The sequence below is a fragment of the Mycobacterium sp. E787 genome (genome assembly GCF_001668725.1).
In the GTDB taxonomy this organism is placed as follows: Bacteria; Actinomycetota; Actinomycetes; order Mycobacteriales; family Mycobacteriaceae; genus Mycobacterium.
The window spans coordinates 1-57,671 of sequence record NZ_LZKL01000111.1 but is presented as its reverse complement, the minus strand read 5'-3'; the positions used below and the strand labels follow the sequence as shown (position 1 = coordinate 57,671).

43 protein-coding genes and 1 riboswitch are annotated in these 57,671 nt (G+C 68.4%); of the genes, 20 read left to right on the top strand and 23 right to left on the bottom strand.

The features are described from left to right. The first annotated feature begins 4 nt into the window (after positions 1–4). The 5 genes from A5705_RS21885 (at position 5) to A5705_RS21865 (ending at position 9,500) form a co-directional block, all read left to right on the top strand. Positions 5–2,149, top strand: coding sequence for an acyltransferase family protein (locus A5705_RS21885; RefSeq protein WP_068280004.1), 2,145 nt, complete (start codon positions 5–7; stop codon positions 2,147–2,149). Between the two features lie 37 nt (positions 2,150–2,186). Beyond that, the gene (glgX, locus tag A5705_RS21880) at positions 2,187–4,397 is read left to right on the top strand and encodes a glycogen debranching protein GlgX (RefSeq protein ID WP_068280001.1); all 2,211 of its coding nucleotides are present in this window, start codon (positions 2,187–2,189) and stop codon (positions 4,395–4,397) included. A 3-nt stretch (positions 4,398–4,400) separates the two neighbouring features. After that, a complete protein-coding gene (gene treY, locus A5705_RS21875) occupies positions 4,401–6,701 on the top strand; it encodes a malto-oligosyltrehalose synthase (protein WP_068280000.1) in 2,301 nt (766 codons plus the stop codon). Beyond that, positions 6,694–8,427 (top strand): malto-oligosyltrehalose trehalohydrolase, encoded by a 1,734-nt coding sequence (treZ, locus tag A5705_RS21870; RefSeq protein ID WP_068279999.1) that lies wholly within the window; start codon positions 6,694–6,696, stop codon positions 8,425–8,427. Before treY ends, treZ begins: the two co-directional genes overlap by 8 nt. A gap of 170 nt (positions 8,428–8,597) precedes the next feature. Then, positions 8,598–9,500: a class I SAM-dependent methyltransferase gene (locus A5705_RS21865; protein ID WP_068279996.1), complete on the top strand. Its 903-nt coding sequence runs from the start codon at positions 8,598–8,600 to the stop codon at positions 9,498–9,500. Positions 9,501–9,506: 6 nt separating this feature from the next. On the opposite strand, the gene A5705_RS21860 is transcribed toward A5705_RS21865, so the two are convergent. After that, on the bottom strand, positions 9,507–10,178 hold the full coding sequence (locus A5705_RS21860; RefSeq protein WP_067882701.1) for a response regulator transcription factor: 672 nt from the start codon (positions 10,176–10,178) through the stop codon (positions 9,507–9,509). Between the two features lie 92 nt (positions 10,179–10,270). On the opposite strand from A5705_RS21860, the gene A5705_RS28255 reads away from it, so the two are divergent. The 3 genes from A5705_RS28255 to A5705_RS21850 all read left to right on the top strand — a co-directional run bounded on the left by A5705_RS28255 (position 10,271) and on the right by A5705_RS21850 (position 12,824). After that, positions 10,271–10,426: a DUF6131 family protein gene (locus tag A5705_RS28255; RefSeq protein WP_169716619.1), complete on the top strand. Its 156-nt coding sequence runs from the start codon at positions 10,271–10,273 to the stop codon at positions 10,424–10,426. An 83-nt stretch (positions 10,427–10,509) separates the two neighbouring features. Further along, positions 10,510–11,115, top strand: a complete 606-nt coding sequence (locus A5705_RS21855) for a mismatch-specific DNA-glycosylase (RefSeq protein ID WP_082956622.1) — start codon at positions 10,510–10,512, stop codon at positions 11,113–11,115. A 239-nt stretch (positions 11,116–11,354) separates the two neighbouring features. Beyond that, on the top strand, positions 11,355–12,824 hold the full coding sequence (locus tag A5705_RS21850) for a PecA family PE domain-processing aspartic protease (protein WP_068279993.1): 1,470 nt from the start codon (positions 11,355–11,357) through the stop codon (positions 12,822–12,824). Between the two features lie 9 nt (positions 12,825–12,833). Here the strand turns inward: A5705_RS21850 and A5705_RS21845 are convergent, their stop codons facing one another. Continuing rightward, complete coding sequence (locus A5705_RS21845) at positions 12,834–13,589, bottom strand: DUF4239 domain-containing protein (RefSeq protein ID WP_068279990.1); 756 nt, start codon at positions 13,587–13,589, stop codon at positions 12,834–12,836. Between the two features lie 182 nt (positions 13,590–13,771). Between A5705_RS21845 and A5705_RS21840 the strand changes: the two genes are divergently transcribed. Further along, a complete protein-coding gene (locus A5705_RS21840; protein ID WP_068279988.1) occupies positions 13,772–14,422 on the top strand; it encodes a pyridoxamine 5'-phosphate oxidase family protein in 651 nt (216 codons plus the stop codon). A 78-nt stretch (positions 14,423–14,500) separates the two neighbouring features. On the opposite strand, the gene ilvA is transcribed toward A5705_RS21840, so the two are convergent. The 7 genes from ilvA to dnaE form a co-directional block, all read right to left on the bottom strand. Beyond that, a complete protein-coding gene (ilvA, locus tag A5705_RS21835; protein ID WP_068279986.1) occupies positions 14,501–15,781 on the bottom strand; it encodes a threonine ammonia-lyase in 1,281 nt (426 codons plus the stop codon). Between the two features lie 34 nt (positions 15,782–15,815). Beyond that, entirely contained in the window at positions 15,816–16,253 is a 438-nt protein-coding gene (locus A5705_RS21830; RefSeq protein ID WP_068280045.1) for a nitroreductase family deazaflavin-dependent oxidoreductase, read from the bottom strand. Positions 16,254–16,263: 10 nt separating this feature from the next. Then, positions 16,264–18,210, bottom strand: a complete 1,947-nt coding sequence (locus tag A5705_RS21825) for a lysophospholipid acyltransferase (RefSeq protein WP_068279984.1) — start codon at positions 18,208–18,210, stop codon at positions 16,264–16,266. Continuing rightward, positions 18,207–20,033 (bottom strand): fatty acid--CoA ligase FadD11, encoded by a 1,827-nt coding sequence (gene fadD11 / locus A5705_RS21820; RefSeq protein WP_068279982.1) that lies wholly within the window; start codon positions 20,031–20,033, stop codon positions 18,207–18,209. Before fadD11 ends, A5705_RS21825 begins: the two co-directional genes overlap by 4 nt. 87 nt (positions 20,034–20,120) lie before the next feature. Continuing rightward, a complete protein-coding gene (locus A5705_RS21815) occupies positions 20,121–20,597 on the bottom strand; it encodes a VOC family protein (RefSeq protein ID WP_068279979.1) in 477 nt (158 codons plus the stop codon). A 14-nt stretch (positions 20,598–20,611) separates the two neighbouring features. Further along, positions 20,612–21,001, bottom strand: coding sequence for a MerR family transcriptional regulator (locus A5705_RS21810; protein WP_067882693.1), 390 nt, complete (start codon positions 20,999–21,001; stop codon positions 20,612–20,614). A 246-nt stretch (positions 21,002–21,247) separates the two neighbouring features. Then, complete coding sequence (gene dnaE / locus A5705_RS21805) at positions 21,248–24,817, bottom strand: DNA polymerase III subunit alpha (RefSeq protein ID WP_068279976.1); 3,570 nt, start codon at positions 24,815–24,817, stop codon at positions 21,248–21,250. 99 nt (positions 24,818–24,916) lie between these two features. On the opposite strand from dnaE, the gene A5705_RS21800 reads away from it, so the two are divergent. The 4 genes from A5705_RS21800 to A5705_RS21785 all read left to right on the top strand — a co-directional run bounded on the left by A5705_RS21800 (position 24,917) and on the right by A5705_RS21785 (position 29,546). Further along, complete coding sequence (locus tag A5705_RS21800; protein WP_068279973.1) at positions 24,917–25,513, top strand: TetR/AcrR family transcriptional regulator; 597 nt, start codon at positions 24,917–24,919, stop codon at positions 25,511–25,513. A 179-nt stretch (positions 25,514–25,692) separates the two neighbouring features. Next, positions 25,693–26,097, top strand: a complete 405-nt coding sequence (locus A5705_RS21795; protein ID WP_067882688.1) for an MmpS family transport accessory protein — start codon at positions 25,693–25,695, stop codon at positions 26,095–26,097. Continuing rightward, positions 26,094–29,024, top strand: coding sequence for an RND family transporter (locus tag A5705_RS21790; RefSeq protein WP_067882687.1), 2,931 nt, complete (start codon positions 26,094–26,096; stop codon positions 29,022–29,024). The genes A5705_RS21795 and A5705_RS21790 overlap by 4 nt, the downstream gene beginning before the upstream one ends. Before the next feature lie 99 nt (positions 29,025–29,123). Further along, complete coding sequence (locus tag A5705_RS21785; protein WP_068279971.1) at positions 29,124–29,546, top strand: hypothetical protein; 423 nt, start codon at positions 29,124–29,126, stop codon at positions 29,544–29,546. Positions 29,547–29,560: 14 nt separating this feature from the next. On the opposite strand, the gene A5705_RS21780 is transcribed toward A5705_RS21785, so the two are convergent. The 3 genes from A5705_RS21780 to A5705_RS21770 form a co-directional block, all read right to left on the bottom strand. Next, positions 29,561–29,992, bottom strand: a complete 432-nt coding sequence (locus A5705_RS21780) for an SRPBCC family protein (protein WP_067882685.1) — start codon at positions 29,990–29,992, stop codon at positions 29,561–29,563. 246 nt (positions 29,993–30,238) lie between these two features. Beyond that, complete coding sequence (locus A5705_RS21775) at positions 30,239–31,042, bottom strand: SDR family oxidoreductase (RefSeq protein WP_067882684.1); 804 nt, start codon at positions 31,040–31,042, stop codon at positions 30,239–30,241. A 4-nt stretch (positions 31,043–31,046) separates the two neighbouring features. Further along, complete coding sequence (locus A5705_RS21770; RefSeq protein WP_067882745.1) at positions 31,047–32,066, bottom strand: SDR family NAD(P)-dependent oxidoreductase; 1,020 nt, start codon at positions 32,064–32,066, stop codon at positions 31,047–31,049. A gap of 223 nt (positions 32,067–32,289) precedes the next feature. On the opposite strand from A5705_RS21770, the gene A5705_RS21765 reads away from it, so the two are divergent. Both A5705_RS21765 and A5705_RS21760 read left to right on the top strand, forming a co-directional pair. After that, positions 32,290–32,694 (top strand): group 1 truncated hemoglobin, encoded by a 405-nt coding sequence (locus A5705_RS21765; protein WP_067882683.1) that lies wholly within the window; start codon positions 32,290–32,292, stop codon positions 32,692–32,694. Positions 32,695–32,750: 56 nt separating this feature from the next. Further along, complete coding sequence (locus tag A5705_RS21760) at positions 32,751–33,509, top strand: class I SAM-dependent methyltransferase (RefSeq protein WP_067882682.1); 759 nt, start codon at positions 32,751–32,753, stop codon at positions 33,507–33,509. A 1-nt stretch (position 33,510) separates the two neighbouring features. On the opposite strand, the gene A5705_RS21755 is transcribed toward A5705_RS21760, so the two are convergent. Beyond that, a complete protein-coding gene (locus tag A5705_RS21755; protein ID WP_082956621.1) occupies positions 33,511–34,437 on the bottom strand; it encodes an RluA family pseudouridine synthase in 927 nt (308 codons plus the stop codon). Beyond that, positions 34,434–35,018 carry a signal peptidase II gene (gene lspA / locus A5705_RS21750; protein ID WP_067882681.1) on the bottom strand — a complete coding sequence of 195 codons (585 nt, stop codon included), beginning with the start codon at positions 35,016–35,018 and terminating at the stop codon, positions 34,434–34,436. Before lspA ends, A5705_RS21755 begins: the two co-directional genes overlap by 4 nt. A 43-nt stretch (positions 35,019–35,061) precedes the next feature. On the opposite strand from lspA, the gene A5705_RS21745 reads away from it, so the two are divergent. Next, positions 35,062–36,027 (top strand): asparaginase, encoded by a 966-nt coding sequence (locus A5705_RS21745; RefSeq protein WP_068280042.1) that lies wholly within the window; start codon positions 35,062–35,064, stop codon positions 36,025–36,027. Here the strand turns inward: A5705_RS21745 and A5705_RS21740 are convergent. Beyond that, the gene (locus tag A5705_RS21740) at positions 35,992–37,404 is read right to left on the bottom strand and encodes a DNA polymerase IV (RefSeq protein WP_197517027.1); all 1,413 of its coding nucleotides are present in this window, start codon (positions 37,402–37,404) and stop codon (positions 35,992–35,994) included. The two genes, A5705_RS21745 and A5705_RS21740, sit on opposite strands and share 36 nt — an antisense overlap. A 49-nt stretch (positions 37,405–37,453) precedes the next feature. Here A5705_RS21740 and A5705_RS21735 point away from each other — a divergent pair, with 49 nt between their 5' ends. After that, complete coding sequence (locus A5705_RS21735) at positions 37,454–37,945, top strand: hypothetical protein (protein ID WP_068279969.1); 492 nt, start codon at positions 37,454–37,456, stop codon at positions 37,943–37,945. 133 nt (positions 37,946–38,078) lie between these two features. Here A5705_RS21735 and A5705_RS21730 read toward each other — a convergent pair whose 3' ends face one another. The 6 genes from A5705_RS21730 to A5705_RS21705 all read right to left on the bottom strand — a co-directional run bounded on the left by A5705_RS21730 (position 38,079) and on the right by A5705_RS21705 (position 46,202). After that, positions 38,079–39,053, bottom strand: coding sequence for a hypothetical protein (locus A5705_RS21730; RefSeq protein WP_068279967.1), 975 nt, complete (start codon positions 39,051–39,053; stop codon positions 38,079–38,081). Between the two features lie 162 nt (positions 39,054–39,215). Continuing rightward, positions 39,216–40,079, bottom strand: a complete 864-nt coding sequence (locus tag A5705_RS21725; protein WP_067874526.1) for a DUF559 domain-containing protein — start codon at positions 40,077–40,079, stop codon at positions 39,216–39,218. Positions 40,080–40,180: 101 nt separating this feature from the next. Next, positions 40,181–43,324, bottom strand: coding sequence for an isoleucine--tRNA ligase (gene ileS, locus A5705_RS21720; protein WP_068279964.1), 3,144 nt, complete (start codon positions 43,322–43,324; stop codon positions 40,181–40,183). Between the two features lie 297 nt (positions 43,325–43,621). After that, entirely contained in the window at positions 43,622–43,855 is a 234-nt protein-coding gene (locus tag A5705_RS21715; RefSeq protein ID WP_067874532.1) for an Rv1535 family protein, read from the bottom strand. A gap of 276 nt (positions 43,856–44,131) precedes the next feature. Continuing rightward, a riboswitch (M-box (ykoK) riboswitch) is annotated at positions 44,132–44,301 on the bottom strand. 174 nt (positions 44,302–44,475) lie between these two features. Beyond that, positions 44,476–45,600, bottom strand: a complete 1,125-nt coding sequence (locus A5705_RS21710) for a nitronate monooxygenase family protein (protein WP_067874535.1) — start codon at positions 45,598–45,600, stop codon at positions 44,476–44,478. Positions 45,601–45,632: 32 nt separating this feature from the next. Further along, positions 45,633–46,202 (bottom strand): carboxymuconolactone decarboxylase family protein, encoded by a 570-nt coding sequence (locus A5705_RS21705; protein ID WP_156763194.1) that lies wholly within the window; start codon positions 46,200–46,202, stop codon positions 45,633–45,635. Positions 46,203–47,145: 943 nt separating this feature from the next. Between A5705_RS21705 and pks2 the strand changes: the two genes are divergently transcribed. The 3 genes from pks2 to A5705_RS21690 are packed head-to-tail and all read left to right on the top strand — an operon-like array spanning position 47,146 to position 56,241. Then, positions 47,146–53,442, top strand: coding sequence for a type I polyketide synthase (pks2, locus tag A5705_RS21700; RefSeq protein WP_068279959.1), 6,297 nt, complete (start codon positions 47,146–47,148; stop codon positions 53,440–53,442). Positions 53,443–53,499: 57 nt separating this feature from the next. Then, positions 53,500–54,945, top strand: coding sequence for a condensation domain-containing protein (locus A5705_RS21695; RefSeq protein WP_067874544.1), 1,446 nt, complete (start codon positions 53,500–53,502; stop codon positions 54,943–54,945). A gap of 54 nt (positions 54,946–54,999) precedes the next feature. Then, positions 55,000–56,241, top strand: coding sequence for a glycosyltransferase (locus A5705_RS21690; protein ID WP_068279957.1), 1,242 nt, complete (start codon positions 55,000–55,002; stop codon positions 56,239–56,241). A gap of 14 nt (positions 56,242–56,255) precedes the next feature. Here the strand turns inward: A5705_RS21690 and A5705_RS21685 are convergent, their stop codons facing one another. Next, a complete protein-coding gene (locus A5705_RS21685) occupies positions 56,256–57,083 on the bottom strand; it encodes a glycosyltransferase family 2 protein (protein ID WP_068279955.1) in 828 nt (275 codons plus the stop codon). Beyond that, a partial coding sequence (locus A5705_RS21680) for a glycosyltransferase (protein WP_369829617.1) occupies positions 57,083–57,671 on the bottom strand: 589 nt, incomplete at its 5' end. The genes A5705_RS21680 and A5705_RS21685, both read right to left, overlap by 1 nt.

The window sequence follows — 57,671 nt, the reverse complement described above, 5'->3', positions numbered from 1 at the left end:
AACCATGCCGACCCTGTCACCGAGCCGCCCACCGGTTGCCGCCGCGGAACCGGTGCCGGCGCGCGCCGGGGACTTCTACCGCTACGACCTCGACGGGTTGCGCGGCGTCGCCATCGCGCTCGTCGCCATGTTCCACATCTGGTTCGGCCGCGTTTCCGGCGGGGTGGACGTGTTCCTGGCGCTGTCCGGGTTCTTCTTCGGCGGCAAGATCCTGCGCGCCGCGCTCAACCCGGACCTCTCGCTGTCACCGGTCGCCGAGGTGGTGCGGTTGGTGCGCCGCCTGCTTCCCGCCCTGGTCGTGGTCTTGGCCGGCTGCGGCCTCCTGACCGTCCTGGTGCAACCGGAGACCCGCTGGGAAACGTTCGCCGATCAGAGCCTGGCCAGCCTGGGCTATTACCAGAACTGGGAGCTGGCCAACACCGAGTCCGACTACCTGCGGGCCGGCGAAGCGGTCACTCCCCTGCAGCACATCTGGTCCATGTCGGTGCAGGGGCAGTTCTACATCGCCTTCCTGTTGCTGGTCGCAGGCTGCGCCTACCTGTTCGGGCGCAGGTTGGGCACCAGGCTGCGGACCCTCTTCCTCGTCCTGCTCAGCGCGCTCACGGTGGCTTCGTTCGTCTACGCGATCGTCGCGCACCGGGACAACCAGGCGATCGCCTATTACGACAGCTTCGCCCGGGCCTGGGAGCTTCTCATCGGCGCGCTCGTCGGCGCCCTCGTGCCTCACGTGCGGTGGCCGATGTGGCTGCGCACCGTCGCCGCGACGGTCGCGCTGGCCGCGATCGTGTCGTGCGGGGCCCTGATCGACGGCGTCAAGGAATTCCCCGGCCCCTGGGCGCTGGTCCCCGTCGGGGCCACCATGCTGATGATCCTTGCCGGGGCCAACCTGCGGGCCGGCGCCGACGATCGCATGCCGCTTCCCAACCGGATGCTGGCGGCCGGCCCCCTGGTGGCGCTGGGCGCGATGGCCTACTCGCTGTACCTGTGGCACTGGCCGCTGCTCATCTTCTGGCTGTCCTACAGCGGCCACCGGCACGCCGGCTTCGTCGACGGCACTGTGGTGCTGCTGGTATCCGGAGTGCTGGCCTACCTGACCACGCGGCTCGTCGAGGACCCGCTGCGGTACCGGGCACCGGCCGCCGCCTCGCCGGCGACCATCCCCCTGTGGGTGCGCCTGCGCCGCCCGACGATGGCGCTGGGATCGATGGTGGTGCTGCTCGGCGTCACGCTCACCGCGACGTCGTTCAGCTGGCGTCAGCACGTCACGGTCCTGCGGGCGGCGGGCAAGGAACTCAGCGTGCTCAACCCGCAGGACTACCCCGGCGCGCGCGCCCTGACCGAACACGCGCGGGTGCCGGCGCTGCCGATGCGGCCCACCGTCCTGGAGATCAAGGACGACCTCCCGGTCTCGACCCGGGACGGCTGCATCAGCGACTTCGTCAACCCGACCGTCGTCAACTGCGCCTACGGCGATGTGGCCGCGACGCGCACCATCGCCCTGGCCGGCGGGTCGCACGCGGAGCACTGGCTGCCCGCGCTCGACCTGCTCGGCCACATGCATCACTTCAAAGTGGTCACCTATCTCAAGATGGGCTGCCCGCTGTCCACCGAGGAAGTGCCGCTGATCATGGGCAACAACGCCCCGTACATGCAGTGCCGTGAATGGGTGCAGCGGACGATGAACAAGCTGGTCGACGACCGGCCCGACTACGTGTTCACCACCACGACCCGCCCCTGGAACATCAAGGCCGGCGACGTGATGCCGGCGACCTACATCGGGATCTGGCAAACGTTGTCCGACAACAACATTCCGATCCTCGGTATGCGCGACACGCCCTGGCTGGTCAAGGACGGCAAACCTTTCGACCCCGCTGACTGCCTGGCCAAGAAGGGCGGCACCCCGCAGACCTGCGCGGTCAAACGCTCCGACGTGCTGTCCGATCGCAACCAGACCCTCGACTTCGTCGCCCAGTTCCCGCTGCTCAAGGTGCTCGACATGTCGGACGCGATCTGCCGCGCCGACGTCTGCCGGCCGGTCGAGGGAAACGTCCTGATCTACCACGGCGCCCACCACCTGTCGCCCACCTACGTGCGGACCATGACGGCCGAACTGGGCCGCCAGATCGGGCTCAGCACCGGTTGGTGGTAACCGGTCGCCACGCCGGACCCGCGGATAAGGTCATGTGATGCCGACGAACAATCCAGGCTCGCGAACTGGCACGGCGGCGCACGACGCCAACAGGCCCCAGCCCAGGCTCGCCACCGTGTGGCCGGGCACCCCTTATCCGCTCGGCGCCTCCTACGACGGCGCGGGAACCAACTTTTCGGTGTTCTCCGAGATCGCCGAACGTGTCGAACTGTGCCTGATCGACGACAACGGCAGCGAATCGCGGATCCCGCTTGACGAGGTGGACAGCTACGTCTGGCACGCTTACCTGCCGAACATCACCCCGGGTCAGCGCTACGGCTTTCGGGTGCACGGCCCCTTCGACCCCGCGGCGGGTCACCGGTGCGATCCGAGCAAGCTGCTGCTGGACCCGTACGGCAAGGCGTTCCACGGCGACTTCACCTTCGGCCAGGCGCTGTATTCCTACGACCTGACTGCGGTCGATCCGGACGGCCCCAACGCCGACGGGGCCGACCCGGGCATTCCCCCGATGGTGGACTCGCTCGGGCACACCATGACCAGCGTGGTGAGCAACCCGTTCTTCGACTGGGGGTCCGACCGCGCACCGCTCACCCCGTACCACGAGACCGTCATCTACGAGGCGCACGTCAAGGGCATGACGCAGACCCACCCCGGCATCCCCCAGGAGCTGCGGGGCACGTACGCCGGGCTGGCCCACCCGCTGATCATCGACCACCTCAAGTCGCTCAACGTCACCGCCATCGAGCTCATGCCCGTCCACCAGTTCCTGCACGACTCGCGCCTGCTGGACCTGGGGCTGCGAAACTACTGGGGCTACAACACCTTTGGCTTCTTCGCGCCGCACAACCAGTACGCGGCCAACCGCAATTCCAGCGTCGCCGAGTTCAAATGGATGGTCCGCACCTTTCACGAGGCCGGCATCGAGGTCATCCTCGACGTGGTCTACAACCACACCGCCGAAGGCAACCACCTCGGCCCGACGATCAACTTCCGCGGCATCGACAACGCCGCCTACTACCGGCTCGTCGACGACGATCTGCGCCTGTACAAGGACTACACCGGCACCGGCAACAGCCTCAACGCCCGCCATCCCCACGTGCTGCAGCTGATCATGGACTCGCTGCGCTACTGGGTGATCGAGATGCATGTGGACGGGTTCCGCTTCGACCTGGCGGCAACGCTGGCCCGCGAGCTGCACGACGTCGACCGGCTGAGCGCGTTCTTCGATCTGGTGCAGCAGGATCCGGTGATCAGCCAGGTGAAATTGATCGCCGAGCCGTGGGACGTCGGCGAGGGCGGCTACCAGGTCGGAAATTTCCCGGGTTTGTGGACCGAGTGGAACGGGAAGTATCGCGATACTGTGCGTGACTACTGGCGGGGGGAGCCCGCAACCCTGGGCGAGTTCGCGTCCCGGCTGACCGGGTCGTCGGACCTTTATGAGGCGACGGGCCGGCGACCCAGCGCCAGCATCAACTTCGTCACCGCCCACGACGGGTTCACGCTGGGCGACCTGGTCTCGTACAACGAGAAACACAACCTGGCCAACGGCGAGGACAACCGGGACGGAGAAAGCCACAACCGGTCGTGGAACTGCGGCGTCGAGGGGCCGACCGACGACCCCGAGATCCTGGAACTGCGTCGGCGCCAGATGCGCAACTTCTGGGCCACCCTGATGCTCAGCCAGGGCACGCCGATGATCGCCCACGGCGACGAGTTCGGGCGCACCCAGAACGGCAACAACAACGTCTATTGCCAGGACTCCGAATTGTCCTGGATGGACTGGTCTTTGGTCGACAAGAACGCGGACCTGCTGGCGTTCGCGCGCAAGGTGACCGCCCTGCGCAAGAACCACCCGGTGTTTCGCCGACGCCGCTTCTTCGAGGGCGAACCGATCCGCAGCGGCGACGAGGTCCGCGACATCGCCTGGCTGAACCCCAGTAGCCGCGAGATGACGCATGAGGACTGGGGTGAAAGCATCCACAAGTGCGTGGCGGTGTTTCTCAACGGCGACGCCATCACCGCGCCGAACGCCCGCGGGGAGCGGGTCGTCGACGACTCATTCCTGTTGTGCTTCAACGCCGGCGAAGAGCCGATCCAGTTTGTGATGCCCAAAGCCGACTATGCCCAGGAGTGGACCGTGGAGCTCGACACCAACGACCCCGTCGGTGACGCCGAGGCGGTGGTGAAGGCCGAGGAGAAGGTCTCGCTGCCCTCGCGCGCGCTGCTGGTACTTCGTAAGACCTTGTGACGCATGGCCTTACCAGTCCTCTCCACCTACCGGCTCCAGCTGCGTGGTGAGTCCAGCGGATTCGCGTTCACCTTCGCCGACGCCGAAAACCTGCTCGACTACCTCGACGACCTCGGGGTGAGCCACCTGTACCTGTCCCCGGTCCTGACGGCGGCGCGCGGGTCCAATCACGGCTACGACGTCACCGACCCCACCACGGTCTCGGAAGAGCTGGGCGGCCCCGACGGTCTGGCGCGGTTGTCCGCAGCGGCCCGCGAGCGCGGCATGGGCCTGATCATCGACATCGTCCCCAACCACGTCGGCATCGACGACCCGCGGCAGAACGCGTGGTGGTGGGACGTGCTGCGGCACGGCCGGGGCTCGCGGTACGCGTCGTTCTTCGACATCGACTGGGACCTCGACGAGGACGGCCGAATCGTGTTGCCGATCTTGGGTTCTGACGACGACGCGGCCGACCTGAAGGTCGACGGGGACCTGCTGCGACTGGGTGACCTGGCGCTACCCGTCGCGCCCGGCACCGGCGAGGGCACCGGCCCGGAAGTGCACGACCGTCAGCACTACCGGATGGTGGGCTGGCGAAACGGGGTGTGCGGCTATCGGCGCTTCTTCTCGATCACCTCGCTGGCCGGCCTGCGGCAGGAAGATCCCGCGGTGTTCGTCGCCAGCCACGCCGAGGTCGCGCGCTGGTTCGCCGAGGGGCTCGTCGACGGCGTGCGGATCGACCACCCCGACGGATTGTCCGATCCCTGCGGCTATTTGACCCGCTTGCGGGAGTTGGTCGGGCCGGACGCCTGGATCGTCATCGAGAAGATCCTGGCCGTCGACGAGGCGCTCGAACCGACACTGCCGGTGGGCGGTACCACCGGCTACGACGTGCTCCGCCAGGTCGGCGGCGTTTTCGTCGACCCGGCCGGCGAGGAGGCCCTGACCGAGCTCGTCGACTCGGCGGGGCTCGACTACGGCGCCATGCCGCAGTTGCTCGCCGAGCTCAAGACCCGCACCGCGACGGTGACGCTGGCCAGCGAGCTGGCCAGGCTGCGCCGATCAATCGCGGCCGCCGCCGGCACCGATCACCCGCTGCTGCCCGAGGCGGTCACCGCCCTGCTCACCCACATCGGCGTGTACCGCAGCGACTACCCGGGCCTGGTCGCGCTGCTGCCCACCGCAATGGCCGAAACACAAGCGGAGTCACCGGAATTGGGGCCGGCGCTGCAGGTGCTCGCGGCCGCACTGGCCCGCGGCGGCGAACCGGCCACCCGGCTGCAACAGCTCTGCGGCGCGGTCACGGCCAAGGCCGTCGAGGACTGCCTGTTCTACCGTGACGCCCGCCTGGTGTCGCTCAACGAGGTGGGCGGCGAGCCGCATCGTTTCGGCGTCGGCCTGGCCGAATTTCACCACAGTGCCGCCACTCGTGCCGGGTTGTGGCCGCACACGATGACGGCGCTGACCACCCACGACACCAAACGCGGCGAGGACGTGCGGGCCCGGATCGGCGTGCTGTCGCAGGTGCCGTCGCTGTGGACCGAGTTCCTCGCCCGCTGGGAGGTCGCGGCCCCCTCGCCCGATCCCGCAACCGGACAGTTCCTGTGGCAGAACATCTTCGGCGTCTGGCCGGTGAGCGGCCAGATCACCGACGAGCTGCGGGGGCGGCTGCACGCGTACGCCGAGAAGGCCATCCGCGAGGCGGCCTGGCACACCTCGTGGAACGACCCCGACGCCGCCTTCGAGGACGCCGTGCACCGCTGGCTGGACAGCGTGCTGGACGGCCCGGTGGCTGGCCAGCTGACCGAGCTGGTGGGCCAACTCAATTCCCACGCGGCGAGCGACGCGCTGGGCCAGAAGCTGCTCGCGCTGACGGTGCCGGGCATCCCGGACATCTATCAGGGCACCGAGCTGTGGGACGACAGCCTCGTCGACCCCGACAACCGCCGCGCCGTCGACTACGCCGCCCGCCGGGCCGCGCTGAAGGATTTGCACCATCCCAAGATCCGCGTCGTCACCACGGCGCTGCGGGTGCGGCGGTCCCGGCCCGAGACGTTCCTGCGCGGCGACCACGTTCCGGTGCTCGCCGACGGCGAGGCCGGTGACCACGTCGTGGCGTTTCGCCGCGGCGACGACGTCCTGGTCGCGGTGACCCGCTGGACCGTGCGGCTGGCCGAACGGGGTTGGGGCAACACCGTGCTGCCGCTGCCCGAGGGCACCTGGACCGACGCGCTCAACGGCGCCGTGGCCAGCGGGGCGACGTCGGCCGCCCAGCTGTTCTCGGACCTGCCCGTAGTGCTGCTGGAACGCCGGCATGACTGAGTTCTGGGTGTGGGCGCCCAAGCCCGCGCGGGTGCGGCTCGACGTCAACGGCACCGTGCACCCGATGACCCGCTCCGACGACGGCTGGTGGCACACCGACGTCGAGACCGCCCCGGACGCCCGGTACGGCTACCTGCTCGACGACGATCCCACCGTGCTGCCCGACCCCCGCTCGCCCCGCCAGCCCGACGGCGTGCACGCCCGCTCGCAGCTGTGGGATCCTGCCGCCGCGAGCTGGACCGACGGCGGCTGGCCGGGCCGGTCGGTGGAGGGCGCGGTGATCTACGAGTTGCACGTCGGAACCTTCACGCCCGCAGGCACTTTCGATGCCGCCATCGAGAAGCTGGACTACCTGGTTGACCTCGGCGTCGACTTCGTCGAGCTGATGCCGGTCAATTCCTTCGCCGGCACGCACGGCTGGGGCTACGACGGAGTGCTGTGGTACAGCGTGCACGAACCCTACGGCGGCCCCGACGGCTTGGTCCGGCTCGTCGACGCCTGCCACGCGCGCGGCCTGGGCGTGTTGATCGACGCGGTGTTCAACCACCTCGGGCCGTCGGGCAACTACCTGCCGCGGTTCGGTCCCTACCTGTCGTCGGCGAGCAACCCCTGGGGCGAGGGCATCAACATCGCCGACGCCGACTCCGACGAGGTGCGGCGCTACATCATCGGCTGCGCGCTGCGCTGGATGCGCGACTTCCACGCCGACGGCCTGCGGCTGGACGCCGTGCACGCGCTGGTGGACACCACGGCCATCCACGTCCTCGAGGAACTCGCCGGTGAAACCGACTCGCTCGCAAGCCGCCTCGGCCGCCCGCTGTCGCTGGTCGCCGAGAGCGACCTCAACGACCCGCGGCTGATCACCCCGCGCGAGTGCAACGGTTACGGGCTGACCGCGCAGTGGTCGGACGACATCCACCACTCCATCCACACCGCGGTGTCCGGCGAACGCCAGGGCTACTACGCCGACTTCGGCTCGCTGTCGGCGCTGGCGCAGACGCTGCGGCGCGGCTACTTTCACGCCGCCACCTATTCGTCGTTCCGGCGCCGCCGCCACGGGCGACCGCTGGACGCGTCGACGATTCCGGCCACCCGGCTGGTCGCCTACACCTGCACCCACGACCAGGTGGGCAACCGGGCGCTCGGGGATCGGCCGTCGCAGAACCTGACCGGCGGCCAGCTCGCGGTCAAGGCCGCCCTCACCCTCGGGTCGCCCTACACCGCAATGCTTTTCATGGGCGAGGAGTGGGGCGCCTCGACCCCGTTCCAATTCTTCAGCTCGCATCCCGAACCGGAGCTGGCGCGGGCCACCGCGGAGGGGCGCAAGGCAGAATTCGCCGAACACGGCTGGGACGCCGACGAGATCCCCGATCCCCAGGATCCGCAGACGTTTCTGCGGTCCAAACTGAACTGGGACGAGGTCGACTCCGGCGAGCACGCCCGACTGCTGCGCGTGTATCGGGAGCTGATCGCCCTGCGGCACAACGACGCCGACCTGGCCGACCCGTGGCTGGAGCACCTCGCCGTCGACTACGACGAAGAGCAGCGCTGGATCGTCCTGCACCGCGGGGCGTTGCGGATCGCGTGCAACCTGGCGGCGGAGCCGGTGACGGTGCCCGTCGCGGGCGACGTCGTCGTCGCCTGGGGGGAGCCGAAGGTCGCGGCCGACAGCACCGTGCTCGAAGGGCATTCGTTCGCCGTCCTCTCGGTGCGCGAGCAGACATAAAAGCCCCCAAAAACCGCCTATTTCGGGGGCTTTTGCGTCTGCTCGCCGTTCGAGAGGGCGCCGTTCGAGAGGGGCCCGTTCGAGAGGGGCCCGGCCGAGGGCGCGCGTACAGTGGAGCCATCACTTAAATGCACTAACTAGTACACCGTTGCGCGGAAAGGAACTCGCGGATGACCCGCACCGAGAACGACACCTGGGACCTGGCGTCCAGCGTCGGCGCGACCGCCACGGCCGTCGCCTCGTCGCGCGCGATGGCCTCCCAGGGCCCCGATCCCCTGCTTGACGACCCCTGGGCGGATCCGCTCGTGCGGGCGGTGGGCATCGACACGTTCGTCAAGCTGATCGACGGCGAGATCGGGCCCGGCGACGACGATCCGGTGCTGAACCGCCGGACCATGAACGAGCAGATCACCGTGCGCACCCGCTTCTTCGACGATTTCTTCACGCAGGCGACCGGCTCGGGCATCAGGCAGGCCGTCATCGTGGCGTCCGGGCTGGACACGCGGGCCTACCGGCTGGCGTGGCCGGCCGGCACGGTGGTGTACGAGATCGATCAACCGGCGGTCATCGACTTCAAGACGCGGACGCTGGCGGGCCTGGGCGCGGAGCCGACCGCGCAGCGCCGAACGGTCGCGATCGACCTGCGCGACGACTGGCCATCGGCGTTGGTGGCGGCCGGGTTCGACACCGGACAACCGACGGCGTGGAGCGCCGAGGGCCTCCTCCCGTATCTGCCGCCCGAGGCGCAGGACCGCCTGTTCGACAACATCGCCGCACTCTCGGCGCCCGGCAGCAGGATCGCGACCGAACACCTGGACCTGCGCAACGTCCCGTCGGACTGGGCGCAACGGCTGACCGAGCGGTCCCGCCGCATCGGCTCCAACATCAACCTCGCCGAGTTGTTCTACACCGGCGAGCGCAACACCGCCGCCGAGTACCTCATCGGGCACGGCTGGCGGGTGGACATCCGCACCACCGAGCAGGCCTACGCCGCCAACGGATTCCAGTTGCCCGACGACGAGCTGGCCGCCTTCGGTGGCGACTCCGGCTACCTGACGGCGACCCTGGACTAAGGCCGGCTAGGGCCCGCCGCGCCAGTGTTCGATGCGGTGATGGTCCGGAGTGAACCCGTGGTTCACGCCCCACAACACCGCCTGGGTGCGGCTGGCGACGCCCAGCTTGCGATAGATCGTGCGGATGTAGGACTTCACCGTGTTGGGGCTCAGGTACGTCAGCCGCGCGACGTCGGCGTTGCTCTTGCCCTGGGTGATCAACGCCAGGATCTCGGCCTCGCGGTCGCTGAGCCCCTCGCCGCGTCCGGGCCAGTCCAGTCCGGGCGCGCTGCGGGCGCGGGCGGCGACGTCACTGATGACCTGCTGCCCCGAGTGCACGGCCTCCAGCGCGGCGACCAGCTCGCGCGCGGGCAAGGTCTTGGACAGGTACCCGTGAGCGCCCTGGCGCCGCGCGCTGTCGACGAGGTCGGGATGAAAGTTCCAGGTATAGACCACAACTCGGTGCGCTCGGGGATTGGCAACCAAGACCGCGATCTCCTCATGGTCGGATTCGGGCTGCGCGAACGAGTCGTACAGGACGATGTCGACGGTGTCCTCGACGGGCATTGTGGAGTCGAGTTCCGCGATCACGATGCGGTCGCGGTAGGGATCGAGCATGTTGGCCACACCCTTCACGACGACGTCGTAGTCGTCGACCAGCGCGACCGTGATCGGCGCGCGAGAAGTTGGCGGTGGCATGTCGGCCAGATTACCTACCTAGGGGTGTATTGCTACCCCCCTTAAGGGTGTTCGACTTGGTAGGTCAGTCAGCACTGAAAGGGAGGCTCATCATGATCATTCTCGGCATCATCCTGCTGGTCGCGGGATTCCTGCTCAAGATCTCCATCCTGTGGACCATCGGGATCATCCTGCTAGTCATCGGTGCCATCCTGTGGATCCTCGGCTCCACCGGGCGTGCCGTCGCGGGCCGCAGGCACTGGTACTGATCGCGTCGGCGATCACCGATTGAGCGGATCGATCTCGGGCCCGCTCAATCGGTAGCGGTGACGCGCATTTGCAATACTGCGTTGTGGACAACGCCGCACCGGACGAAGTTCGATTCACCCGCGACGGGCTGAAACGTTTCGCCGGCAACACGCTGCCGGATTTGATATCCGATGGGGTCAGGCTGCTGTTCGTCGGGATCAATCCCGGGCTGAGAACCGTTGCGGTGCAGGCGCATTTCGCTCCCCGCGGCAATCGGTTCTGGCCGGCGCTCCACCGCGCCGGCATCACCGATCATCTGATCGACGCCTCGTCCGGCTTTGTTCCGGCCGACCGGGATTACCTGCTGCGTCGCGGAATCGGCATCACAAACCTGGTCGAGCGGGCGAGCGCGGGTGCCGACGAACTCACGGTCGCCGAATTGGTCGAGGGCCGACGGAAGCTGGACCGGACGGTCCGGAAGTACTCGCCGAAGGTGGTGGCCGTCCTGGGGATCACCGCCTTTCGCGACGCCTTCGGCGAGCGCCGGGCAAACCCGGGCAAACAGGTATCGCCCTATCCCGCAACGGAGCTGTGGGTGGTCCCCAACCCGAGCGGCCGCAACGCCCACGCTTCGTTGTCCGGCCTCGCCGCCGTCTACGGCGAAGTCGCCCGCGCCGCCGGCATCCCTACCCGCTTGGACGGCCGGTAGCCAGCGCGGCGCCGATGCAGTACCGCGAGTTCGTCGAGCGGTTACTCGGCGTTTGACGAGCGGTCACCCGCCGGTCCCAGATCGGCGAGTCGCACGATGCTGTCGAAGCCCTTGTGGCAGAGGCGAAAACCTATTGGCCGTGTGGCCGTGACCCGGCTAGAGTTGGCCTTGCCGATTCGTCGATGTGACGAGGGGCTCCCGAATCGGCATGACGAAGGTCATGACGGTTGGGAGGTCTGATGTCGTTAGCGATCGTGGCGCCGGCGGAGTTGGCGCTGGCCGCAGCCGATGTGGACCAGGTGGGTTCGGCGGTGGGCGCGGCGAACGCGGCCGCGGCGGCACGCACGACGGGCGTGGTGGCCGCGGCCGAGGACGAGGTGTCGGCGGCGATCGCGGCGCGATTTTCCGCGCATGGACAGTGGTTTCAGGCCCTCAGCGCGCGGGCGGCGGATATTAACCAGAAGTTTGTCCAGGCGTTGACCGGGGCCGCGGAGTCGTATGGCGGCGCGGAGGCCGCGAACGCCTCGTCGTTGCAGACCATCGAGCAAGATCTTCTCAACGCGCTCAACGGAACCAGCCAGGCGCTCACCGGGCGTCCGCTGACCGGCAACGGCGCAAACGGGTACACCAACTCGAACGGTGTGGGGACGCCCGGCGGCCCCGGCGGGTGGTTGTCCGGTAACGGCGGCAACGGCGGCAACAGCACCTTCGGCGGGGCGGCCGGCGGTGCCGGCGGCCCCGCAGGTCTGGTCGGCAACGGCGGCAAGGGTGGCACCAGCGGACCCGGCGGGGTGGGTGGCGCAGGAGGACGCGGCGGGTGGCTGTCGGGCACCCCCGGCACTGGCGGCGCAAGCACCCCGTTGCCGCCGAACGATATTGTGCTGCAGGTAGATTCACTGGGGCGCCCGCTGGTGAATGTCTCCGTCAACGGTGGGCCGACGGCGCCGGTGGTGTTCGATGCCGGATCGACCGGTCTGCTGCTACCGCCTCAAGACGTCGACATATCGAAACTCGGCCCGATCACGGGGCCGCCACGTTACATGACATACGGCGACAACCACACTGACTTCAAGACGGTCTACTTCAACGAATATCAAGCAACGGTGGACTTCGGCAATGGCATTGCGACCTCGCCGATCACCATCGGCGTGATGACTTCCGCCACCCAGACGACGAACGGCACGACGACAGCCCTCCCGCTCTCGTCCCTGCCTGGCGTGCTGGGCGTCGGGCCGAATAATGGCTCTCCCTTCCCCCAACCTGTCACCGAGGCGCTGTCGGGCAACCTCAGTCAGGGCGAGCTCATCAACCAACCGGCAGGCCTGGTGGAGTTCGGCGCCAACCCGCTGCCGCCCGTCGTTACGCTTTCCGGAGCGCCGGGGACCGCCGGCCTCCAGGTACAAATCGGCAACGGGCAACCGCAAGCGATGTCCCTCTCGTTCATCGACTCCGGCGGCAAGGGCGGCTCCGTCCCGCAATCTTTGGTGCCGAACCTCCAGGCCGGCGACACCCTGCCGGCGGGAACCACCCTCACGGTCTACACCAGCACCGGTCAGGAGCTGTACACGGAAACGGTTGGCGGGGCCTACACCCCCGAAGTCGGGGAGCCCACCAGCTCGTTCAACAGCGGCAATTATCCGTTCTCCTTGGGCCCGATCTACATCTCCAACAGCCCCAACGGTGTCGGAACGACGATCTTCGATTTCTGATCTCATCGATCAGGTGGCGTGGTCGATGACGTCGAACACCTTGAGCGCGTGTCGAAACGACGCGGACGTGACGTCGCCACCGGACGGGTGGTCGAGGGTGAAGACGATCCAGAGCAGCAGGCCGAGCAGGGTCGCGATGGTACTCATCAGGGCCGCGTGAGCGGCCCTGCTGCCGATGCGCAGAATCGCGGTCAGGGTGGTGAGGACGATCGCGCCCGCGATCAATCCTGCCCATAGCGGCGCCGGTATGTGGGGCTGGGTTTCGATGCGGCGCATGGTGCGGTGCGATGCCAGCTCGGTCAGCTCGCTGAGAAATGCGCCGTTGACGGGGTTCGACGCGACGCCCGGTGGCTGATCGCCCACCACGCGGTATATCTGGACGAGCGTGGTGTGGGCGGCGTTGCGGGGCTGCTGGTCCCACTCCGCGCCTTCGTCCGTCGTGTAGGTGCGCAGCAACGCCCTCAGCTGCCGCTGCTGCGGCTCGGGCATGGCGGCGGTCTGCCGGTAGAGCGTGGTGAGCGAAGTTGCTTCGGCGACGACGACGGCCCTGGCGGCGGAGTACTGCTGCCAGGAAACCACGACGGTGAAGCCGAGCAAAGCGCCGTACACAAGCCCGATGACCGAGAGATACGGCGAGATCGTCGAGTTGTGTTCCGCGCCGACTCCCGGCATGAGGCGGTCCGTTATCGACCCGCAGCTGAGCGCCAGGGCAATTGCGACGGCGACGATCGAACACAGCAGGAGCCAAGGATCAAATCCGCTCATGGATTTCCCCGTCGTGTGAAGGCGTTCGCGCGTCGAGATGGATGAGTGTTCTGGCCACGGGCAGCCTAACGCTCTCCCCGAATGCCGGCCCCCGCTCGGCTCGTAGTGAGCGGTCTCAGTTGTAAAATCCGTGAGTGATCGCGGTGACCCCGCCCCGACACCAACCGGCTAGAGGCAATCGAGTGGACACCGGATACCAACCCACACATCGCACCACGCCGACCCGCTACCGGGAGCGTGCGCGCTACGACCGCGACACGGTGCACGGCATCCTGGACGAGGCCCTGATCTGCCACCTGGGCTACCTGAGCGACGGCCGACCCGTCGTGTTGCCCACCACGCACGTCCGCCTCGGTGAGACCCTCTATCTGCACGGATCGACCGGGGGCGGCCCGATGCTCGCCGCCCGGGCCGCGCCGGGGGGCCTGTCGGTCTGCGTCACCGCGACCCTCGTCGACGGGCTGGTGCTGGCCCGCTCGGCCATGCATCACTCGGTGAACTTCCGCTCGGTGGTCGTGCTGGGCGACGCGCGCGTGGTCGACGATCCCGCCGAGAAGCTCACCGCGCTGCGTGGCCTGCTCGACCACATCAGGCCCGGCCGAGCCGACGACTGCCGGGCGCCCGACGCCCGCGAACTGGCCGCGACCGGGGTGCTCGCCGTCGACCTCGTCGAGGCCTCGGCCAAGCTGCGCACCGGCGGCCCCGTCGACGATCCGGAGGACACCGCATTGCCGCACTGGGCCGGCGTGGTGCCACTGAGCCTGACGGCCGGGACGCCGGTGCCGGCCGACGACCTGGAGTCCGCCACCCCGCTGCCCGCCTACCTGCAGTAGCCGCGAGCGTGCGTGTCGGTACGGCGACACGCCGTAAAACCTATACAACTGCGCACCCTCGCGGGCCAAACGCCGCGCCTACAGCAGGTAGCGGTAGGCCGGCGAACCCGGCTCGAGGGCCTCGACGTGGATCTCCGTCGCCCGCATCCGCGCCATCAGCCCGTCCAGGCCCGCCGCCGAGCCCAGCTCGATGCCGACCAGCGCCTCGCCGGTCTCGCGGTTGTTGCGCTTGACGTACTCGAACAGGGTGATGTCGTCGTTGGGCCCGAGCACCTCGTCGAGGAAGCGGCGCAGCGCGCCCGGCTCCTGCGGGAAGTCCACCAGGAAGTAGTGCTTGAGCCCGAGGTGCACCAGCGAGCGCTCCAGCACCTCGCCGTACCGCGACACGTCGTTGTTCCCGCCCGAGATAAGGCACACCACGGTCGATCCGGGCTCGACGTTGGCCTCCAGCAGGCCCGCGACCGACAGCGCCCCCGCCGGCTCGGCGATGATGCCCTCGTTCTGGTACAGGTCGAGCATCGCGGTGCACACCGCCCCCTCGTCGACCGTGGTGATCGACACCATGTCGCCGGCGGCGGCGAGCGCGGCGTAGGTCAGGGTTCCCGCCCGGCGCACTGCGGCGCCGTCGACGAACTGGTCGACGTAGTCCAGCGTGACCGGCTCGCCGGCCGCCAGCGCCGCCATCATCGCCGCCGCGCCGGCCGGCTCGATGCCCAGGACCGCGGTGCTGGTCGTGCGCTCGGCCAGGTAGGTGGTGATGCCGGCGATGCAACCGCCGCCGCCCACCGGGACGACGACCAGGTCCGGCTCGGCCTCGAGCTGGTCGAGCAGCTCGACGGCGATGGTGCCCTGGCCGGCCATGGTGCGCAGGTCGTCGTACGGCGGGACCAGCGTGGCGCCGGTGCGTTCGACGTCGGCGAGCGCGGCCTCGGCGGCGAGGTCGTAGGTCGACCCTCCCACGATCAGCTCGATGAACTCCCCGCCGTGGTAGCGGATCCGGTCGCGCTTCTGCTTGGGCGTCTTGGCCGGCACGTAGACCCGGCCGTGCACTCCCAGCGCCCGGCAGGCGAACGCGAAGCCCTGCGCGTGGTTGCCGGCCGACGAGCACACCACGCCGGCGGCCAGCTCGTCGCCGGACAGCTGCACCAGCAGGTTGTAGGCGCCGCGCAGCTTGTAGGAGCGCACCACCTGCAGGTCTTCGCGCTTGAGGTAGACCTGCGCGCCGGTGATCGCCGACAGCCGATCGCTCGGCTGCAGCGGGGTGGGCGCGACCACCGGGGCGATCCGCTGCGCCGCGGCTTCGATGTCGGCCGCGGACAGCGGCGACCGGCTCGGGCTCTGGCTCAGTTCAGCGGACACCGATCAATGGTCCCATGCCGGCCGGCCGGAAAAGTCAGCCGACCGGCGTCAGGACGAACACCGGGATCTGACGGTCGGTCTTCGTCTGGTAGTCGGCGTAGTCGGGAAAGGCCTCGACGGCGCGCTCCCACCAGGCGGCCTTCTCGTCGCCGAACACCTCGCGGGCATCGTAGTCGCGGGTGACGCTCCCGTCCTGCAGCTCGACGCGCGGGTTCTTCTTGACGTTGTGGTACCAGACCGGGTGCTTCGGGGCGCCGCCGAGCGACGCGACGATCGCGTATTCGCCGTTGTGCTCGACGCGCATGAGCGGGGTTTTGCGGAGCTTTCCGGTCTTGGCGCCGACGGTGGTCAGCACGATGATGGGCTTCCCCTTCATGTCGGCGGCCTCGGTTCCCCCGGACTCGGCGTACTTGTCGGCCTGGTCGCGGGAAAATTCCCAGGGGCTGGGCGCGTATTCACCTGTCAGCGGCATGCTTCCCACCTTAAGGCGTGCCGCGGCGGGCGGAGGACGGGTCGCAGCTGGACAGCACGACCCGCCGGGCGAGCTCCGCGATGGTGTTGACGCGCCTGATGGCGGTGGCGATCTCGTCGGCGAAGTCGCGTCGCCGCTGGGCGATGTCCGGACGCTCGAACGCGTCCACCAGCTCGCGGTGCCGCGCCAGGCGCAGCGCGGTTTTGAACAGTTCCAACGACCTCGACTCCGCGTTGGCGATCCGGCGCTGCAGCTCCCATTGCTTGCCCACCTCGAGGCACTCGGCGAGAAACTCGTCCTCGTCGAACGATTCGTCCTCGAGGGCGGCCAGCCGGTCGGCGACGACGTGGTAGGCGTCCAGGAACGGCCGCAACACCAGGTGCGCCAGCAGCAGGTCGGTCTTTTCCAGCAGCCCGCGCACATCGGCCGCCGGGACGGCCCGGGTGGTGTCTTCCACCCGCCCGATCAGGCGCACCTCGTCGGCGAGTTCCTTCTCGAACTGCGCGCGCGCCGAGAACAAGAACTCGAACTTCAGCAGCTCGCGCAGGCTCAGCGCCTCGTCGCGCACGGTCGTCGGTAACACCAGGCGGTCCACGGAATTTTCGGCGTCTTCGATGGCGGCCAGCAGCGCGGTCTCGGCGATGGCGCGATCGACCAGGATGTGGATCGCGGTGTTGCGGTAGAACGCCGCTACCAGGTGCTGGTCGGCGCCGATCCCCCAAACCGGTTCGGTGCCGGCGTCATAGACGTTGACCACGCCCGACGCGACGAGCTGATGCAGCGTCCAGCGGATCGTCGAGCGGTTCGTCAGGTCGGCGGCGCCGGCCACGGTCCAGTTGCGCGCCGCGATGTAGCTCGCCAGCGGGCGCACCGTGGCCAGCACCTCGCTGATCGAGAGCGAGCGGTCGGCGCCCAGCAGCGCGAGGCTCACCACCGCGGTCGGGGTGACGGGGGTGGCGCGGTTGATCCGGTGCTCGACGTCCAGCGCGATGCGTTCGATCTCGGTGCCCGTGCCGGGCGCCGATGTATCCGAGGTGCGCAGTTCCTCGAGGCGCTTGCGCAGCGGCAGCGGTTCGCCGAAGTCCAGGTAGGCGCGGCCCAGCCGCTCGCCCTGTTGTCGCGCCAGCCGGATCAGGAACCGGAAGTCCTCGGGCCGCTTGGCGGCGCCGTAGGCCTCGGTGGTCATCGCCTCCACCTCGTGCAGCTGGTCGTACACGATGGAGGTCGGCACCAAATAGACTTCGGGACCGTCGATTTCGTCGACCGCGTCGCTGATGTAGCGCAGGATCCCGTACACCGGGGGCCGCAGCTTGCCGGTGCGGGTCCGGCCCCCCTCGATCGACCAGGTGAGGTTGGCGTGGTTTTGCACCAGCTGGGCGGCGTAGGCGCGCAACACGAAACGGTAGACGGGAATGTCCTTGGTCTGGCGCCGGATGAAGATGGTCCCGGTGCGCTTGGCCCAGGCGCCCATCGGGAAGAAGTTCAGGTTGGCGCCGCCGAACGTGAGCGCCGGCGAGAGCCGGTTGGCCTGAATCGCCTCGGGCAACAGCAGCCCGTCCAGGTAGGAGCGGTGCGAGAAGGCAAACGCCAGCGTGGCTTTGCGATCCAGCCGGCGCAGCTGGGCGATCTGGTCCTCGTCGACCAGGATGTCGTAGGCCCGCATCAGCCAACAAGAAAAGCTGCGCCACGCCTTCACCGCCCGCTCGTCGAGCGACGGCGCCATCTCCCGCAGGTAGCCCGCGGCCTCGGCGCGCACGTCGTCGGGGTCGCGGCCGAGCTCGTGGGCCAACGTGGCCAGCCGCTCGTCGTACCACGGCGCCGCCAAGAGCTCGACGACCTCGTCCGGGTCGGTCGGCAACGGCGTCCTCGACTCGTCGACGATCCCCGTGCGCTGCAGCAACTTTCGCACACCGGCGCGACCGATCTCGCGCGCCGTTCCCCCCGGTCCCCCGCTCATGCCGGCTGCACCGTTGCGGCCGCGGACGGCTCGTGCACCTCGGGATGGCGATCGCCTGAATAGAGTTCCTCGATCTCGCCGGCGTACTTCGCCATGATCGGCTTGCGCTTCAGCTTCATCGTCAGCGTGATCTCGTCCCCACCGGGTTCCCACACCGTCGGCAGCACCCGGAACCGCTTGATCTGTTCCACCCGCGACAGTTTCGCGTTGCCCTCGGCAACCCCGGCGGCGATCTTGGCGATCACCTCGGGGTGGTTCGCCAGCGCCGCGGGGGACGCCTCGGACAGGCCGTGCTGGGCCGCGTACGGGCCGACCGATTCGGCGTCGAAGACCATCAGCGCCGCGTTGTACGGCCGCCCGTCGCCGATCGTCATCATGACGCCGACCATCGGGCAGGCGGCCAGGATGGTGTTCTCGATGTTGGCCGGCGACATGTTCTTTCCGGCCGCGTTGATGATCAACTCCTTCTTGCGGTCGACCACCTTCAGATAGCCGTCGGCGTCGACCTCGAGGATGTCGCCGGTGTGCAACCAGCCGTCGGCATCGATCGCCTCCGCGGTCTTGGCCGGCTCCCTGCGGTAGCCCTTCATCACCAGCGGACCGCGCACCAGGAACTCGCCGTCCTCGGCGACCTTGCCCTCCAGCCCGGGCAGCAATTTCCCGACGGTGCCCAGCCGCGCGTCCCGGGGATGGCTCACGCTGGCCACGCAACTCAGCTCCGACATCCCCCACACCTCGGCGATCGGAATGCCGATCCCGAGGAAAAACGCCAGCGTCTCCCGGGGGATCGGGGCCGCACCGGACACCGCCCAGCGCAGTTCGCCGAACCCTAGCCGCTCGCGCAGCTTGGACAGAACCAACTCGTCGGCCTGCGCCCATTCGGCGGCCAGGTCGTCGGGCATCGGCTCACCGGCCACCAGGGCGGCGGCTTTCTTGCCGGCCACCGACATCGCCCACTGCAACGCCTGCCGCTTGACCTCGTCCGGCTCGTGGCCGACGGCGAATTCGATTGCGGCCTTGAGCTTCTCCCACACCCGAGGCACCGCACCCCACACCGTGGGCCGCACGTCCGGCAGCGCGGCGGCGATGGCACGCGCGTCGGACACCACTGTGACCTGGGTGCCGAACACCTCCAGGCCGTACAAGCCCATCACCCGGTCGGCGATGTGTGCCGTCGGCAGGAAGGATGTCACGCGGTCACCGAACTGCATCGGTAGGACGGCGTCGAGGGCGAACGCCTCGAACAGCAGGTTGGCATGCGTCATCTCCACCCCCTTGGGGTTGCCGGTGGTCCCGGAGGTGTAGATGAGCGTGACGACGTCGTCGGGCCGCACCGCCCGCCACGTGGACTCGAAGTCGAAACCGGCTGGCGCGGCGGCATGCAGGTCGTCCACCGAGCTGGTTCCGGGCGGCGCGCCGTCGATGCAGACGATGTGCTCGATCGGCGCACCGCTGGCGCGGATGCGGTCCACGTACTGCTCCTCGCAGATCGCCACCTTGGTGCCGGCGTTGTCGAAGAGGTAGGTCAGCTGCTCGGCGGGCAGGGTGTTGTAGACCGAAAACGAAGTGGCGCCCAGGTGCTGGGCGCCGATCTCGAACGGGTAGAACTCGATCCGGTTGGCCATCATCAGCGACACCGTGTCGCCCCGCCCCACGCCGAGCCCCGCGAGGCCCGCGGCGGCCTTGCGCACCTGCTCGGCGAGCTCTCGCCACGTCATCGTCTGGGCGCCGCCGGGAGTACGCAGCGCGACGGCGGCCGGCTCGATCGCCGCCGTGCGCTGGAACGCCTCGCACAAGGTGGCCGGACGGTCGGGTGTCGTCATTTACGTCCTCCTCGACGCCGGGTCAGCATTGCCCCTCGTGAGCGTACGTCCGTGACCGGGGGGCGCGGAACACATCACCCGGCTCGTTCAGCCCTGGGGGCGCCAGAGCTGCACGGTGGTGGACGCGCCGCCGGGCAACTCCAGAAGTTCGATGGGGGTGCCGTCGGGGTCGTAGATGAAAAACATCCGCACCCCGCCGATGTCGACCGGCGGGTCGGCCCGGACGTCGGGGTGATGGCGCCGAACGGTGTCGTAGGTGGCGTCGAGATCGTCGACCCGGAACGAGATGTTGGTATAGCCCAGGTGCGGCCCGCTCGGGCATTCGGGCACCGCGCCCAGCGACAGCAGCTCCACCATCGCCGCGCCGATCAGCCCGCCGATCATGCGGCCCTGTTGCGCCGCCCCGCCGGTCACGGACCGCAGGCCGGCACCTTCGAGCTCGACGTCGAACACGACGTCCATGCCCAGCACCCCGGTGTAGAACGCGCGCGACGCCTCGATGTCGGAGACGCCGATGCAGACGTGCGAAAAGTTCTGCACCGCAATCGAATCCGGCTGGGCCATTGCTGCTCCTTCGGTCAGGCGGGCACCGCGGCATGAATGCCACACGTACAGGCGTCAATCGAGGGACACGTGCAGCGCATCCCCCACTCGATGACGGCCCGCGCCCGGGCCAGCGCCTCCATCTGGGCGTCGATCTCGGCGAGTTTGGCCTCGGCCAGGGCGCGGCTGGTGGGCCGCCCCGGCGCGTCGTCGGCGAACAGCACCTGGATCTCCTCCAGCGCGAAGCCGGCGGATTTGCACAGCCGGATGACCTCCAGCCGGGCGAGCACCGAATCGTCGTAGCGGCGCTGGCCGCCCAGGCGCGCCGGCGGGGACACCAGCCCGATCTGTTCGTAGTAGCGCAGTGTCGTGGCCGCGACCCCGGCCTGGCGCGCCACCTCCCCGATCGTCAGCCGCGCGGCCATCGGGCCTCCCGAGATTCGATGCTTGACTTAGAGCTAACTCTAAGTCGTTGACTGTGTCCATGCCCAATCACCCTCTGGACGAACTGAGCCGCGCGCGATACGCACGGCTCCGCTCCTTCCGCCGCGACGGCACACCCATCGACACCTGCCTGGCCGCCTAGCCCGCGGCGAGCGTGAAGTTGGTTTCACGTTCGAACGCCAGCGTGAAACTAACTTCGCACGCGGCCCCGAGATCGGGGCCCGCCGCTAAACGCCCAGGCAGCCGGGGCCGAGCAGCTCCTTGAGGTCGCCCATCAGCGCCGGCGAGGGCGTCACCCGCAGCGAGGCGTCCAGCTCGAGGGTGGTGATCCGATCACCGCTGATCAGCCGCAGGTGCACCTGCGACGTGCCGGGGTGCCGCGCCAGCACCTGCTTGAGCGCGCTGACCTTGTCGAAGGTGCACTGCCGCGTCGGCAGGCTGACCGCCAGCGGCCGGTCGGCCTGGGCGCTGGAAAAGTCCGGCACCACAAGCTCGTTGGCGATCAGCGTGATCCGGTCGTCGCGGATCGCCACCTTGGCGTTGATCAGTACCACCGCGTCGTCGACGATGTCGGCGCCGAACGTCGAGTATGCGTGCGGGAAGAACATCACCTCGATGCCGCCGGTGAGATCCTCCAATTGTGCCGAGGCCCATGGCATCCCGTTCTTGTTCACGCGCCGGTTGACCGAGGCCAGGATGCCACCCACCCGCACCTGGGTGTCATTGGGGACGTCGCCGTCCAGGATTGCCGGGATCGCGGTGTCGACCTGGGCGGTCAGCAGGTGGGCCACCCGGTTGAGCGGATGCCCGGACACGTACAGGCCCAGCATCTCTCGTTCCAGGGCGAGCTTGTGCTTGTCCTCCCACTCGTCGTCAGGCACCTTGATGGTGAACACCGCGTCGGTGGTGCCGGCGTCTCCCCCGCCGAACAGGTCGAACTGCCCCATCGCCTCGGCCTTCTTGGTGCCCAGCACCGAGTCGACGGCGTCGGTGTGGACCAGGAAGAGGCCCTTGCGGGCGTGCCCGAGCGAATCGAAGGCGCCCGCCTTGATCAGCGACTCGGTGACCTTCTTGTTGCAGGCCGAGATGTCGATCTTGTTCAGGTAGTCCGAGAAATCGGTGAATTTGCCCTTGTCGCTGCGGGTTTGGATCAGGGACCCGACGACGTTGGCGCCGACGTTGCGCACCGCACCCAGCCCGTAACGGATGTCGGCGCCCACCGACGCGAAGTTCAGGCCGGACTCGTTGACGTCGGGCGGCAGGACCGTGATGCCCAGCTTGCGGCAGTCGGCGAGGTACACCGCGGCCTTGTCCTTGTCGTCGCCGACCGACGTCAGCAGGCCGGCCATGTACTCGCTGGCGTAGTTCGCCTTGAGGTAGGCGGTCCAGTACGACACCAGGCCGTAGCCCGCGGCGTGCGACTTGTTGAACGCGTAGTCGGCGAACGGAAGGATGGTGTCCCACAACGCCTTGATCGCGCCTGCCGAAAACCCGTTTGCCTTCATCCCCTCGGAGAAGCCCTCGAACTCCTTCTCCAGGACCTCGCGCTTCTTCTTGCCCATCGCCTTGCGCAGAATGTCTGCTCGGGCCAGCGAGTAGCTGGCCACCTTCTGCGCGATGCGCATGATCTGCTCTTGGTAGACGATCAAACCGTATGTCTCGGCGAGGATCTCGCGCAGCGGCTCGGCGAGCTCGGGGTGGATCGGTTTGATCGCCTGCCGGTTGTTCTTGCGGTCGGCGTAGTCGTTGTGGGCGTTCATGCCCATCGGGCCGGGCCGGTACAGCGCGAGCACCGCGACGATGTCCTCGAAGCCGGTCGGCTGCATGCGGCGCAGCAGGTCCCGCATGGGGCCGCCGTCGAGCTGGAACACCCCGAGCGTGTCGCCGCGGCCGAGCAGTTCATAGGTGGCCTTGTCGTCCAGCGGCACCGACTCGAGGTCGAGGTCAATTCCCCTGTTGGCCTTGATGTTCTCGATCGCGTCGCCGATGATCGTGAGGTTGCGCAGGCCCAGGAAGTCCATCTTCAGCAGGCCGATGGCCTCGCACGACGGGTAGTCCCAACCGGTGATGATGGCGCCGTCCTGCGGGCGCTTCCACAGCGGGATCGCCTCGGTCAGCGGCTCGCTGCTCATGATCACCGCGCAGGCGTGCACGCCGGCGTTGCGGATCAGGCCCTCCAGGCCGCGCGCCGTCTGGTAGATGGTGCGCACGTCCGGGTCGGTCTCGATCAGGCCGCGGACCTCGGCGGCTTCCTTGTAGCGCTCGTGATTCGGGTCGGTGATGCCCGACAGCGGGATGTCCTTGGCCATGATCGGCGGCGGCAGCGCCTTGGTGATCCGATCCGCGATGGCGAAGCCCGGCTGGCCGTAGTGGATCCGCGCCGAATCCTTCAGCGCCGCCTTGGTTTTGATCGTGCCGAAGGTGATCACCTGGGCCACCCGGTCGTGGCCCCACTTGTCGGCGGCATACCGAACCATCTCACCGCGGCGCCGGTCGTCGAAGTCGATGTCGATGTCGGGCATCGAGGTGCGCTCGGGGTTGAGGAACCGCTCGAACAGCAGGCCGTGCGGGATCGGGTCGATGTCGGTGATGCCCAGCGCGTAGGCCACCAGCGACCCGGCGGCCGACCCGCGGCCGGGACCCACCCGGATGCCCACCGAGCGGGCGTAGTTGATCAGGTCGGCCACGATCAGGAAGTACGAGGGGAAGCCCTTGCCGCAGATGACGTCGATCTCGTAGGCCGCCCGCGTGGCGTAACCGTCCGGCGCCCCGCCCGGGAACCGCCGGCGCAGCCCGGCGCCCACCTCGTGCCGCAGCCACGACGCCTGGTCGTGGCCCTCGGGCACCGGGAACACCGGCATCCGGTCGCGCGGCGCCCACACCTCGTCGTAGGGCTGGACCCGCTCGGCGATCAGCAGCGTGGAGTCGCAGGCGCCGGGGACCTCGCCGTCCCAGATCTGGCGCATCTCGGCGGCCGACTTGAGGTAGTAGCCGTCGCCGTCGAACTTGAACCGGTTGGGGTCCGAGAGCGTCTTGCCGGTCTGCACGCACAGCAGCGCCTCGTGGTTGTGGGCGGCGTCGCGGGTGACGTAGTGGCAGTCGTTGGTGGCCAGCGGCGGGATCCCGAGCTTGCGGCCGATCTCGAGCAGGCCCTCCCGGACCCGTCGCTCGATGGACAGCCCGTGGTCCATCAACTCGAGGAAGTAGTTGTCCGGCCCGACGATCTCGCGCCACTTGGCGGCCGATTCCAGCGCCTCCCGGTCGTGACCCAGCCGCAGCCGGGTCTGCACCTCACCGGACGGGCAGCCGGTGGTGATGATGATGCCCTCGGCGTGCTCGGCGATGAGCTCGGCGTCCATCCGCGACCACTTGCTCAGCTGGCCCTCGAAGGAGGCCAGCGAGGACAGCTTGAACAGGTTGCGCAGCCCGGCGGCGTTCTCGGCCACCATCGTCAGGTGCGTGTAGGAGCCGCTGCCGGAGACGTCGTCGGCCTTCTGGCTGGGATCGCCCCAGGTGACGCGCCGGGTGTCGAAGCGCGACCCCGGGGCGATGTAGGCCTCCACCCCGATGATCGGCTTGATCCCGGCCTTCGTCGCCGCGTTGTAGAACTCGCTGGCGCCGAACATGTTCCCGTGGTCGGTCATTCCGACCGCCGGCATGCCCAGCCGCGCCACCTCGTCGAGCATCGGCGTGATCTTCGCGGCACCGTCCAGCATCGAGTACTCGGTGTGGTTGTGCAGGTGCACGAAGGAGGACCCGCGAGGAGCGCTCGCGCTCGGAGCAGTCGAACCCGTCATAGGGACGCCAGTCTATGACCGACCACCGACGCATCCCCGGCGTGTCGCGAGTGTGTCTTCAACTCACACACTCGCGCGCCGCGGATCTAAAGTGGGCGGATGACCCAGACTGCCGACCGGTTCGCGGGGCCGACACCGTGGTCGCCGCGCGAGGCCGAGCTGCTCGCGGTGACGTTGCGGCTGCTGCAGGAGCACGGGTACGACGGGTTGACGGTCGACGCCGTGGCCAGCGAGGCCCGCGCCAGCAAGGCCACCGTGTACCGGAGCTGGCCCTCCAAAGCCGAACTGGTGCTGGCCGCCTTCATCGAGGGCATCCGACAGGTGGCGGTCCCGCCGGAAACGGGCACGCTGAGGGGCGATCTGCTGCAGGTCGGCGAGAAGATCTGCCAGCAGGGCCAGCAGAACGCCGGCACCATCCGCGCGGTGCTCGTCGAGGTGTCGCGCCACCGCGCCCTCAGGGAAGCTATGCAGCACCAGTTCCTCGACCAGCGCAAGGCCATGATCCAGCACATCCTGCGGCAGGCCGTCGACCGGGGCGAGATCGACGAGGCCGCGGTCGCCGACGAGCTCTGGGATTTGTTGCCCGGATACCTGATCTTCCGCTCCATCATCCCGGGCCGGGCGCCCACCCGTCGCACCGTGCGCGCCCTCGTCGACGACTTCATCCTTCCCGGACTCACCCGGCCCCATGGATAACGGAACCCGGCACCCGACTTCGTAAAGTGTACGATTCCGTCTCTTGTGCAGTACTAATCAGTACCGTAGGGTCATAGCAACGGCCACGGTCACAGCGTCAGCGTGACCGTGTCGCCCGAGCATCGGAAGGCCAACGGGTGATGGGGATTCGGGTTACGTCCCTCGTCAGGCGGGGGTGGATGGTGCTCGTCGTCGTCGTGGTCGTGGCCGTCGCGGGATTCTGCGTCTATCGACTGCACGGGATCTTCGGATCTCACAACAACACGTCGGCGGCCGGTGGCATCTCAGAACAGACCGAACCCTTCAGTCCCAAGCACATCACCCTCGAGGTCTTCGGCGACTCCGGCGCGGTGGCGACTATCAACTACGTGGACATCAACGTACAGCCGAAGCAGGTGTTGAACGCGGCCCTGCCCTGGTCGTTGACCATGGTGACGACACAGCCCGGAGCCTTCAGCAACCTCGTGGCGCAGGGCAACAGCGATTCGCTTGGCTGTCGCATCACGGTGGACGGTGAGGTCAAGGACGAAAGGATCGTCAACCAAGTGAACGCCTATACCTTTTGCCTGGTGAAGTCCGCATGAGCGAGGATCCCGCTCCGAAACCCGCTCTGGCGCAAGCGATTCGTCGTCTTTCGGTGCCGATCCTGCTGCTCTGGGTGGCCGTGGCCGCCATCTCGAATATTGCCGTCCCGAATCTGGAGGATGTGGCCAGAGCCCACAACGTATCCCTGAATACCCCGAGCGCGCCGTCGTTTCAGGCGATGCAACACATCGGCAAAGTGTTTCACGAATTCGATTCCGACAGTGCGGCCATGATCGTCCTGGAAGGCGACAAGCCGCTGGGCGACGATGCCCACCGGTTTTACGACGCTCTGGTCCGCAAGCTCGAGCACGACCCCAAGCATGTGGAGCACGTCCAGGATTTCTGGGGAGATCCGCTGACGGCGGCGGGCTCGCAAAGCAAAGACGGCAAGGCCGCCTACGTACAGGTCTACCTTGCCGGCAACCAGGGCGATGCGATGGCCAACGAGTCCGTCGACGCTATCCGCGAAATCGTGGCGCATACGCCCGCACCGCCTGGGGTCAAGGCGTATGTGACCGGCGCGGCGCCGCTGGTCACGGACCAGTTCGAAGTCGGCAGCAAGGGCATCTTCAAGGTCACCGTGATCACGGTACTGGTGATCCTGGCCATGTTGTTTTGGGTTTACCGCTCTGTCACGGCAATCTTCGTGCTGGTCACTGTCATCGTTGAAATGGCCGCCGCCAGGGGCATTGTCGCCTTTCTCGGCAGCGTCGGGTTGATCGGGCTCTCGACGTATGCGACGAATCTGCTCACGCTGCTCGTCATCGCCGCCGGCACCGACTACGCGATCTTTTTTGTCGGCCGCTACCACGAGGCGCGGCACGACGGGCAGAACCGTGAAACCGCCTTCTACACCATGTACCGTGGGACCACCCATGTGGTCTTGGGCTCCGGTCTGACTGTCGCCGGTGCTGTGCTCTGTTTGCGCTTCACCAGGCTGAATTACTTTCAGAGCCTGGGCATTCCCGCCGCGATAGGTATCGGGGTCGCACTGGTGGCCGCGCTCAGCCTGGCCCCGGCGGTGATCACCGTGGGCAGCCTTTTCGGATTGTTCGACCCAAAGCGCCGGCTGGCGACTCGCGGCTGGCGGCGCATCGGCACCGCGATCGTGCGCTGGCCCGGCCCCATCCTGGTCGTGGCGACCGGTGTCGCCCTGATCGGTCTGCTCGCTTTGCCCGGATACAAAACGAACTACGACGCGCGCCCCTACATGCCGGCCAGCGCCCCGGCGAATGTCGGTTACGCGGCCGCGGAGCGGCACTTTTCTCAAGCCCGGCTCAATCCCGAACTGCTGATGATCGAAACCGATCACGACATGCGCAATCCTGCCGACATGATCAACCTGGAGCGGGTCGCGAAAGCGATCGCGCACCTTCCCGGAATCGCCCAGGTGCAGTCCATGACCAGGCCGTTGGGAACCCCGATCGAACACACCTCGCTGGCTTTCCAGATCAGCGCGGGCAGCATCGGCAGCATCGAGAACCTGCAGTATCAGAAAGAGCGTGCGGAGGATCTGCTCAAGCAGGCCGACAATCTCAGAGACACAATCAGCATCTTGAACCAACAGTACGGCCTGCAGAAACAGCTCGCCGCTTCCACGCACGACGAGACCCAAAGCTTTCACGAGACGATCGCCACCATCAACGAGCTGCGGGATAAGATCGCGAATTTCGACGACTTCTTCCGGCCCATTCGCAGTTATTTCTATTGGGAAAGGCACTGCTACGACATTCCCGCCTGCTTTGCCCTGCGATCCGTTTTCGACGCACTCGACGGGATTGATCAGCTGAGTGCGCAGTTCGAAAAGCTCACCGGCAGCTTGGACAAGTTGGATGCGGGCCAGCAGAAGTTGGTGACTTTGTTGCCGCCTCAGATCGCCGATCAGGAGAAGAACCTCGGCCTGACGCTGTCGAACTACGCCACGAACTTGGGGATCAATGCTCAGACGCGGGCGAATACCGACACTGCGACCGCCCTGGGGCAGGCTTATGACGCCGCCAAGAACGATGATTCCTTCTACCTGCCGCCCGAGGCTTTCGGCAACCCGGAGTTCAAAAGGGGTCTAAAACTATTCCTCTCGCCGGACGGCAAGGCCGCCCGCATGATCATCTCCCACGAAGGTGATCCCGCAACGCCCGAAGGCATCTCGCATATCGACCCGATCAGGGAGGCGGCCAAACAGGCCGTGAAGAATACCCCGTTGGGAGACTCCAACATTTATCTCGCCGGCACGGCCGCCACGTACAAAGACATCGCAGACGGCGCCAAATACGACCTCCTGATCGCCGGAATAGCCGCGCTGAGCCTGATTCTGCTCATCATGGTGATCATTACCCGAAGTCTGGTCGCAGCCATCGTCATCGTGGGCACCGTGGCGCTCTCGTTGGGCGCATCTTTCGGGCTTTCCGTCCTGGTCTGGCAGGACATCCTGGGTATCAAGCTCTATTGGATCTGCCTGGCACTATCAGTCATCATCCTGCTGGCGGTGGGATCCGACTACAACCTGCTACTGATCTCGCGGTTCAGGGAAGAAATTCACGCCGGGTTGAATACGGGCATCATCCGCGCCATGGCAGGCAGCGGGGCGGTGGTGACGTCTGCCGGCCTGGTGTTCGCCTTCACCATGGCGTCATTTGTTTCCGCCTCCTTGTTGGTGCTGGGTCAAATTGGGACGACGATCGCCTTGGGTCTGCTGTTCGACACTTTGATCGTGCGGTCATTCATGACACCGTCCGTGGCTGCGCTGCTCGGGCGCTGGTTCTGGTGGCCCCAACGCGTGCGCCCCCGCCCAGCCAGCACGATGCTTCGTCCGTACGGACCGCGTCCCGCGGTTCGTCAACTTCTGCTGTGGGAAGACGGAGACCCGGCCGTGACGTACCAATCACCTTCAGATGCAACGCAATCCCGCGCCTCAACGAGAGCCTGACCGAACCCCGGCCCGACGGCGGCCATCGTCTTCGCGGTCGCTCGCGCCCGGTTCCTCGGCTGCCCAACAGGATCGTGTTCGACAAAGGAGTGAATAAATTTGGGCCTATTTGGTTATCTGGCGGTGCTAGCAGGCGTGGCCGAATTGGTATTCGCCGCTTTTGTCTTTGCTTTCGTGAAGCGGCTGCTGGACCGCCCGCCCACACCGGTCGGCGAGGAGATCGGTGGCGTCAAAAGAGTGTTAGGTAAATTGCGCCAGGGCGAACCGATGACGAAGGACGAATTAGATTGCGCGGCCCAAGCGATCGCTGACCGTGGATCCTTGATGGCCTTCTCGATTCCGGCCGCGGTTTTTACCATCGGGTGCTTCATCGTATTCAGCACTATTGAATTGCACGGAATCAGATCCCTTCGGATCTATATCGGGTTGTTCCCTATGTTGGGAGCCATAAACCTGACCATTCAGCTACTCAGGATTGCAACCTTGAAACGCCGTCTGCGGGGACAACTCCAACGAGGTTGACGGCGATGAGATTCCTAGCCGTACCGCTCCACAAACTGCTGCAGCGACTTCTCGACGTCTCCCCTGACGGCGCGGGCCGCGGCCGAGCCGACCGGGCCGAACAGCGGGCGCCCGCCCAGCTCCAGCCGCAGGCCGAGGGTGGACCCGTCTTCGGTGGCCCGCACGCTCAGGGTGACGGCGTATTTCGTGCCGCCCTTGCCTGATCCCTTCATCGCCACCTGGTGCGGCGGGTCCCAGGTCGTCACCGTCCACGTCACCCGGTTGCGCAGGCCCTTGGACCGCGCCACGCCGACGATCTCGGTGCCCTCGGTGATCTCGTCGGGCAGCTCGCTGCGCCAGCCCTCGTGCATCACCAGCCATTCGCCCAGATCCGACAGGTCCGACACGTGATCCCACATGTCCTGCGGGGTCATCGGCATGTCGGCGGTCATGTCAACGGCGGCCATCGCCCGAGCCTAGCTGCCGGTGTGAGCCCACGACTTGGGCGTGTGAACTGAGGGCTTTGCGCGTGAGCTCAGGGCTTTTGTGTGTGAGCTCAGGGCGTTGCGTGTGAGCGCAGGGCTTTGCGTGTGAGCACAGGGCTTTGCGTGTGAGCTCAGGGCGCTGAAACAGGGATTTTTCCGCCGTGGATTCACACGCAACGCCCAGGACTCACACCCGTCAGCGCGGCCGCAGTGGGGAAGCCGACAGCATCAGCGGCTGGGCCCCCCGCGGAATCGGTTGCCGATCCGCAGCCCCGGCAGCAGCAGCGTGCGCGGCACGAACCGGCCGCCGGTGCTGACCACCTTGGGCACGATGCCCGGCACCACGCTGCGCTTGCCGACCAGCATCCCGCCGATGGCCGCTTCGGCCACGTCCTGCGGCGAGACCTGCGCGACGGGGATGCTGAACCGTTCGGCGTGGGCGATCTCGGCCCACTCCGTGGGCACCGGGCCCGGACACAGCACCGTGACCGACACGCCCGTTCCGTGCAGCTCCTCGTGGATCGCCTCGGAGAACGTCTGCACGAACGCCTTGGTGGCCGAATACACCGCCATGTAGGGCAACGGTTGAAAACCGGCGATCGAGGCGATGTTCATCACGGCACCGGAGCCGCGCTCGACCATGCCGGGCAGGACCGCGTGGGTGAGCTCCATCAGGGCTAGCGCGTTGAGGGTGACCTCTTCGCTTTCCCGCTCCAGCGGCAACTCGTAGAAGACACCGCTGGTGCCGAAACCCGCGCTGTTGCACAGCCCCGCGATGGGTTCGGTGCGCAGCCGGTCCGCCAGCTTGGCGCGGCCCTTGGGATCGCTGAGATCCAGCGGCAGCACCTCCACCGCCACCGAGTATTCCTGGCCCACCTCGTTGGCGAGTTCGTCGAGGCGGTCGCGGCGCCGGGCGACCAGCAGCAGCGGGAACCCGCGGCGGGCCAGGCCGCGGGCCAGTTCGGCGCCGATGCCGGAGGAGGCGCCGGTGATGACGACGGTGGTGTCGGTGTCGGGTTTCGGAAGGCTCATGATGTCACCAATGTATCCCGCGGGTCGCGCGGACAAACGTTTCGCTGCGTTTGTCGAAATGCTCTGCATCCCCGGCTGATTCGCCGCCCTTGGCGGCATCGGAGTCTTTGAACATGGCGAAGGCGCGGTTGCGCACCCGGTCCATCACCGCAGGGTTGACGGCGTCGGCGACGGCGGCGAATTGCCCGAACGGCGAGCTGGCGCGCCTGGGCCGGTGCACGATCGCATCCGCGATCACGCCGGCCGCCTGCTCCGGCGTCAGCGCCGGGAACTTGTCGTACATCGTGGTGGGGCTGATCATCGGGGTGCGCACCAGCGCCATGTGCACGGTGGTGAACTTGACGTCGTCGTTCACCACCTCGGCCTGCAGCGCGTCGCACAGGCTGTCGAGGGCGGCCTTGCTGGCGATGTAGGCGCCGAAGCGCGGCGCACGGGTCTGCACGCCGACCGAGGAGACGTTGATGATCTGCCCGAAGCCGCGTTCCCGCATCCCGGGGATGAACTTGAGGATCAGCTGGACCGCGCCGAGGTAGTTCAGTTGCATCGTCCGCTGGTAGTCGTGGATGCGGTCGTAGGACAGCTCCAGTGAGCGCCGGATCGACCGTCCGGCGTTGTTGATCAGGATGTCGACTCCCCCGAGGTCGTCAATCACCTGATCTGCCATCGCGGCGATAGCGTCCACGTCGGACAGGTCGCACGGGTAGACGTGGGCGGTTCCGCCGTTGCCTTCGATCTCTGCGGCGACCTTCTCGAGGTTCTCCCGGGTGCGGGCGACCAGCACCACCACCCCGCCCGCTTCCGCGATCTGCTTGGCGGCGGCCTCCCCGATGCCCGACGACCCGCCGGTGATGAGCACGGTCTTACCCTTCACCGCGTCGCGAAGCGTGCGGCCCTGCACCACATCCAGCAGATTGCGCACATAGAACGGTCGATATCGCCCGGCCGAGTTGGGGGTGTTGATGATGTTGGAAACCGCCGCGAACGGCTTTTCCACCAGATGCGTCAAGTCACCGAGGAGATTCATCGGCATTCGCTCCTGACGGGCGGTGTGACGTGGGTCATAGCACCAACCTAGGGCATCGACAGGCCGGCGGATGCCGGATTGCCGCCCTGCGCACCGCGACGCCACCGCTCACACAGGGACCCAAGGCGCGGCCATCGAGGAGCAATCCCCTTGTTACAGCGGGTAATCCGGGCGTGATCGCGCACTTACTGGTGGGCAACCCCGCGATGTTCCAATCGAATTTATGAAAATTCTGGCACGTTTCCGCAAACCCGAGCCGACCACGATCTACGACCGGATCGGCGGACAGGAGGCCATCGAGGTCGTCGTCGAGGACTTCTACGCCCGCGTGCTTGCCGATGAGCAACTGTCGGGCTTCTTCAGCGGCACCAACATGAACCGCCTCAAGGGCAGGCAGGTCGAGTTCTTCGCGGCCGCGCTCGGCGGGCCCGAGCCCTACACCGGCGCGCCGATGAAGCAGGTGCACCAGGGCCGCGGCATCACCATGCATCACTTCAACCTGGTGGCGGGCCACCTGGCCGACGCGCTTGCCGCCGCCGGGGTGCCCTCGGCAACGGTCACCGACATACTCAGTGCCATCGCGCCGCTGGCTCCCGAGATCGCGTCGCCGGAAACCACCAAGGTTTAACAGCCCCCGACCGCGGCCATGGCGGCAATCTCGGCGCTTCGGTGACAATGCAATGCATGTCCCGCACATTCGAAGATCTGGTCGCCGAAGCCGATTCCGTATCCGTCGACGGCTGGGACTTCTCCTGGCTCGACGGCCGCGCGACCGAGGAACGGCCGTCCTGGGGTTTCCAGCGGCAGCTGAGCAGCCGATTGGCGAAGGCGTCCGCCGCGCTGGACATCCACACCGGGGGCGGCGAGGTGCTGTCGGGCGCGGGTCCCTTCCCACCCACCATGGCGGCCATCGAGACGTGGCCCCCGAACGCGGCCCTGGCGACGAAGCGCCTGCATCCGCTCGGCGTGGTGCTGGTGGCGATCCGGGACGAGCCGCCGCTGCCGTTCGCCGATGAGGCGTTCGACCTGGTGACCACCCGTCATCCGATCTCCGTGTGGTGGAACGAGATCCGTCGCGTGCTGCGGCCCGGCGGCACCTACTTCGCCCAGCACATCGGGCCCGCCACGATGGGCGAGCTGGTCGAGTACTTCATCGGTCCGCAGCCGGAGAAGTGGGCCGAGTTTCATCCGGACGCCGTGCGCGCGCAGGTGGAAGGCGCGGGCCTGCAGGTGGTGGATTTGCGTGCGGAGCGGCTGCGGGCAGAGTTCTTCGACATCGGCGCCGTCGTCTACTTCCTGCGCAAGGTGGTGTGGACGGTGCCGGACTTCACCGTCGAGGGCTACCGGGACCGGCTGCGGGAACTGCACGAGCACATCCAAAAAGACGGCATGTTCGTCGCGCACCCGACGCGGGTCCTGGTCGAGGCGCGCAAGGCCGGGTGAATCAGCCCTCCGCGCGCAGCACGTCCAGCGCGTGCTGCAGGTCGGGCGGATAGGGGCTGACGATCTCCATCCGCCTGCCGTCGGCCGGGTGGGTGAAGGACAACGAGCGCGCGTGCAGCCATTGCCGTTCCAGCCCAAGCCTTTTCGCCAGCACCGGATCCGCCCCGTAGACGAGGTCGCCGCAGCACGGGTGATGCAGCGCGGAGAAGTGCACCCGGATCTGGTGGGTGCGACCGGTTTCCAGGTGCACGTCGAGCAGGCTGGCGGCGGCGAAGGCTTCGATGGTGTCGTAATGGGTGAGGCTGTGCCGCCCCTCCCTGGTGACGGCGAACTTCCACTCACCGCCGCGGTGCCGCCCGATCGGGGCGTCGATCGTCCCGCTGGACGGATCCGGATGTCCCTGCACCAGCGCGTGATAGCGCTTGTCGACGGTGCGCTGTTTGAACGCCCGCTTGAGCACGGTGTAGGCGCGCTCGGACAACGCCACCACCATCACCCCGGAGGTGCCGACGTCGAGGCGGTGCACGATCCCCTGCCGCTCGGGCACGCCGGAGGTGGTGATCCGGTAACCAGCGGCGGCCAAACCGCCGAGCACCGTCGGACCGGTCCAGCCCACCGACGCGTGGGCGGCCACCGCGGCGGGCTTGTCCACCGCGACGATGTCGTCGTCGGAATACAGGATCGTCATGCCCTCGATGTCGACGGGCGTGTTCTCCGGCGGGGCAGGCGCCTCGGGCAGGCGCACGTGCAGGAAGGCGCCGCCGGCCAGGCGGTCGGACTTGCCCGCCCGCACCCCGTCGAGTTCGACGCCGCCGCCTTCGGCCAGCGCCGCCGCGGCGCTGCGCGACAGCCCCAGCAGGCGCGCCAACCCGGCGTCGACACGCATGCCCGCCAGTCCCTCCGGGACGGGCATCGAACGTTCGGTCAACGCTGGTCGGCCTTGCGGGGGTTATCGGAGTCGGGTTTACGCCGGCCCACGGTGTCGAAGTCGTAGCCGAAGATCGACAGAACCACCAGCAGAATCGCCCCGCCGACCACGGACGGGTCGGCGACATTGAACACCGGCCACCAGCCGACCGACAAGAAGTCCACGACGTGGCCGCGCAGCGGGCCGGGCGACCGGAAGAAGCGATCGACGAGGTTGCCCATGGCGCCGCCGAGGATCATCCCGAGCCCGACCGCCCACCACGGCGACACCAGCCGTCGTCCCATCCAGAAGATGCCGACCACCACGCCCGTCGCAATCAGGGTCAGGACCCAGGTGTAGCCGGTGGCCATCGAGAACGCCGCGCCCGAGTTGCGCACGAGCGTCCAGGTCACCGTGTCGCCGATGATCGACACCGGCTGGCCCGGTGGCAGCAGCTTGACGGCGAGCACCTTCGTGACGATGTCCAGCGTCAGCACCACCGCGGCGACGGACAGCAGCAGGCGCAGCCGCCGCGGCGCCCTGGCCGGTGCGGGTTCGGGTTCGGCCACCTCCGGGGCCGGTCCGGTCAATTCGTCGGGCACGTCACCATCATCCCCCAACCCGAACGTGCGCGATGATGCCACTGTGCCCAATTCGAAGGAGCCCAATTCGAGGGCCCGCCTCACCGTCATCGCCACCGGGGGCACAATATCGACCGGCACAGGCGCCGACGGGGTGCGCCGACCGGCCTACACCGGCGCGGACCTCACGGCGCCCCTCAGCGGAACGTTCGACGTCAGCGTCGTCGACCTGCTGTCCCTCGACAGTTCGGAGCTGACGCCGGCCGACTGGGACCGCATCCGTGGCGCCGTGCGCGCCGCGATCGACGACGGCGCCGACGGGGTGGTCATCACCCACGGCACCGACACCATGGAGGAGAGCGCGCTGTGGCTCGACCTCACCCACGCGGGCGACGTCCCGGTCGTCCTCACCGGGGCCATGCGCAGCGCCGACGCCCCCGACGCCGACGGTCCGGGCAACCTGCGCGATGCGCTGGCGGTCGCGGCCAGCCCGGCCGCCCGCGGCCTGGGCGTGCTGGTGTGCTTCGCCGGCCGGGTGCTGCAGCCGCTGGGCATGCACAAGGTGGCCACCGACGACCTGAGCGGCTTCGCCGGCGAACTGATCGGCACGGTGCGCGGCGGGGTGACGCTGACGGGCGCCAAGACCCGGCCGTACCTCGGCGAGCTCGGCGCCGCCGGCGCGCCGCGGGTCGACATCGTCGCGGCCTACCTCGGCAGTGACTCGGTGGCGCTGGACGCCTGCGTGGCCGCCGGCGCCCGAGGCGTCGTGCTGGAGGCGCTGGGTTCCGGCAACGCCGGGGCCGCGGTCGTCGAGGGGGTGCGCCGGCACTGCGGCGCCGGCGTGGTCATCGCGGTGTCCACCCGCGTCCCCGGCGGGCGGGTCGGCGCGAGTTACGGCCCCGGCCACGAGATGGCGGCCGCCGGCGCGGTGGTGGTGCCGCGGCTACGCCCGCCGCAGGCCCGGGTGCTGCTGATGGCCGCGTTGGCCGCGCGGCTACCCGTCGCCGACGTCATCGACCGCTGGGGTTAGCAGCGCGTCGGCCTGCAGGCCACCGAGATAGTCCGGCCAGTCCAGGGAGTCGACGGGGTTGGCGGCGCGCAGGTCGCCCGTGTCGGCCGGAAACGTGCGCGCCTGGCCCGGGCCGGAACCGCGGGTCTCGAACCGCACCGTCACCACTCCGTGGCCGGCGCCCTGCACCCAGCCGTGACCGAGTTCGCGGTGGGCGATGTCATCTCCCACCCGCCACCCCGCGTCATCTCCCACCCGCCACGGCGACGCCTCCTCGGGGGCCGGGGCGAACATCGCCTCGGTCGCGGTCACCGCGGTTTGCTCCTCTGGCGTCTCCCCCGCCAGCTCCAGGTCCGGGAACAACGACTCCTGCCGGACGTCGCTCAACCCCGAAAACCCCACGCCCAGTAGGCGAATCGGCCCGATTTCGCGCGGATCGAGCAGCAACCGCCGGGCCACCGCGACCAGCGCGCCCGCCTCGGCCGTCGCGTAGGGCAACGTCGCCGAGCGGGTCAGCGTGCTCATGTCGGACTTCTTCAGCTTCACCGTGACGGTGCGGGCGCCGCGGCCGTCGCGCAGCAGGCGCCGGTGCGCGTGCTCGGCGATCGGGTCGATCGCGTCGCGCAGCTGCTCGAGGCTGGTCAGGTCGACGGCGAAGGTCGACTCGGCGCTGATCTGCTTGGCCTCGGCGCGCTCGGCGACCGGGCGGTCGTCGATGCCGCGGGCCAGGCGGTGCAACGCCGGCCCGACCGTCGCGCCCAGGATGTTGGCCACCTCGGCGTCGCTCAGCGCGGCCAGCTGGCCGATCGTCTCGATGCCGAGCCGGTTGAGCTTCTCCTCGGCGACGGGGCCGATGCCCCACAGCCGCCGCACCGGCAACCCGCCGAGCAGCGGTCGTTCTTCGGCGCGCCGAACCACCCGCACGCCATCGGGTTTCGCCAGCCCCGAGGCGATCTTGGCGATCTGCTTGCCCGAGCCCGCGCCGACGGAGGCGATCAGGCCGGTCTGGTCGCGAATGCGCCGCCGCAAACCCTCGCAGAACGCCTCGACCTCCTCGGCCGGCGCCCCGGCCAGCTGCGGCGGCTCGCCGAAGCCCTCGTCGACGGACAGCTGCTCGACGACGGGCACCAGGCTGCGCACCGCGTCGAACACCCGGCGGCTGGCCACCCCGTAGACCACGCCGCGGGGCGGCAACACCACCGCGGTGACGCCGATCAGCCGGCGGGCCTGATGCATCGGCATGGCCGAGCGGGCGCCGAACACCCGGGCTTCGTAGCTGGCGCCGGCCACCACGCCGCGGCCGCCCAGCCCGCCGACCAGCACCGGCCGTCCCCGCAGGGTCGGTCGGGTGAGCTGCTCGACGGAGGCGAAGAACGCGTCCATGTCCAGGTGCAGCACCCAGCGGGACTCCACAACTGCAGATGCTATTGGTCTAACGTCCAGGGGTATGGACGCGCAGGCCGAACCGGTGTCCCGCTGGGGGCGGTTGCGCCACCAGTGGGAGCAGCGCCTGCAACCCGGTGAGCAGGCCACCGTGCTGGCCTGGGCGTCGTTCACGCTCACGTTCGCCGGGCTGCGCGGGCTCACCCACTGGATCCGCGCCGGCCACGGACCATCGGGTGGCGGTATATCGTTGGGCGGCAGGCACTTTCATCACTACAACATCGGCATCGGGATGCTGGCCACCGTCGCGGGCGTGGGGCTGCGCGGATCGGAGAGGCAGCGCCGGCACCCCGCGGCGGCGGTCGCCTTCGGTGCCGCGAACGCGATGATCGTCGACGAGCTGGCCCTGCTGCTGGACCTCAAGGACGTCTACTGGGCGCAGGACGGCCGTGAGAGCGTCGACGTGGCGGTCGGCGTCATCGCCACCGGCGCGACCGTCGTGGCGGGCATGCCGTTTTGGCCGCACGCGCGCCGCGCGCTGCGCTCGCGCGTGTAACGCCCGGCTCTCGGGGACCGCGAGCGTAACCCCACTGCGAAATCTCGTCCTGACTCTCGCAGTGGGGTTACGCTCGCGAACCAATAGCGGCGAGGCCGGCTCGAAGACCGGCCTCGCCTAATGCTCCGCTAATTCAGTGGTGCTGCTGGATCGGCTGCTGCTGGATGGGCTGTTGCGGGTGGACCGGCTGTTGGGGGTGGACCGGCTGCTGCTGGATCGGATGTGGCTGGACCGGCTGCTGCTGGATCGGATGCGGCTGGCATGCAAGGCACGGGATCGGGCCGTGAGCGCCACCACCCTGCTGCTGACCGCCACCCTGCTGAGCGCCACCACCCTGCTGCTGACCGCCACCCTGCTGAGCGCCACCACCCTGCTGCTGACCGCCACCCTGTTGAGCGCCGCCACCCTGCTGCTGACCGCCACCCTGCTGAGCGCCACCACCCTGCTGCGGCGGGACCGGGATCGGGATGGGCACCGGGATCACCCCCGGGACATTGACGGTCACCGACGGCGCCGACGGCGGGGTGCCCGGGTCCGCCGCGGCGGGGGGGTCGGCCGGGGGCGCGGGATCGGCCGGGGCCGCGACGGGCGCCGGCGCGGGTGCGGGCAGGATCACGACGGGCGCATCCCCACCGCCCGCGGGTCCGCTCGCAGTTCCGGGCGAGACCTGCCCGGCGTCGGGAGGAGTGGCGGCCGAGGGCGGGGCAGGCGCGACTGGCGCCGGCGCAACCGCGCTCGGCGCCTGGGGCGACACCGAGCTGACACTGGAGTTCGGGACCACGACGGCCGGCTTCTGCTCCTTGGAGCCCGACCCGTCGAAAAACATCAGGCCGAGCCCGGCGACCGCCCCGAGCGCCGCGACCACGGCCCCCGCCACCAGGGCGTTCGTTCCTCGCGAGCGCGGCTTCGGGGTCACCGTCGTGGGCGGAAAGTCAGCAAATTCCGCGGGCGTGGACAAGGATCCGTCCTCGATCGCGGGGTCGCCCAGCGGGCTCGACGCCCAAGCCTCGGCGACGGTGAGGTCCTCGTGCGGACGGGCGGCGACGGTCATGTCGTCGTGCGGGAGGGCGGCGAAGGTCATCGACTGGAAGTCTTCGATGGTGCTCATGGTGTGTTCCTTAACTGTGGTCGCGACCCCCGTTGGGCCGCCGTCACAGGTAGGAGCAGCCACCCCCGATGGCTCGGACACTTTTTTCAGAAATTTTTTTCTCGAGAGTGCAACTGCCGACGGGCTCACTCGCGAAATGTGTCGCCAACTGCACTTTCGCGGTCAGAAGGGATAGCCGCCGGCCCGCAGGGCTTCGCGAATCCGGGCTATGACGATGTCCGGTCGATTGCGCAGTAAGTCGGCACTGACCCGAATGATGCGCCAGCCCCTGCGCTCCAATTCAGCCGCACGGTCGATGTCGTTGGCACGAATGCGCGGGTCGGTCCAGTGCTGCGCGCCGTCGTATTCGACGCCGACGCGCCACTGCTCCCACCCCATGTCGATGCGCGCCAGCGCAGCACCCCACTCGTTATGCACCGGTATTTGGGTTTGCGGTCTGGGTAAGCCGGCGAAGATGATCGCCAGTCTGGTGCGAGTTTCCTGTGGCGATTCTGCGCCCGCGTCGACCAGAGCGAGCACTTGTCGCAGCTGTCTCACACCCCGAGCGCCACGGTGGGCGTCGATCAGCGGTTCGGTCTCTTCGACCCGAAGGCCGGTGGCCCTGGCCAACGAATCGACGGCGATGACGGCGGGAACCAGCCCGGAGCGCCTTCCCAGGTCGAACGCGGTGCGAGCTGGCGCCGTGACCGGGACGCCGTTGACGATGGTGACCTCCCCGGCCAGCAGCGACTCGTTCCGGGTGACGATCAACCGCGGCGGACGTTTGCGATCGCTTATGAGTTCCGCCGGCGCCTGGGGATCGACCCATTCCGCGCCGAGAAGTGCAGCCGCTGAATTCTCGGCCACAACCGCCTTCTTCCCCGACCACAGCCAGGCGGCCACTGCCCTGTCTTTGGCGGTCAGAGCGCCGCCACGCGGTTGGTAGACGTTGCGATAGATCCGCGTGCACGATCGTCGCAGCTCGCGTTCCGTGAATGTGCCCGCGTCCACCGCGTGCGTGCCGATGAATGGTGTTCCCTGTGCCATGGGCGCAGACTGCCATCGCCCCCCGACACAGCGCGAGAGTGCAACTGCCGACGCCGCTACTCGGGAAACGCGTCGCTAGTTGCACTTTCGCGGTCAGGCGGTCACACCTTGGCGATCGTCACCCGGACGCCGTCGCCGATCTCCGCGCCGTCGGCGGGCTCGCCGAACTCGAAGCTCGTCGCGAGGATCTCCCCGGCGATGAGGTCGGCGTGCGTGCGCGCCCAGTCGGCCCGCTCGGCGGGCACCGACATCACCACGGAGATGCGGTCGGACACGTCCAGCCCGGTCGACTTGCGCAGCTCCTGCAGCTCGCGGATCCGGTCCTTGGCCCAGCCCTCCGCCTCCAGCTCGGGGGTCACCGTGCCGTCCAGCACCACCAGCCCCGCCCCGTCGGGCAGCGCGGCGGTGTAGTCCGGGTCGGCCGCCACCAGGCGGGAGCTGTACTCGTCGGGCTGCAGCACGGCGGGGCCCGCGGTCAGGGTGCCGTCGGGGTTGACGACGCCCGCACCGGCCTTCACCGCCTTGATGGCAGCCTGCACATCCTTGCCCAGCCGCGGCCCGGCCACCCGCGCGTTCACGGTGAGCTCGAAGGAGCCGTAGGTGTCGATGGCGTCGGTGAGCTCGACGCGCTTGACGTTGAGCTCGTCGGCGATCAGGTCGACAAACGGCTCCAGCCGCCGCGGATTCTCAACCGCCACGGTCAGTTTCGGCAGCGGCAGGCGCACCCGCAGCTTCTTGGCCTTGCGCAGCGACGACGCGGCCGAGCATACTTCCCGCACCTGGTCCATCGCGGCGACCAGATCGGGATCGGCTGGAACGGCGTCCGCGTCGGGCCAGTCGGTCAGGTGCACCGAACGCCCGGACGTCAACCCCCGCCAGATGATCTCGGTGACCGACGGGAGCAACGGCGCCGCCAACCGGGCCGTCACCTCCAGCACGGTGTGCAGGGTGTCGATGGCGTCGGCGTCTTCCTCCCAGAACCGCGAACGCGACCGTCGCACATACCAGTTCGTCAGCGCCTCGGTGAACTGGCGCAGCTGCTCGCAGGCCCCGGAGATGTCGCAGGTCTCCATCGACTCGGTCAGGTCCGCACGCAGCTCGGCCAGCTTGGCCAGGATGTAGCGGTCCAGCACATTGGTCGAATCGGTGCGCCAGGCACCGACTTTCGGCGCATACAAAGCCAGGAAGCTGTAGGCGTTCCACAAGGGCAGCAGCACCTGGCGCACGCCGTCGCGGATGCCCTGCTCGGTGACGATCAGGTTGCCGCCGCGCAGGATCGGCGAGGCCATCAGGAACCACCGCATGGCGTCGGAGCCGTCGCGGTCGAACACCTCGGAGACGTCCGGGTAGTTGCGCAGCGACTTGCTCATCTTCTGGCCGTCTGAACCCAGCACGATCCCGTGCGCCACACAGGTTTTGAACGCGGGACGGTCGAACAGCGCGGTGGCAAGCACGTGCAGCGTGTAGAACCAGCCGCGGGTCTGGCCGATGTACTCGACGATGAAGTCGCCCGGGTAGTGGGCTTCGGGCTCTCCCGCCACCCCACCCAAGAACCACTCGCCGTTCTCGAACGGGTAGTGCACCTGGGCGTACGGCATCGAGCCCGAGTCGAACCACACGTCGAGCACGTCGGGGATGCGCCGCATCGTGCTGCGGCCGGTGGGGTCGTCGGGGTTGGGCCGCGTCAGCTCGTCGATGTAGGGCCGGTGCAAATTGGTGGGCCGCACCCCGAAGTCGCGCTCCAGCTCGTCGAGGCTGCCGTAGACGTCGACGCGCGGGTAGGCGGGATCGTCGGACTTCCACACCGGAATTGGCGTGCCCCAGTAGCGGTTTCGCGAGATGGACCAGTCCCGGGCGCCCTGCAGCCACTTGCCGAACTGGCCGTCCTTGACGTGTTCGGGGTACCAGGTGATCTGCTGGTTGAGTTCGACCATGCGGTCCCGGAATTCGGTGACCGCGACGAACCACGACGACACCGCCCGGTAGATCAGCGGGTTGCGGCACCGCCAGCAGTGCGGATACGGGTGCTCGTACGTCTCGTGGCGGACCAGCACCGCGCCGTTCGCCGCCGCCGGGCCGGTGCCGTTCTTCAGATCCCGGATGATGTTCGGGTTGGCGTCGAAGACCCGCTGCCCCTGGTAGTCCGGGACGGTCGCGTCGAAGCGGCCTTTGGAATCCACCGGGGTCACCGGCGCGATGCCCGCCGCGTCGCAGACCGCCATGTCGTCCTCGCCGTAGGCCGGCGCCATGTGCACGATCCCGGTGCCGTCCTCGGTGGTGACGAACTCGCCCGCCAGCACCTGAAAAGCCTTGGGGCTGTCCATGAAATACGGGAACGGCGGCAGGTAGCGCATGCCCAACAGCTCGGCGCCCGAAAGCGTGCCGAGCACCTCGGGCTCTTCACCGAATTCGCGGGCATAGCCGGCCAGCCGGGCCTCGGCCAGCACGAACCGCCGCTCCCCCACCCGTACCTGCACGTAACTCACCTCGGGGTTGACGGCCACCGCAAGGTTCGACGGCAGGGTCCACGGGGTGGTGGTCCACACCAACAGGTAGGCCCCATCCAACGCCCCGCCGACCACCTTGAATCCCACGGTCAGCGCCGGGTCCTGGCGGCTCTGGTAGACGTCGTCGTCCATCCGCAATTCGTGGTTGGACAGCGGGGTTTCGTCGCGCCAGCAATACGGCAGCACCCGGTAGCCCTCGTAGGCCAGGCCCTTGTCCCACAGCTGTTTGAACGCCCAGATCACCGACTCCATGTAGGACGGATCGAGCGTCTTGTAGTCGTTGTCGAAGTCGACCCAGCGCGCCTGCCGCGTGACGTAGGCCTGCCACTCGTCGGTGTAACGCAACACCGATTCGCGGCAGGCCTCGTTGAACGCGGCGATGCCCATGTCGTCGATCTGCGATTTGTCGTTGATGCCCAGCTGGCGCTCGACTTCGAGCTCGGCGGGCAACCCGTGGGTGTCCCAGCCGAAGCGGCGCTCCACCTTGTAGCCGCGCATGGTGCGGTAGCGCGGGACGATGTCCTTGACGTACCCGGTGAGCAGGTGGCCGTAGTGGGGCAGCCCGTTGGCGAATGGCGGCCCGTCGTAGAACACGTACTCCGGGGCGCCGTCGCGGCGGGCGATGCTGGCCCGGAAGGTGTCGTCGCGGGCCCAGTAGTCGAGGACGTGCAGCTCGAGCGCCGGAAAGTCCGGCGCCCCCGGCTTCGGATACGCCCCGACGTCAGCGTTCTCGGTCACGATGTGTGTCGTCTCCTGTGGCCGTCCTGCTCTGGCCGGGGACGACGACGCGCACGGTGCGCGAGCGCCGCGGTACCACCCCGCTTGCCGCGCTGTCGCGCGACCGCTCGATGCAGGCTGTGACGGGCCTACCCGTTCGGTTCTACTGAGCCGTGCCGGCCGTTCTTCCGAAGGCTCCCCGGTGATCGCCGGATCGATGCCACTGCGGCGATTCTACGGATGCCGCACTCCAAGGGGCCACCTGGCCTCAGGCAAGACCTGCGGCCGGGTAGCCCCTTGGAGCATCGATGGTGCCCACTACGCCCGGACCTCGAGCACACCGGCCCGCCACAGGGCGGCGTACACGTGACGCACGCCAACGGCCAAGAAGTGCGCGGCGCCGTCCACCAGCGGGTCGCTGATGACGATGGTCCGGCTCTCGGCCCGGCGCACGGCCTTCTTGGGGGCGGGGGCCGGGGTCGCGTCGCGCACCACCGTCAGCTTGCGGGCGGGCGCTACGGTTACTACTTCGTCGTGCAGAACTGCGGTCATGATCGCCTCCTGGCGGGAATCCCAAACGAGCGCTGATTGGACTGACGTGTCCCATCCCGTTGTGGTTCCGATCCGAGAGTGCTTGGCCGCGAAGGCGATTGGCTAGCCGCGAACTTCGCGCCGGAGGTCGGATCGGGACGGAACACCGCCCGGACTTCGATCCGGACTGTCGCTGGAACTCATACGTCCCTCACCTCCTCGACGTCACGACGCGTGCGGTTGTCCGCACGATCCACGCGCACCACAAGGAGTCCAGAAACCGGCGACCGCCGGAGATCCGCACCCCTCTCGTCAGAGCTTTGGCACTACACGACGTGTCCGATATTCCGGAAGCCACCTGGGCTCAACCCTTAAGCCGGGAGGAGCTGTCCTGACCCGGGGCGTCTTTGGACGTTCGGGGTCAGTGGCCTGTATTCGTGTAGACGCCTCACCTAACGAGGTGCATACGCGACCGATCATGCACGACGGCTATGACCCGGTCAACGCGGTGTGCGCCTTGTCACTCAATCTTTATGCGTTTATTACGCGCGCACACAGCATTCAGCCAGGGTCGGCCCGTTCCAACACCCGCGCCGCCACGAAATCGGCGCTGACCACGCGGCGGCGCCGCGCGGCGCCGGTCACGTATCGACCAGACCGTCGAGCCGGCCGATCGTGTCGATGAACTCCTCCACCATGTCCAGCACCACCGAGCGCACCGGGCGCACCTTGTCCAGCGAGCCGACCACCTGGCCGACGAAGTAGGTGGCCAGCTCGCGCGCCTCGGAACCGGGATGGGTGGCGGCCTGGTTGATACGCACCTGCGCGCCGGTGACGAGGGCGGTCTGCAGCGGCATGCCGAGGGGATCGGGAGTGTCCGGGCGGGCCCACTCGTCGGTCCAGGCGGTGCGCAACATCCGCGCCGGCTTGCCGGTCATCGATCGGGATCGCACGGTGTCCGACGAGCTCGCCGCCAGGAACTTCTCCTTGACGACGGGAACCGTCTCGGCCTCTTCGGTGGTCAGCCACACCGATCCGCACCACACCCCTTCGGCGCCCAGCGCCAGGGCCGCGGCCACCTGCCGGCCGCGGGCGATCCCCCCGGCGGCCAGGACGGGAACCGGCGCGACGGCATCCACCACCTCGGGCACCAGCACCATGGTCGCCACCTCGCCGGTGTGGCCGCCGGCCTCGGTGCCCTGCGCGACGATCAGGTCGACACCCGCGGCCGCGTGCCGCCGCGCGTGGCCGGTGGTGCCCGCCAGCGCGGCCACCAGGACGTCGTGCTGGTGGGCGCGCTCGACGAGGTCGGCGGGCGGGGGCCCGAGCGCGCTGGCGATCAGCCGGATGTTGTGGGCGAAGGCGACGTCCAGCAGCGGTTCGTACCCCTTGGGCGAGATGTTGAGGCCGCCTGACGAGGCCCGGGGCTCCTCGGCGGGCGGCGCGACGCCGTAGCGGGACAGGATGTCCTCCACGAACGCGCGGTGCTCCTCGGGCAGCAGCCCACGGGCCTGTTGGGCGTCGATTCCGCCCTGCTCGGCGCCGACGTACTTGGGTGGCAGCAGCAGGTCGACCCCGTAGGGCTTGCCGCCCGTCTGCTCCTCGATCCAGGTCAGCTCGTTCTGCAGACGCTGGGGGCTGTGCGCGACGGCCCCGAGCACCCCGAACCCGCCCGCATTGGTGACCGCGGCCACAACATCGCGGCAGTGGCTGAAGGCGCAGATCGGAAATTCGACCCCCAGCATTTCGGCGACCCTGGTTCGCATTGCCCGACGCTAAGAGTTAGGCGACCGATAAGTCAATCGTGAGGCGACCGGCCGTCCGGCGGCCAGCTGGACACCCCCTCTTCCAACGGAACCTGGAGGCTGTGCAGGATCGACGCGACCATTCGCCACGCGCTGATCGCGGTGACGAGCTCGATGAGAACCGTTGTGTCGCCGTGTAATTCGCGCGAACAGGCGGCCCAACTGTCCGCGCTGACGGCGCCGTCGCGCAGCACGTCGTCGGTGGCCGCCAGCACCGCGCGCTCAACGGGCCCGAAGCCCTCATGCCGCTGCCAGTCGCGCACGCCGAGCATGTCGTCGGGGCTCACGCCCAACAGCGACGCCACGCGCCAGTGCTGGGTCCACTCGTAGTCGCACGCGGTGAGCCAGCCGATCCGCATGATGACGAGCTCGCGCAACCGCGGGTCCAGCGCGCCGTGCCAGAGCATGGTGGCGAGCAGGTCGTTGAGGGCGCGCGCCAGTGTCGGATGGTTCAGCAACACCTGGAAGATGCTGAGCTCGGCCATGTAGTCGGGCACCGCGGCTTCGTCGGCGGCGGCTTTGGCCTCGTCGAGCGGCAATCTGGGGACCCGGGCTTGCCCGATGGGTGCGGTCATGGTGCGAACACTCCGTGCGCTTGTGAGACACCTCACGTTCACCGGCCATCGTAGCCAGCGGCGCGCCGCGCCAGGCGGCTTTCGCCCGGCGGGAGCGCCGGCGAAAAGTCCGCAACGTCAAGGCCGAACCCCGCGGGCCTCGCAGCCGACGCCGTGCGGTGCGGGCAAACCCCACGAGCGCACTGGCCAACCGAATGCTTCTGGGCCCCTGTCGCATACGCCCACCACGGTCCACCGCCCGCGAATGCGGACAACCCGGCCGTCCCGCCAGATAACTGCGCCGCCCTCGGGCCAGGCGACCGTTCGGACCACCGGCATATCCCCGCGCGGGACGAATCCGCCGACTTTTAATCGGGACTTAACTTGCAATCTTAAAGATTTCAGCGATTTCCCTGCGGGCTTTCCCAATAGCCCCTACTATGGCGGGATTACGCATCCCGATGCAGCGCATCGGGGTGCCCAATTTGGTTTCCGCCGCGGCCATTCCGGGTCGGGCGACAACATGCTGCCCGGCCGCCGCGGTGGTGACAACGCGCATGGTCTGGTTTGCCACGCAGGTCCGCACGTCGCCGGAGCAGTTGCGGCACAGCGCCTCTGGCTCGACTAGAGTTCACTGTCACGGCCAATTTTCGTGCGAAAAGTATGTGAACGCTCGGTGCCTCGAGCTTCCTGTCAGCGACGATGGGTCGGGCGTTGTTAAATTTTTGTACGTTCGCACGATTTTTCCACGCGGTTCGGGGCGAGCCGCTACGCTGCTGATCGCGCCACGTTGATAAGGCGGGCTTCGATTGCGGGGGTCGGTGGGTTGTTTGCGTGTTGCTCGCGGAGTTGCTAGCTCGCGCAAAAAAATTCGGCGAGATTTCTCGAAGCTCTGATAAGAGCGAGCAGCAGTGATAGGAACTTGTGGATAGGCAAGGAGAGGTGAAGGACAGTGGATAAGGCAGGCGTTACTCCGGTCGCCGTCATCGGGATGGCATGCCGGCTGCCCGGGGGCATCAACTCCCCTGACCTCTTTTGGGAAGCGTTGTTGCGCGGTGACGACTTTGTCAAGGAGATTCCGGCCGAGCGCTGGGACGTCGACTACTACTACGACCCCGAACCGGGTGTGCCTGGCCGTTCCGTCTGCAAGTGGGGCTCCTTCCTCGACAACGTCGGTGACTTCGACCCCGAGTTCTTCGGTATCACCGAAAAAGAAGCCACGGCCATGGACCCGCAGCACCGGCTGCTCATGGAAACCGCGTGGGAGGCCATGGAACATGCCGGCCTCACCAAGGACACCATCGCCGGGGAAACGGGCGTTTTCGTCGGATTGAATTACGGCGACTACCAATTCGTTCACGCCGCCACCGACGCCTTCGACGGACCCTACGGAAACCCGGGCACCATCTCCTGCATGGCCTCCGGGCGCGTCTCCTACGCGCTCGGCCTGCACGGCCCCGCGGTCACGATCGACACCGCCTGCTCGTCCGGCCTGTTCGCCATCCACCAGGCCTGCCGCAGCCTCAACGACGGCGAGAGCGAACTCGCGTTCGCCGGCGGCGTCAACGTGATGATGGAGCCGCGCAGGTCCGCCTCCGCGTCGGCGGGCGGCATGCTGTCGGGCACCGGGCACTGCCACGCGTTCGACGTCAAGGCCGACGGCTTCGTCTCCGGCGAGGGCTGCGTGGTCCTGTTGCTCAAGCGCCTGACCGACGCTCAGCGGGACGGCGACCGGATTCTGGGTGTGATTCGCGCCACTGCCGCCAACCAGGACGGCCACACGCCGAACATCGCGATGCCGTCGGGCGAGGCGCAGGCGGCGGTGTACCGCTCCGCCCTCGCGGCGGCGGGCGTGGATGCCGGCACCGTCGGCATGGTCGAGGCGCACGGCACCGGCACCCCCGTCGGTGACCCGATCGAATACGGCAGCCTCGCCGAGGTATACGGCATCGGCAACCCCTGCGTGCTCGGCGCCTCGAAGACCAACTTCGGGCACCTCCAAGCCGCCGCCGGCGCGCTTGGCGTGATGAAGGCGGTCCTGTCCGTCCAGCATGGTGTGGTCCCCAAGAACCTGCACTTCGAGGCGCTGCCCGACGAGATGGCCCGGATCGACACCGGATTGTTTGTGCCGCAAGAGAATACGCCGTGGCCGCTGAACGGCGGGCAGCCGCGACGCGCGGCGGTGTCGGCGTACGGCATCTCCGGCACCAACGTGCACGCCATCGTCGAGCAGGCCCCCGAGCCGCTTTCCCGCAACGGGGCGGCGACCAGGGCCCGCCGCGACGGCACGCTGCTGTTCCCGCTGTCGGCCACCTCGGCCGACGGGCTGCGGGAGACCGCCGCCCGGCTCGCCGAGTGGGTCGAGGCGCGGGCGACGGACGTGTCGGCACCGGATCTGGCCTACACGCTGGCGCGCAGGCGCGGGCACCGCTCCGTGCGCACCACGGTGCTGGCCGGCGACACCCCGGAGCTGCTGGCGGCGTTGCGCGAGGTCGCCGGCGGCGACGCCCTCTTCCAGGAAGTCGTGGGCCAGGAGCAGCGCGGCCCCGTGTGGGTGTTCTCCGGTCAGGGTTCGCAGTGGGCCACCATGGGCGCCGACCTGCTGGCCAAGGAGCCCGCGTTCGCGGCGGCCATCGCCGAGATCGAGCCGCTGATCGCCCACGAATCGGGCTTCTCGGTGACCGAGGCGCTGACCGCGCCCGAGAAGGTGACGGGCATCGACCGCGTGCAGCCCACGATCTTCGCCATGCAGGTTGCGCTGGCGACCACGATGAAGTCCTACGGGGTCTCCCCCGGTGCGGTGATCGGCCACTCGATGGGTGAGTCCGCGGCGGCCGTCGTCGCCGGGGCGCTGTCGCTCGAGGACGGCGTGCGGGTGATCTGCCGCCGCTCGCGGCTGATGACGACGATCGCCGGCTCGGGCGCGATGGCGTCGGTGGAATTGCCTGCGCAGCAAGTGCTTTCGGAACTCATGGCCCGCGGTGTCAACGACGCCGTGGTGGCGGTGGTGGCCTCGCCGCAGTCCACCGTCATCGGCGGCGCAACGAACACCGTCCGCGAGCTGGTGGAGGTGTGGGAGCAGCGCGAGGTGATGGCCCGCGAGGTGGCCGTCGACGTGGCGTCGCACTCGCCGCAGGTCGACCCGATCCTCGACGAGCTGTACGACGTGCTGGCCGAGATCGAGCCGTTGACCCCGGAGGTGCCGTACTACTCGGCCACCTCGTTCGACCCGCGCGAAGAGCCCTACTGCGACGCCAACTACTGGGTGGACAACCTGCGCCACACGGTGCGGTTCTCCGCGGCGGTGCAGGCGGCGCTGGAGGACGGCTACCGGGTCTTCGGCGAGCTGTCGCCGCACCCGCTGCTGACCCACGCGGTCGACCAGACCGCCCGCAGCCTGGACATGACGGTGGCCGCGCTCGCCGCGATGCGGCGCGAGCAGCCGCTGCCGCACGGGTTGCTCGGCTTGCTGGGTGACCTGTACAGCACGGGCGCCACGGTCGACTTCTCCGTGCTCTACCCGGCCGGCCACCTGGTGGACGCCCCGCTGGCGGCCTGGACGCACCGCTCGCTGCTGTTGAGCCGTGAGGGCCACAGCTCCCGCGCGCTGGCCTCCAGCGTCGCGGTGCACCCGCTGATGGGCCAGCACGTGCGCCTGCCCGAAGAGCCGGAGCGCCACGTGTGGCAGGCCGAGATCGGCACCGCCGCGCTGCCCTGGCTGGCCGACCACCAGGTCCACGGCACCCCCACGCTGCCGGGCGCGGCCTACTGCGAGATGGCGCTGGCCGCGGCCCGCACCGTGTTCGGCGAGGCTTCCGCCGTTCGCGACGTCCGCTTCGAGCAGATGCTGATGCTCGACGAGGAGACGCAGATCAGCCTCACCGCGACCGCCGAGGCTCCCGGCGCGCTCACCTTCGCCGTGGAAACCAACGAGGACGGCGTGCAGGCACGGCGGGCGTCGGCGGTGCTCAAGGAGGCCGACCACGACGAGCGCCCCGCCGCGCTGGACATCGAGGCCCTGCTCGCGGCGCACCCGAGCAGCTTGGAGGGCAACGACCTTCGCGACGCGATGGACCTGTGCGGCATCCAGTACGGCCCCGCCTTCACCGGGCTGGCCGCCGCGCACACCGCCGAGGGAACCGGCACCACGGTGCTGGCCGAGATCGGGCTGCCGAGCGTGATCCGCACGCAGCAGACCAACTACGGCGTGCACCCGGCGCTGCTCGACGCGTGCTTCCAGTCGGTCGCTGCGCACCCGAGCGTGGCGAACGCCAGCCTGGGCGGCCTGCTCCTGCCGCTGGGCGTGCGCGAGCTGCGGGTCCACGGGTCCGTCAGCAGCGCCCGCTACTGCTACTCACGGGTGACCGCGGCGTCCGGCGGATCCGTCGAGGCCGACCTCGACATTCTCGACAAGCAGGGCACCGTGCTGCTGACCGTGCGCGGGCTGCAGATGGGCACCGGCGTCTCGCCGAGCGGCGAGCGCGCCCGGGTGATGGCCGAGCGGCTGCTGACCGTGGAATGGCAGCAGCGGCAGCTGCCCGACGTGCCCGCCACCGAGACCGGGGCCTGGCTGCTGGTCAGCACCTCCGACGCGGCCGACCTGGTCGCGACGGCGTTCACCGACGCGATGAAGCTGCACGAGGCGGACTGCACCACGCTGTCCTGGCCGTCGCGGGCCGACCACCCGGCCATCGCCGAGCGGCTGCGCGATGAGGTCGAGAAGGGCGGCTACGCCGGCGTGGTGGTGCTCACCGAGCCGAAGAACGGCAACCCGGACGACGAAAGCGCCGTGCGCGGTGGGGAATACGTCCACCACCTGGTCCGCATCGCCCGCGAGCTCCCCGAGCTTCAGGGTGAGTCGCCGCGGTTGTTCGTGGTGACCCGCAACGCCCAGAAGGTGCTGTCGGAGGATGTGCCCAACCTCGACCAGGGCGGGATGCGCGGGCTGCTGAGGGTGATCGGCTCCGAGCACCCGCACCTGCACACCACCCACATCGACGTCGACGAGCAGACCGGCGCCGAGCAGGTCGTGCGCCAGCTGCTGACAACAGGTCCCGGCGAGGACGAGACGGCCTGGCGCAACGACGAGTGGTACATCGCGCGCCTGTGCCCCACTCCGCTGCGTCCTGAAGAGCGGCAGACCACCATCGTGGATCACGAGAGCGACGGAATGCGCATGCAGATCCGCACGCCCGGCGACCTGCAGACGATGGAGTTCGCCGCGTTCGACCGGGTCCCGCCGGGTCCCGGGCAGATCGAGGTGGCGGTCACCGCGTCGAGCATCAACTTCGCCGACGTGCTCAACGCGTTCGGCCGGTACCAGAGCTTGGACAACATCCTGCCGCAGCTGGGCACGGACTTCGCCGGCGTGGTCACGGCCGTCGGGCCCGACGTCACCAACCACAAGGTGGGCGACCACGTCGGCGGCATGTCCCCCAACGGCTGCTGGGCCACGTTCGTCACCTGCGACGCGCGCCTGGCGACCACGCTGCCGGAGGGTCTGACCGACGCGCAGGCGGCCGCGGTGACCACCGCGCACGCCACCGCCTGGTACGGCCTGAACGATCTGGCCCGCATCAGGTCCGGTGACAAGGTGCTGATCCACTCCGGGACCGGCGGTGTGGGGCAGGCGGCGATCGCCATCAGCGCGGCCGCGGGCGCCGAGATCTTCGCCACGGCCGGCAGCGAGGCGCGTCGGCAGTTGTTGCGCGACATGGGAATTGAGCATGTCTACGACTCCCGCAGCGTCGAGTTCGCCGACCAGATCCGTCGCGACACCGACGGTTACGGCGTTGACATCGTGCTCAACTCCGTCACCGGCGCGGCGCAGCTGGCCGGGATCAAGCTGCTCGCTTTGGGCGGCCGGTTCGTCGAGATCGGCAAGCGCGACATCTACGGGGACACCAAGCTGGGCCTCTTCCCATTCCGTCGCAACCTCGCGTTCTGGGGCGTCGACCTCGGCCTGATGTCGGTCAGCCACCCGCAGCAGGTCAGCGAAATCCTCAGCACCGTCTACAAATTGACGGCCGAGGGCGTGCTGCCGATGCCCGAGAGCACGCACTACCCGCTGGCCGAGGCGGCCACCGCGATCCGCGTGATGAGCGCGGCCGAACACACCGGCAAGCTCATCCTGGACATCCCGCGGGCCGGGCGCAGCAGCGTGGTGCTGCCGCCGGAGCAGGCGCCGGTCTACCGCAAGGACGGCTCCTACATCATCACCGGCGGTCTCGGCGGCCTGGGCCTGTTCCTGGCCGAGAAGATGGCCGCCGCGGGCGCGGGCCGGATCGTGCTCACCTCGCGTTCCGAGCCGTCGCAGAAGGCGCTTGAAACGATCGAGCTCGTCCGAGCGATAGGTTCTGACGTGATCGTGGAGTGCGGCGACATCGCCCAGGCCGACGTCGCGCAGCGGCTGGTGGCCACGGCGACGGCCACCGGGCTGCCGCTGCGTGGCGTGCTGCACGCGGCCGCGGTGGTCGAGGACGCCACCTTGACCAACATCACCGACGAGCTGATCGACCGCGACTGGGCGCCCAAGGTGTACGGCGCGTGGAACCTGCACGAGGCCACCGCTGGCCAGTCTGAGAAAGCGGACCTGGATTGGTTCTGCCTGTTCTCCTCCGCGGCCGCACTGCTGGGCTCGCCGGGCCAGGGCGCCTACGCCGCGGCCAACAGCTGGCTGGACGCCTTCACCTACTGGCGACGCGCCCAGGGCCTGCCGGCCACGGCGATCGCCTGGGGCGCCTGGGGCGAGATCGGCCGCGGCGCCGACTTCGCGGAAGGCAGCGGCGCGGCGATCGCGCCCGACGAGGGTGCTTACGCGTTCGAGGCGCTGCTGCGCCACGACCGCGCGTACACGGGCTACAGCCCGCTGATCGGGACACCGTGGATCGCGTCCTTCGCGGAACGCAGCAAGTTCCTCGAGATGTTCAAGTCCGCGGGCGAAAAGCGTTCGGGTTCAAGCAAACTGCGCGCCGAGCTGGCTGACCTGCCGCTCGACGAGTGGCCGACCCGGCTGCGGCGTCTGCTCTCCGAGCAGATCGGGCTCATCCTGCGCCGCAACATCGATGTGGACCACCCGCTGTCCGAGTACGGCCTGGACTCGCTGGGCAACCTCGAACTGCGGACCCACATCGAGGCCCAAACGGGGGTACGCATCACCTCTGCCGACATCACCACGGTGCGGGGTTTGGCGGATCACCTGTTCCACAAGCTGGCGCCCCAGGAGGAAAACGCTGCTGCGCCCGCGTGAAAGAGGTTCCTACGTCAAAGTCGACAGCACTGCTAGGCCGGTATTAAGGAGGGAAACGTGTTCATAGGTGGAGGCTCTGAGCACGACAGCCTGCGAGTTGGCAACGCCTACGACTGGGACCCGGGCTCGGGATCGGTCGTGACGTGGGAACCCACGCCGGGCTGCGCCGCGAAGGCTCGGCAGGCGCCGGTGAGCCCGGTGCCGCCCAGCTCCATGCAGGCGGGTCACCTTCGCGGGTTCGTCGAGTTCGGGGAGCGGGGCCTCGACTATTCGCGTGCGGTCATGGGTTCCTGGGAGGTGCCCGGCCGCTGCGACATTCGCGCCATGACCTACGTCATCAACGCCCACCTTCGGCGCCACGCGACGTATCACAGCTGGTTCGAATACACGGATGAGAAGAACATCATCCGGCACACGCTGAAGAACCCCCGCGACATCAACTTCGTCGCGAAGGAATACGGCCCGATGACGCAGCTGGAGTGGCGGGACCACGTGCTGGCCACGCCCGACCCGCTGCAGTGGGACTGCTTCAGGTTCGGCGTCATTCAGTACGACGACCGCTTCGCGCTGTACGCGGTCGTCGACCACCTGCACTGCGACCCGATGCTGATCGCCGGGCTGTACGTCGAGATCGTGATGAACTACAACGCGCTTCTCGAGGGCAAGGCGCCCGTCACGCTGCCGCCGGCGGCCAGCTACGACGACTTCTGCATGCGGGAGCAGGCCTGCGTGTCGGGTATGACGCTGGAATCCCCGGAGGTGAAGAAGTGGATCGCCTTCGCCGAGGCCAACGGCGGCACCCTGCCCGACTTCCCGCTGCCGCTGGGTGACCAGTCGATCCCGTGCGGCGGGGACACCCATGTGGAGCGGCTGCTGGGCCCCGAGCAGACGGCCCAGTTCGAAGCCCTCTGCCAGCAGGCGGGAGCGCGGTTCAGCGGTGGCCTGTTCGCCTGCGCGGCCCTGGCTCAGTACGAATTGACCGGCGCGGAAACGTATTACGGGCTCACGCCGACCGACAAGCGCAAGAGCCCGGCGGACTTCATGACGGTGGGCTGGTTCACCGGTGTGGTGCCCTTCACGGTTCCGGTCGACCCGAACTCGTTCGAGGACACCGCCCGCGCGGCCCAGGCGTCGTTCGACGCGAACATGGACCTGGCCAACGTGCCGTTCGACAAGGTGCTGGAGTTGGCGCCCTGGCTGCGCCGGCACGGACCCCAGTTCACCATGATGAGCTACATGGACGCGGGCCTGCCTCCCCTGTCGGGCATCGTCGCCACGGCGCTGGATGGCGTCAATGCGACGGCGTTCACCGATGGCCGGAGCCCGGCGTACATGTACTCGACGGTCTTCCGGCTGTTCGACGAGGTCTCGATCATGGTGTCCTACCCGAACAACCCGATCGCACGCGAGTCCGTGATGCGCTTCACGGAGCAGATGAAGTCCGTGTTCGAGCGGGTGGTCGCCGGCAAGCTGGCGGCGGCGCCGGTTCGCGTAGCCAGGTAGGCTCCAAAGCGCTTCATCCCGCGTGGGGATGAAGTGAAAGGCTGAGCTCCGTCGATGAAGTTCGTTCTGGCGGCCCACGGGACCCGCGGCGATGTCGAGCCCTGCGCCACCGTCGGTGCGGAGCTGCGGCGCCGTGGACACGATGTGCGAATGGCGGTGCCGCCCAACCTGGTTGACTTCGTCGAGGCCGCCGGCGTGCCCGCCGTGTGCTATGGGCCGGACACGCGGGAGCAGGTGGTGGCCGTCGCGGATTTCACCCACAACGCCTTCAAGGTGCAGAATCCGGCGCGCTTCGTCCGCGACCTGAAAGCGCTTTTCGTCGAGGGCTGGGCGGAGATGAGCCGGACGCTCACCGCGCTGGCCGACGGTGCCGACCTGTTGGTGACGGGCCAGACCTACCACGGGGTGGTCGCGAATGTCGCCGAGTACTACGACATTCCGGTCGCAGGGCTGCATCACTTCCCGGTGCGGGTCAACGGTCAGCTCGGTGTCCCCTTCCTGCCGTCACCGGCGCCCGTGGTCCGCACGACACTGACGGCCGGCTGGTGGCTGTACTCGCGCATCACCAAGGCGGAGGAGGACGCGCAACGCCGGGAACTGGGTCTGCCGCCGACGACGGTTTCGGCGTGGCAACGGATGGCCGAAGCCGGAACGCTGGAGCTGCAGGCCTACGACGAGGCGGTTTTCCCGGGGCTCGCGGCGGAATGGAATGGCAAGCGGCCCTTCGTGGGTGCGCTGACGCTGGAGTTGGGCGCGGACACCGATGACGAGGTCGCGTCCTGGATCGCCGCGGGAAAACCGCCGATTTACTTCGGTTTCGGCAGCACGCCGGTCCAGTCCCCCACGGAGACGGTGGCCATGATCGCCGACGCCTGCGCCGAGTTGGGCGAACGGGCCCTGATCTATTCCGGCGGCGAGGATTTCGAGCCGCGTCCCGACGTCAAGCTGGTCGGCCACGTCAACTACTCGACGATCCTGCCCGCCTGCCGCGCGGCCGTCCACCACGGCGGCGCGGGCACCACGGCGGCCAGCCTGCGCGCCGGGCTCCCGACGTTGATCCTGTGGGACGTGGCCGACCAGTTCATCTGGGCCACTCAGGTCAAGCGGCTGAATGTGGGTTCCGCCAAGAAACTTTCGCGTATCACCCGCAAATCATTGGTCCGCCGGCTCCGCAAGATCCTGGCGCCGGACTGCGTGGCCCGGGCGCGCGAGATCGCCCCGCGAATGACCAGGCCCGCCGTCGGCGTCGCCACCGCCGCCGATCTGCTGGAGCAGACCGTCCGCGTCGGCGTGTGAAATGACCGGCGGCCCTACGGCGTAGTGGCCGCGTCGCGCTGGACGAGCGGGAACGACTTGTACCACTTGCGGCGGTGCGCCGCCCCCATCTCGCGCAGGATCCCCATGGCGGCGGGCCATCCGTGCGTCTTGCGCAACCCCTGAATCATCGCCCAGCTGGAGCCCCAGTGATACGACCGGCTGCCGAAGTGGGCGTTCGCGGTCTTGCGCCCGAAATGGTTGACGTACGCCATTTCCGTTGTGTACAAGCCGAATCCGGCCTTTCGCGCCCGCAGCGCGAGGTCGAGGTCGAGCCCCCACCCGTAGCGGCCGAAAGTGTCGAGGTCCATCCCGCCCACGGCGTCCCAGCATTCCCGGGACATCACCAGCGCCGTCCCCTCGATGGCGGGCACCACCCGATACCGGGGCCGCGGAACGTAGCTCGCTGCATCCGGAACATCACGGGTCACCGCGTAGGGGAAGCCGATGTTGAACATCGGGCCGACCATTCCGGCGTCCGCGGGCAGCCGCGGGTCGAGCAGCGCGGCCACGAATCCCCGCGAGAGCCGGGTGTCGTTGTTGAGCGTCATCGCGTGGGAGTAGCCCTCCGCGAACGCCGTTCGGAATCCGAGTTCGCTGCCGCCGGCCCAGCCGAGGTTGCCGCCGGGCGTGATGACGCGTTCATCTCCGACGGTCGGGTAATCGCCGCGATTGTCGACGATCACATAGTCGGCGCCCTCGCGCTCCAGATCCACCACGAGCGCGTGCGTGTACTCGTGCTGCCCGTAAACCGGCACGGTGATCAGTAGGGACACACCCGGAGCGTACCTTGGCCCGTGCGACCCCGCGGGTCGTTCCGACATCAGCCGAAACCTTCGCCTCGAGCGGCTTTTTCCAGCAGGTCGGCGGCGGTGGCGACGCTCTCGGCGGGTTTGGTCATCCGCGAGGCGATGTCGCGGGCCCGGGCGGCATACGCCGGCGCGAGCACCGACCTGAGGTCGGCGGCCAGCGTCTTGCGGGTGGTGCTGGAAAACCGCCGGGACGAACCGACTTTCAGCTGCTTGATCTGGGCCGCCCAGATCGGCTGATCGGAGGTGATCCAGAGGATCAGCGCCGGGACGCCGGCGCGCAACCCGGCGGCCGTGGTGCCCGACCCGCCGTGGTGCACCACCGCACGACAGGTGGGGAAGATCCCGGCGTGGTTCACCGCCGCCACAACTTTCACATGGTCGAAATCGGGGACGCCGGTGTCCTGCGCCCGCGAACAGATCAACGCCCGTTCGCCCAGCTCCGCGCAGGCCCCGCCGATCATGGTGACCAGATCCTTGAGCGAGCCCACCGGCATGCTGCCGAACCCGAAGTAGATCGGCGGGGTTCCCGCGGCGATCCACGAGGCGACCTCGTCGTCGGCGTCGGTGGGCGACTCCATGGTGAGCGCCCCGACGAAGGGC

Coding starts and splice junctions, on each gene's coding strand:
- A5705_RS21885 (WP_068280004.1), top strand. CDS start 5: ATGCCGACCCTGTCACCGAGCCGCCCACCGGTTGCCGCCGCGGAACCG.
- glgX (WP_068280001.1), top strand. CDS start 2,187: ATGCCGACGAACAATCCAGGCTCGCGAACTGGCACGGCGGCGCACGAC.
- treY (WP_068280000.1), top strand. CDS start 4,401: ATGGCCTTACCAGTCCTCTCCACCTACCGGCTCCAGCTGCGTGGTGAG.
- treZ (WP_068279999.1), top strand. CDS start 6,694: ATGACTGAGTTCTGGGTGTGGGCGCCCAAGCCCGCGCGGGTGCGGCTC.
- A5705_RS21865 (WP_068279996.1), top strand. CDS start 8,598: ATGACCCGCACCGAGAACGACACCTGGGACCTGGCGTCCAGCGTCGGC.
- A5705_RS21860 (WP_067882701.1), bottom strand. CDS start 10,178: ATGCCACCGCCAACTTCTCGCGCGCCGATCACGGTCGCGCTGGTCGAC.
- A5705_RS28255 (WP_169716619.1), top strand. CDS start 10,271: ATGATCATTCTCGGCATCATCCTGCTGGTCGCGGGATTCCTGCTCAAG.
- A5705_RS21850 (WP_068279993.1), top strand. CDS start 11,355: ATGTCGTTAGCGATCGTGGCGCCGGCGGAGTTGGCGCTGGCCGCAGCC.
- A5705_RS21845 (WP_068279990.1), bottom strand. CDS start 13,589: ATGAGCGGATTTGATCCTTGGCTCCTGCTGTGTTCGATCGTCGCCGTC.
- A5705_RS21830 (WP_068280045.1), bottom strand. CDS start 16,253: ATGCCGCTGACAGGTGAATACGCGCCCAGCCCCTGGGAATTTTCCCGC.
- A5705_RS21825 (WP_068279984.1), bottom strand. CDS start 18,210: ATGAGCGGGGGACCGGGGGGAACGGCGCGCGAGATCGGTCGCGCCGGT.
- fadD11 (WP_068279982.1), bottom strand. CDS start 20,033: ATGACGACACCCGACCGTCCGGCCACCTTGTGCGAGGCGTTCCAGCGC.
- A5705_RS21815 (WP_068279979.1), bottom strand. CDS start 20,597: ATGGCCCAGCCGGATTCGATTGCGGTGCAGAACTTTTCGCACGTCTGC.
- A5705_RS21810 (WP_067882693.1), bottom strand. CDS start 21,001: ATGGCCGCGCGGCTGACGATCGGGGAGGTGGCGCGCCAGGCCGGGGTC.
- dnaE (WP_068279976.1), bottom strand. CDS start 24,817: ATGACGGGTTCGACTGCTCCGAGCGCGAGCGCTCCTCGCGGGTCCTCC.
- A5705_RS21800 (WP_068279973.1), top strand. CDS start 24,917: ATGACCCAGACTGCCGACCGGTTCGCGGGGCCGACACCGTGGTCGCCG.
- A5705_RS21795 (WP_067882688.1), top strand. CDS start 25,693: ATGGTGCTCGTCGTCGTCGTGGTCGTGGCCGTCGCGGGATTCTGCGTC.
- A5705_RS21790 (WP_067882687.1), top strand. CDS start 26,094: ATGAGCGAGGATCCCGCTCCGAAACCCGCTCTGGCGCAAGCGATTCGT.
- A5705_RS21780 (WP_067882685.1), bottom strand. CDS start 29,992: ATGGCCGCCGTTGACATGACCGCCGACATGCCGATGACCCCGCAGGAC.
- A5705_RS21775 (WP_067882684.1), bottom strand. CDS start 31,042: ATGAGCCTTCCGAAACCCGACACCGACACCACCGTCGTCATCACCGGC.
- A5705_RS21770 (WP_067882745.1), bottom strand. CDS start 32,066: ATGAATCTCCTCGGTGACTTGACGCATCTGGTGGAAAAGCCGTTCGCG.
- A5705_RS21765 (WP_067882683.1), top strand. CDS start 32,290: ATGAAAATTCTGGCACGTTTCCGCAAACCCGAGCCGACCACGATCTAC.
- A5705_RS21760 (WP_067882682.1), top strand. CDS start 32,751: ATGTCCCGCACATTCGAAGATCTGGTCGCCGAAGCCGATTCCGTATCC.
- A5705_RS21735 (WP_068279969.1), top strand. CDS start 37,454: ATGGACGCGCAGGCCGAACCGGTGTCCCGCTGGGGGCGGTTGCGCCAC.
- A5705_RS21730 (WP_068279967.1), bottom strand. CDS start 39,053: ATGAGCACCATCGAAGACTTCCAGTCGATGACCTTCGCCGCCCTCCCG.
- A5705_RS21725 (WP_067874526.1), bottom strand. CDS start 40,079: ATGGCACAGGGAACACCATTCATCGGCACGCACGCGGTGGACGCGGGC.
- A5705_RS21715 (WP_067874532.1), bottom strand. CDS start 43,855: ATGACCGCAGTTCTGCACGACGAAGTAGTAACCGTAGCGCCCGCCCGC.
- A5705_RS21710 (WP_067874535.1), bottom strand. CDS start 45,600: ATGCGAACCAGGGTCGCCGAAATGCTGGGGGTCGAATTTCCGATCTGC.
- A5705_RS21690 (WP_068279957.1), top strand. CDS start 55,000: ATGAAGTTCGTTCTGGCGGCCCACGGGACCCGCGGCGATGTCGAGCCC.
- A5705_RS21685 (WP_068279955.1), bottom strand. CDS start 57,083: ATGTCGGAACGACCCGCGGGGTCGCACGGGCCAAGGTACGCTCCGGGT.